At 51.9% G+C, this 57,671-nt stretch carries 50 protein-coding genes (1 of these 50 only partly in view); 31 read left to right on the top strand and 19 right to left on the bottom strand.

What is annotated here, in order from left to right; translation table 11 throughout:
• Positions 1 to 593: 593 nt before the first annotated feature.
• The 3 genes from OO017_RS17610 to OO017_RS17600 all read left to right on the top strand — a co-directional run bounded on the left by OO017_RS17610 (position 594) and on the right by OO017_RS17600 (position 3,418).
• A complete protein-coding gene (locus tag OO017_RS17610) occupies positions 594 to 1,349 on the top strand; it encodes a YebC/PmpR family DNA-binding transcriptional regulator (protein ID WP_266054011.1) in 756 nt (251 codons plus the stop codon).
• Between the two features lie 83 nt (positions 1,350 to 1,432).
• Complete coding sequence (locus OO017_RS17605) at positions 1,433 to 2,560, top strand: CaiB/BaiF CoA transferase family protein (protein ID WP_266054010.1); 1,128 nt, start codon at positions 1,433 to 1,435, stop codon at positions 2,558 to 2,560.
• A 153-nt stretch (positions 2,561 to 2,713) separates the two neighbouring features.
• A complete protein-coding gene (locus OO017_RS17600) occupies positions 2,714 to 3,418 on the top strand; it encodes a hypothetical protein (RefSeq protein WP_266054009.1) in 705 nt (234 codons plus the stop codon).
• Between the two features lie 87 nt (positions 3,419 to 3,505).
• On the opposite strand, the gene OO017_RS17595 is transcribed toward OO017_RS17600, so the two are convergent.
• Positions 3,506 to 4,249, bottom strand: coding sequence for a phenylalanine 4-monooxygenase (locus tag OO017_RS17595; RefSeq protein WP_266054008.1), 744 nt, complete (start codon positions 4,247 to 4,249; stop codon positions 3,506 to 3,508).
• Between the two features lie 848 nt (positions 4,250 to 5,097).
• Between OO017_RS17595 and OO017_RS17590 the strand changes: the two genes are divergently transcribed.
• Both OO017_RS17590 and OO017_RS17585 read left to right on the top strand, forming a co-directional pair.
• Entirely contained in the window at positions 5,098 to 6,144 is a 1,047-nt protein-coding gene (locus OO017_RS17590) for an alkaline phosphatase family protein (RefSeq protein ID WP_266054007.1), read from the top strand.
• Positions 6,145 to 6,254: 110 nt separating this feature from the next.
• Positions 6,255 to 7,370 (top strand): hypothetical protein, encoded by a 1,116-nt coding sequence (locus OO017_RS17585; protein ID WP_266054006.1) that lies wholly within the window; start codon positions 6,255 to 6,257, stop codon positions 7,368 to 7,370.
• A 40-nt stretch (positions 7,371 to 7,410) separates the two neighbouring features.
• Here the strand turns inward: OO017_RS17585 and abc-f are convergent, their stop codons facing one another.
• The 3 genes from abc-f to OO017_RS17570 all read right to left on the bottom strand — a co-directional run bounded on the left by abc-f (position 7,411) and on the right by OO017_RS17570 (position 10,397).
• Positions 7,411 to 9,300 carry a ribosomal protection-like ABC-F family protein gene (gene abc-f, locus OO017_RS17580; protein WP_266054005.1) on the bottom strand — a complete coding sequence of 630 codons (1,890 nt, stop codon included), beginning with the start codon at positions 9,298 to 9,300 and terminating at the stop codon, positions 7,411 to 7,413.
• A gap of 114 nt (positions 9,301 to 9,414) precedes the next feature.
• Positions 9,415 to 9,804, bottom strand: coding sequence for an SPW repeat protein (locus OO017_RS17575; RefSeq protein WP_266054004.1), 390 nt, complete (start codon positions 9,802 to 9,804; stop codon positions 9,415 to 9,417).
• 89 nt (positions 9,805 to 9,893) lie between these two features.
• Positions 9,894 to 10,397, bottom strand: a complete 504-nt coding sequence (locus OO017_RS17570; RefSeq protein ID WP_266054003.1) for an RDD family protein — start codon at positions 10,395 to 10,397, stop codon at positions 9,894 to 9,896.
• Between the two features lie 332 nt (positions 10,398 to 10,729).
• Here OO017_RS17570 and murI point away from each other — a divergent pair, with 332 nt between their 5' ends.
• The 11 genes from murI to OO017_RS17515 all read left to right on the top strand — a co-directional run bounded on the left by murI (position 10,730) and on the right by OO017_RS17515 (position 23,533).
• Positions 10,730 to 11,545 (top strand): glutamate racemase, encoded by an 816-nt coding sequence (gene murI / locus OO017_RS17565; protein ID WP_266054002.1) that lies wholly within the window; start codon positions 10,730 to 10,732, stop codon positions 11,543 to 11,545.
• A gap of 263 nt (positions 11,546 to 11,808) precedes the next feature.
• On the top strand, positions 11,809 to 12,912 hold the full coding sequence (locus OO017_RS17560; RefSeq protein ID WP_266054001.1) for a complex I subunit 1/NuoH family protein: 1,104 nt from the start codon (positions 11,809 to 11,811) through the stop codon (positions 12,910 to 12,912).
• A 172-nt stretch (positions 12,913 to 13,084) separates the two neighbouring features.
• A complete protein-coding gene (locus OO017_RS17555) occupies positions 13,085 to 13,690 on the top strand; it encodes a 4Fe-4S binding protein (protein ID WP_266054000.1) in 606 nt (201 codons plus the stop codon).
• 239 nt (positions 13,691 to 13,929) lie between these two features.
• Complete coding sequence (locus tag OO017_RS17550; protein WP_266053999.1) at positions 13,930 to 14,358, top strand: hypothetical protein; 429 nt, start codon at positions 13,930 to 13,932, stop codon at positions 14,356 to 14,358.
• A gap of 4 nt (positions 14,359 to 14,362) precedes the next feature.
• A complete protein-coding gene (locus OO017_RS17545; RefSeq protein WP_266053998.1) occupies positions 14,363 to 14,875 on the top strand; it encodes an NADH-quinone oxidoreductase subunit J family protein in 513 nt (170 codons plus the stop codon).
• 2 nt (positions 14,876 to 14,877) lie between these two features.
• Complete coding sequence (nuoK, locus tag OO017_RS17540; protein ID WP_304608526.1) at positions 14,878 to 15,189, top strand: NADH-quinone oxidoreductase subunit NuoK; 312 nt, start codon at positions 14,878 to 14,880, stop codon at positions 15,187 to 15,189.
• Between the two features lie 5 nt (positions 15,190 to 15,194).
• Positions 15,195 to 15,995, top strand: coding sequence for a cation efflux transmembrane domain-containing protein (locus OO017_RS17535; RefSeq protein WP_266053997.1), 801 nt, complete (start codon positions 15,195 to 15,197; stop codon positions 15,993 to 15,995).
• Between the two features lie 121 nt (positions 15,996 to 16,116).
• Positions 16,117 to 18,279 carry an NADH-quinone oxidoreductase subunit L gene (nuoL, locus tag OO017_RS17530; RefSeq protein WP_266053996.1) on the top strand — a complete coding sequence of 721 codons (2,163 nt, stop codon included), beginning with the start codon at positions 16,117 to 16,119 and terminating at the stop codon, positions 18,277 to 18,279.
• Between the two features lie 102 nt (positions 18,280 to 18,381).
• Entirely contained in the window at positions 18,382 to 20,124 is a 1,743-nt protein-coding gene (locus tag OO017_RS17525) for a complex I subunit 4 family protein (protein WP_266053995.1), read from the top strand.
• On the top strand, positions 20,125 to 21,630 hold the full coding sequence (locus OO017_RS17520; protein WP_266053994.1) for an NADH-quinone oxidoreductase subunit N: 1,506 nt from the start codon (positions 20,125 to 20,127) through the stop codon (positions 21,628 to 21,630).
• A gap of 7 nt (positions 21,631 to 21,637) precedes the next feature.
• On the top strand, positions 21,638 to 23,533 hold the full coding sequence (locus OO017_RS17515) for an amidophosphoribosyltransferase (RefSeq protein ID WP_266053993.1): 1,896 nt from the start codon (positions 21,638 to 21,640) through the stop codon (positions 23,531 to 23,533).
• A gap of 89 nt (positions 23,534 to 23,622) precedes the next feature.
• On the opposite strand, the gene OO017_RS17510 is transcribed toward OO017_RS17515, so the two are convergent.
• Positions 23,623 to 24,744, bottom strand: a complete 1,122-nt coding sequence (locus OO017_RS17510; protein ID WP_266053992.1) for a BamA/TamA family outer membrane protein — start codon at positions 24,742 to 24,744, stop codon at positions 23,623 to 23,625.
• 422 nt (positions 24,745 to 25,166) lie between these two features.
• Here OO017_RS17510 and OO017_RS17505 point away from each other — a divergent pair, with 422 nt between their 5' ends.
• Together OO017_RS17505 and OO017_RS17500 are read left to right on the top strand one after the other, a co-directional pair.
• Positions 25,167 to 28,193: an amidohydrolase family protein gene (locus OO017_RS17505; RefSeq protein ID WP_266053991.1), complete on the top strand. Its 3,027-nt coding sequence runs from the start codon at positions 25,167 to 25,169 to the stop codon at positions 28,191 to 28,193.
• Positions 28,194 to 28,210: 17 nt separating this feature from the next.
• The gene (locus OO017_RS17500; protein ID WP_266053990.1) at positions 28,211 to 29,557 is read left to right on the top strand and encodes an amidohydrolase family protein; all 1,347 of its coding nucleotides are present in this window, start codon (positions 28,211 to 28,213) and stop codon (positions 29,555 to 29,557) included.
• A gap of 69 nt (positions 29,558 to 29,626) precedes the next feature.
• Here OO017_RS17500 and OO017_RS17495 read toward each other — a convergent pair whose 3' ends face one another.
• Positions 29,627 to 30,676: an alkaline phosphatase D family protein gene (locus tag OO017_RS17495; RefSeq protein ID WP_266053989.1), complete on the bottom strand. Its 1,050-nt coding sequence runs from the start codon at positions 30,674 to 30,676 to the stop codon at positions 29,627 to 29,629.
• Between the two features lie 502 nt (positions 30,677 to 31,178).
• On the opposite strand from OO017_RS17495, the gene OO017_RS17490 reads away from it, so the two are divergent.
• Both OO017_RS17490 and OO017_RS17485 read left to right on the top strand, forming a co-directional pair.
• A complete protein-coding gene (locus OO017_RS17490; RefSeq protein WP_266053988.1) occupies positions 31,179 to 32,096 on the top strand; it encodes a hypothetical protein in 918 nt (305 codons plus the stop codon).
• Positions 32,097 to 32,384: 288 nt separating this feature from the next.
• Positions 32,385 to 32,720 (top strand): META domain-containing protein, encoded by a 336-nt coding sequence (locus OO017_RS17485; RefSeq protein WP_369426441.1) that lies wholly within the window; start codon positions 32,385 to 32,387, stop codon positions 32,718 to 32,720.
• A gap of 50 nt (positions 32,721 to 32,770) precedes the next feature.
• Here the strand turns inward: OO017_RS17485 and OO017_RS17480 are convergent, their stop codons facing one another.
• Positions 32,771 to 33,178: a hypothetical protein gene (locus OO017_RS17480; RefSeq protein WP_266053987.1), complete on the bottom strand. Its 408-nt coding sequence runs from the start codon at positions 33,176 to 33,178 to the stop codon at positions 32,771 to 32,773.
• Positions 33,179 to 33,938: 760 nt separating this feature from the next.
• On the opposite strand from OO017_RS17480, the gene OO017_RS17475 reads away from it, so the two are divergent.
• Positions 33,939 to 35,462 carry a gluconokinase gene (locus OO017_RS17475; protein ID WP_266053986.1) on the top strand — a complete coding sequence of 508 codons (1,524 nt, stop codon included), beginning with the start codon at positions 33,939 to 33,941 and terminating at the stop codon, positions 35,460 to 35,462.
• A gap of 317 nt (positions 35,463 to 35,779) precedes the next feature.
• Here the strand turns inward: OO017_RS17475 and OO017_RS17470 are convergent, their stop codons facing one another.
• From OO017_RS17470 to OO017_RS17460, 3 genes are read right to left on the bottom strand one after another with little or no spacing between them, the layout of a single operon-like run.
• Entirely contained in the window at positions 35,780 to 36,451 is a 672-nt protein-coding gene (locus OO017_RS17470; RefSeq protein ID WP_266053985.1) for an outer membrane beta-barrel protein, read from the bottom strand.
• Between the two features lie 10 nt (positions 36,452 to 36,461).
• On the bottom strand, positions 36,462 to 36,743 hold the full coding sequence (locus OO017_RS17465; RefSeq protein WP_266053984.1) for a GNAT family N-acetyltransferase: 282 nt from the start codon (positions 36,741 to 36,743) through the stop codon (positions 36,462 to 36,464).
• 5 nt (positions 36,744 to 36,748) lie between these two features.
• Positions 36,749 to 37,456 carry a carboxypeptidase-like regulatory domain-containing protein gene (locus OO017_RS17460; protein ID WP_266053983.1) on the bottom strand — a complete coding sequence of 236 codons (708 nt, stop codon included), beginning with the start codon at positions 37,454 to 37,456 and terminating at the stop codon, positions 36,749 to 36,751.
• Between the two features lie 164 nt (positions 37,457 to 37,620).
• On the opposite strand from OO017_RS17460, the gene OO017_RS17455 reads away from it, so the two are divergent.
• Positions 37,621 to 38,184, top strand: coding sequence for a pseudouridine synthase (locus tag OO017_RS17455; RefSeq protein WP_266053982.1), 564 nt, complete (start codon positions 37,621 to 37,623; stop codon positions 38,182 to 38,184).
• 66 nt (positions 38,185 to 38,250) lie between these two features.
• Here OO017_RS17455 and OO017_RS17450 read toward each other — a convergent pair whose 3' ends face one another.
• The 4 genes from OO017_RS17450 to OO017_RS17435 form a co-directional block, all read right to left on the bottom strand.
• Positions 38,251 to 39,897, bottom strand: a complete 1,647-nt coding sequence (locus OO017_RS17450; RefSeq protein ID WP_266053981.1) for a glycoside hydrolase family 32 protein — start codon at positions 39,895 to 39,897, stop codon at positions 38,251 to 38,253.
• Between the two features lie 62 nt (positions 39,898 to 39,959).
• The gene (locus tag OO017_RS17445; RefSeq protein ID WP_266053980.1) at positions 39,960 to 40,853 is read right to left on the bottom strand and encodes a carbohydrate kinase family protein; all 894 of its coding nucleotides are present in this window, start codon (positions 40,851 to 40,853) and stop codon (positions 39,960 to 39,962) included.
• A gap of 2 nt (positions 40,854 to 40,855) precedes the next feature.
• Positions 40,856 to 42,220, bottom strand: coding sequence for a sugar porter family MFS transporter (locus OO017_RS17440; protein ID WP_266053979.1), 1,365 nt, complete (start codon positions 42,218 to 42,220; stop codon positions 40,856 to 40,858).
• Between the two features lie 473 nt (positions 42,221 to 42,693).
• Positions 42,694 to 42,933, bottom strand: coding sequence for a DUF3820 family protein (locus OO017_RS17435; protein WP_266053978.1), 240 nt, complete (start codon positions 42,931 to 42,933; stop codon positions 42,694 to 42,696).
• A 147-nt stretch (positions 42,934 to 43,080) separates the two neighbouring features.
• On the opposite strand from OO017_RS17435, the gene OO017_RS17430 reads away from it, so the two are divergent.
• Positions 43,081 to 44,331: a multidrug effflux MFS transporter gene (locus tag OO017_RS17430; RefSeq protein ID WP_266053977.1), complete on the top strand. Its 1,251-nt coding sequence runs from the start codon at positions 43,081 to 43,083 to the stop codon at positions 44,329 to 44,331.
• A gap of 690 nt (positions 44,332 to 45,021) precedes the next feature.
• Here the strand turns inward: OO017_RS17430 and OO017_RS17425 are convergent.
• From OO017_RS17425 to OO017_RS17415, 3 genes are all read right to left on the bottom strand, one after another.
• Positions 45,022 to 45,471, bottom strand: a complete 450-nt coding sequence (locus tag OO017_RS17425) for a GNAT family N-acetyltransferase (protein ID WP_266053976.1) — start codon at positions 45,469 to 45,471, stop codon at positions 45,022 to 45,024.
• A gap of 126 nt (positions 45,472 to 45,597) precedes the next feature.
• On the bottom strand, positions 45,598 to 46,569 hold the full coding sequence (locus OO017_RS17420; RefSeq protein WP_266053975.1) for an aldo/keto reductase: 972 nt from the start codon (positions 46,567 to 46,569) through the stop codon (positions 45,598 to 45,600).
• 82 nt (positions 46,570 to 46,651) lie between these two features.
• On the bottom strand, positions 46,652 to 47,275 hold the full coding sequence (locus OO017_RS17415; RefSeq protein WP_439651321.1) for a carbonic anhydrase family protein: 624 nt from the start codon (positions 47,273 to 47,275) through the stop codon (positions 46,652 to 46,654).
• A 303-nt stretch (positions 47,276 to 47,578) separates the two neighbouring features.
• Here OO017_RS17415 and OO017_RS17410 point away from each other — a divergent pair, with 303 nt between their 5' ends.
• Positions 47,579 to 48,112: a YceI family protein gene (locus OO017_RS17410; protein ID WP_266053974.1), complete on the top strand. Its 534-nt coding sequence runs from the start codon at positions 47,579 to 47,581 to the stop codon at positions 48,110 to 48,112.
• Positions 48,113 to 48,200: 88 nt separating this feature from the next.
• Here the strand turns inward: OO017_RS17410 and OO017_RS17405 are convergent, their stop codons facing one another.
• Positions 48,201 to 48,701 (bottom strand): DUF4168 domain-containing protein, encoded by a 501-nt coding sequence (locus OO017_RS17405; protein ID WP_266053973.1) that lies wholly within the window; start codon positions 48,699 to 48,701, stop codon positions 48,201 to 48,203.
• A gap of 344 nt (positions 48,702 to 49,045) precedes the next feature.
• On the opposite strand from OO017_RS17405, the gene OO017_RS17400 reads away from it, so the two are divergent.
• The 3 genes from OO017_RS17400 to OO017_RS17390 all read left to right on the top strand — a co-directional run bounded on the left by OO017_RS17400 (position 49,046) and on the right by OO017_RS17390 (position 52,372).
• Positions 49,046 to 49,531, top strand: a complete 486-nt coding sequence (locus tag OO017_RS17400; RefSeq protein ID WP_266053972.1) for a hypothetical protein — start codon at positions 49,046 to 49,048, stop codon at positions 49,529 to 49,531.
• A 611-nt stretch (positions 49,532 to 50,142) separates the two neighbouring features.
• Positions 50,143 to 51,909, top strand: coding sequence for a chloride channel protein (locus OO017_RS17395; protein WP_266053971.1), 1,767 nt, complete (start codon positions 50,143 to 50,145; stop codon positions 51,907 to 51,909).
• A gap of 181 nt (positions 51,910 to 52,090) precedes the next feature.
• Positions 52,091 to 52,372: a hypothetical protein gene (locus tag OO017_RS17390; protein WP_266053970.1), complete on the top strand. Its 282-nt coding sequence runs from the start codon at positions 52,091 to 52,093 to the stop codon at positions 52,370 to 52,372.
• Positions 52,373 to 52,504: 132 nt separating this feature from the next.
• On the opposite strand, the gene OO017_RS17385 is transcribed toward OO017_RS17390, so the two are convergent.
• Positions 52,505 to 54,703, bottom strand: coding sequence for a M3 family metallopeptidase (locus OO017_RS17385; protein ID WP_266053969.1), 2,199 nt, complete (start codon positions 54,701 to 54,703; stop codon positions 52,505 to 52,507).
• Positions 54,704 to 55,037: 334 nt separating this feature from the next.
• On the opposite strand from OO017_RS17385, the gene OO017_RS17380 reads away from it, so the two are divergent.
• The 4 genes from OO017_RS17380 to OO017_RS17365 all read left to right on the top strand — a co-directional run.
• A complete protein-coding gene (locus tag OO017_RS17380) occupies positions 55,038 to 55,484 on the top strand; it encodes a hypothetical protein (protein ID WP_266053968.1) in 447 nt (148 codons plus the stop codon).
• Positions 55,485 to 55,804: 320 nt separating this feature from the next.
• The gene (locus tag OO017_RS17375) at positions 55,805 to 56,056 is read left to right on the top strand and encodes a hypothetical protein (protein WP_266053967.1); all 252 of its coding nucleotides are present in this window, start codon (positions 55,805 to 55,807) and stop codon (positions 56,054 to 56,056) included.
• A 93-nt stretch (positions 56,057 to 56,149) separates the two neighbouring features.
• Positions 56,150 to 56,401, top strand: a complete 252-nt coding sequence (locus OO017_RS17370) for a hypothetical protein (protein ID WP_266053966.1) — start codon at positions 56,150 to 56,152, stop codon at positions 56,399 to 56,401.
• Between the two features lie 206 nt (positions 56,402 to 56,607).
• Positions 56,608 to 57,671 carry the beginning of a response regulator gene (locus OO017_RS17365; RefSeq protein ID WP_266053964.1) on the top strand. It continues 3,001 nt past the right edge of the window, so the window shows 1,064 of its 4,065 coding nt (coding positions 1-1,064); it begins with the start codon at positions 56,608 to 56,610; its stop codon lies beyond the right edge, outside the window.

Genomic DNA, 57,671 nt, shown 5'->3' with positions numbered 1-57,671 from the left:
TCTCAGTAAAGATACTACAAATATGGCTACTAAAAATATATGCATTTTTTCAAATATTTTTTTGGATAATGTTGTGAGTATTCAAAAGTATGTATTATGTTTGTAAAAAATAGGACAAGGTAGGAGAGTTGGTGACATGGCTAAATTGGAATAATTCAATTGGCCTTTAAAATTAGTTATGCTGAAAATTTGATTCCAAGCTTTGAAAGCAAATTTTGATATCTATATATCTTAATTTTTGTTAGCAAAATTATAATTTATTGAAACATTGCCTCAAAGATGGCGTAAACATCTTCAAAACAACAGAAACCATAACATCATAAAAAATATATATAAGATTCAAAAGTCATGAAAAAAGTTATACAAGATTCTCCTAATTTTTTCCTACTGGTAGGTCTTAACATTGTAAATGCCATCTTTATGCTGCTGGTTTAGTATCAGCACTCAAGATGTTTATATAACGCTTTAAGAAGAGCGGCTCTGTGAAAGCAGGGCCGCTCTTTTTATGCCTTTCCCGTAAAATTTTGCTTATTTTGTTCAGATAGAGAGTATATTATTTAGTGCAAAACATAATAAGTATAGTATAAAAAGCTATGGCAGGACACAATAAGTGGTCGCAGATAAAGCGAAAAAAGGGAGCCCTGGACGCCAAACGCTCAAAAATTTTCACCAAGCTTATAAAAGAGATCACGGTAGCCGTGAAAGAAGGCGGCGCCGACCCGGACGGTAACCCGCGCCTGCGCCTGGCCATCCAGACGAGCAAGGCAGCCAACATGCCCAAGGATAATATTGAGCGTGCCGTAAAGAAAGGGGAGGGCAGCGATGCCGGTGACTACAACCAGGTAAACTATGAGGGCTACGGCCCCAACGGTGTGGCGGTATTTGTCGAGTGCCTGACCGATAACATAAACCGCACCGTGCAGAACCTGCGCACCATATTTAACAAGAGCGGCGGCAGCCTGGGCACCAGCGGCTCCGTAGAGTACCTTTTCGACCGAAAGGGGGTGTTTGTGGCAAAGCTGGACCCGGAGCAAAGTATAAACGAAGATGAGCTGCTGCTGGAGCTGGCCGACGGAGGTGCCGAGGAAGTGGAGTTTGAGGACGGCTACATAACCATCTACAGCGCGATGGAGGATTTCGGGGCGATGCAGAAGAAGGTGGAGGAACTGCACCTTGACCTGGAGAGTGCCGAACTGCAGCGCCTGCCACAGACCACGGTGAAGGTAGAGGACCCGGAAGCTGTCCGGAAGATACTCCGGCTCATAGACTCGCTGGAGGACGATGACGACGTGCAGCAAGTATACCATAACCTGGAACTGAGCGAGGAAGTGATGGCAGAGCTGGAGTAGCGCAACTATAAAGTATATACTGGCCGCAGACCTGGGTTTGCGGCTTTTTGTTTGGTGTTTAAGTAAAGTATAAATTAATGCAGATGCCTGTTTTTAAAGATATGCTGGTGCTGGAGTTGGCCAGTGTGCTGGCCGGGCCAAGTGTGGGGCAATTCTTCGCGGAGCTGGGTGCACGCGTGCTGAAGGTGGAGAATGCCGCCACCCGTGGCGATGTTACCCGCAGCTGGAAACTCAGCACCGAATCCGCCGACACTGACACTCCTGCCTATTTTTGCGCAGCCAACTGGGGCAAAACCTCGCTGGCTCTTAACCTGGCAGACCCGCAGCAACTGCAGCAGCTGTATACCTTGGCAAAGCAAGCCGATGTGGTGATAGCCAGCTACAAACCCGGCGACGCCGAAAAGCTAAAGGTAGATTATGCGTCGCTCCGAAGTATAAACCCGCGCCTCGTTTATGGCCACATCACCGGCTACGGCCCCGACGATGCCCGGGCCGGTTACGATGCGGTGGTGCAGGCGGAGAGCGGTTTTATGTACCTCAACGGTGAGCCCGACGGGCCACCCGTGAAGATGCCGGTGGCCCTGATGGATATCCTGACGGCGCACCAACTGAAGGAAGGGGTGCTGGTGGCCCTGCTGCAGCGGGAGCGGACAGGGCAGGGGCAGCTGGTGCAGGTATCGTTGCTGCAGGCGGCCGTATCGGCGCTGGCGAACCAAGCCACCAATTACCTGGTGGCGGGGCAGGAACCGCAGCGCATGGGTTCCGAGCACCCCAACATCGTGCCTTACGGTTCGGTTTATACTTGCAAGTGCGGTAAACAGCTCGTGCTGGCTATCGGCGACGACAGGCAGTTTCGCAGGCTTTGTGCTGTGCTTGGTGCCGAACGTATGGCCGATGATCCAAAGTATAAAACCAACTACGAGCGGGTGCGTCACCGCCAGGAGGTGAACGGGAAGCTTCGCCAGCTTATAGCGCAGCAGGAGCGGGAAAGCTTGCTGCAACAGCTGCACACCCGGCATGTGCCGGCCGGAGCCGTGCATACTATACCGGATGTGTTTGCGCAGGTACAGGCACAGCAACTACTGCTGCACCATGCAGGAGCCAGGCCCGGGCTGCGGCAGGTGGCTTTTCGGCTGCAGGGGCAGGAGGCTCTGCAGCTAAGTCCGCCACCCTCGTATAATAACTTAGAGGAGGAACACAAGGAGCTTTAGGCTGATACCGATGTGGCAATAACTGCTTTGTACTTAGTTAAGTATGCGGATATAGGGGCAGTTGCTGTGAGCTATGTTGGCGGTTTACTAAACAAACTACCTGTAAGAGGGGTAAAAACTAAATCTGAGACACCCAAAGGCGAAAAAAATACTATGGAAGATAAAGAGGAAAATAAATTAGAGGATAGGTTAGATGATATAATTAATGGCCTGCATCACAAGTCTAAAACGAAGCAGGCGATTTACCGCAATACCAAGCACGCTTTTGAACGGCTCAAAGAGTTGTCGCAGGACTTGGTGGCAGAGCTGACCGAGCGTGTAACGCAGCAGGATGCGGATGTGTTGATTGAGTACCGCAACATCGGCGAGCATGAGTTTCAGATAAAGTTCTCCGGCGATCTGCTGGTTTTTGTGATGCACACCAACATCATCACTTTCCCGGATGATTACGAGATCATGCGAAACAACTATGTAGATGAGGACTTCAGGAGGCGGTTTTTCGGACACATCATGGCCTATAACTTTATGGCAGACACGATAAAGTATAACCGCCTCGACGACCCGGGCTACCTGATCGGGCGCATGCTCATCAACATCGAGGATCATTATTGCATAGAGGGCGTGAAGCAGCTGGACCTGCCGCAGGAGAAGATCAGTGATATAGCCAATAACGTGCTCAGCGACAGGGTGCTGCGAATTGTGGTAGAGAGCGCTATGATAGCCGCCGTGAACAACGACCTGATGGGGCAGGACGTGAGTGACATTGAGCGCATTACCCTCAAACAGAAACTGGAGAACATGCACCTCATCAAGCCGCGTAAACTAGGTTTCCAGATCAGCCCGGAGCTCACGCATTAAACTGATTCATACTTATAGACCTCAATAAAAACGGCCCGGGCATCACCCGGGCCGTTTTTCGTCAATCTTTAAACTAAAAACTCTTTTTTAAGCCACCGGCACAGGCTCCTCGCGCAGCTTCAGTATGGCTTCCTCTATCTGCGGCAGGCTCTCCAGCAGTTGCTCAAAGCTCTCGATGCAGAAGTACTGGCTCTGGAAGGTCTCCTTTATGTAGCCTGTGTCCAGGATGTGCTGCACGTCAAAATCATACTTTATACTTTGCTTCGACACCGACAACCTGCTCTCACCCACCGACGAAAGTATGCCAGCACCGTAGATGCGGGCCTCCTTGCCTGGCTTCCGGAACAGGCCAAACTCAATCGTGTACCAGTAGATGCGCGTCAGGCGGTCCACAATGTCGGGGCGGTCTACGTGCTGCAGTGCCATGGCCGATAGTTTAGCCAGAAACTCGCAGTACACCGGAATGGTAAGCAGCGGCACGTGGCCAAACACATCATGGAACATGTCGGGCTCCTCCAGGTAATCGAGCTGGTCCATTCTCCGGATCCATACCGTGGCCGGAAACTTCTTCTCCGCGATCAAGCCGAAGAACAGGGCATCGTCCACGATGCCTGGTGCGGCCACTACCTCAAAGCCGGTGAGGGGCTTCAGGCGCTTGTTTACCTCCTCAAAGTTAGGGATGCGGTCCGGCTGGAAATTCACCAGCTCCAGGCCCTTAAAAAATTCGGGTATGGCTTTGTCGGGCAGGTTCTCGATCTGGCGCTGGAAAAGTATGGCCCAAACGTTGTGGTTCTCTTCGGTGTAGGTGCTGTAGTTCTGTGTCAGGTTCATATTTTTATGGTTTGATATGTTGAGTTGGGTACAAAAAGAAAAAAGCAGGGGCTTGAGCCGCTGCTTTGGCAGGTTCACCGGTGGGAGGGCCTTTTGGCTTTACTCCCCGAGTCTAAAATGCTAGTTTTAGGTGATTGCCTTAGCTGCGGGTGCTGTAATAGCGATAATAATAGCTGTAATAGCTATACACGCTCAGGCAATAAGAATAGGCAATATACAGCAGCGCCATGCCAAGGGAATTTGGCAGAGAAAGTGATGTCGCTATGGCTGCTGGTTTATGCATGTGTTGTGTTAGGCTTGCAATAATGCAAAGTTCTGTATTAAACGCAAGAAGTAGGGCAAGGTTTTTTTATGGTGGGGAAGAAGTGCGAGCAACCTGACTGAACCATACCTAGCGTAAGTGTGTGCTTGTACGGGGCCATAATTTTTCAGATTCAACCTTGATCCATAAAGACTGTCTCCTTGAGGTTTGGGGTGTTTCATTCTGAAAGATGTAGCTATAGAATCTCTGTCAATCCGTTAAGAAACCTGGTCGAAAAAGAGGGCCCCTTCCTCCACGGGGTTAAACCTAACTCCTTACTACCAAGATTCTTTCAGGATGACAAAAAAGAGAGAATGAAACGTTCTAGAGGAGTGTAAAGCTACGGAACAGAATTAGGCTAATGCTCATGAATATGTGCAAAGTATAAATGCTTACGTAATTCTCCCTCAACCATGTTTACATCTGAATACTTATAACAATCGTATACAAAATTATACTTATAAGTGTGATAATGAGTGATATGGGTGCCAAAACAATTCCTGCGATCACAAAGAAATACGGCCGGTGGAGTAAAAAGCTCCTGGGGTTGCTGTTAATCCTTTTGGTTGCCTGCACAGCTCCGCCTTCCGGCACAAAACCGCTGAAAACGGAGCATGTGGTGATTGTGGTAATAGATGGCGTTAGGTGGTCCGAAACCTGGGGAGCCACGCCTGGGCTTATTCCCAATATGTCTGCCAATCTTATACAGAAGGGCCACTTCCTGCCAAAATTCTACAACTACGGGTATACCTATACGAACTCCGGCCACACGGCCATAACAACCGGTGTGAACCAACCTATCGATAACTACGGCGATGAGCTTCCGGCAAACCCTTCCATCTTCCAGTACTTCCTGAAGCAGACGGGCAAACCCGCTACCGCCGCCTGGATCGTTTCCAGCAAAGACAAGCTGCACATATTGGCCAACACCCAGCGGCCGGACTGGAAAGATGAATTTCTGCCATCTGTGAACGCAGGTGTAAATGGCCCTGGCACCGGCTACCGCATGGACTCGCTCACGCTGGTGGAGGCAAAAAGGATACTGACCACGCACAAGCCCAACCTGATGCTCATTAACTTTATGGAGCCGGATGGCTTTGCTCATGCGGGCAACTGGGAGAACTACCTCAGAGGCATTGCCAGGGACGACAGGTATGTGATGGAGCTTTGGGATTTCCTGAGCACAGACGAGGCCTTCAAGAAAAAAACGACATTGCTAGTTACCACAGACCACGGCCGGCACCTGGATGGAATCGATGGGGGCTGGGCCGAGCACGGCGACAACTGCCCTGGCTGTCAGCAGGTATTCCTGCTGGCCTTGGGCCCTGATTTCGGGCGGGGTGAGGTAGTGGCCGAATATTCGCTGATCGACCTGCCCCTTACTGTGGCGCGCTTGCTCAAAATCGAAATGGACTCCCTGGTGGTTGTGCCTCGCATAGATACAACCGTGGTAGCACTTGCTCCAGATACCACGCTGGCGGCATCGCAGCAAGACTCGGTGCAGGTACTGCCTCCTCAAGATTCCATCCGCTTAGAGATAAAAATGGACACCACCGTGCTGAAGGGCAGGGTTATAAAAGAGCTATTTAAGTAAGACTACCCTGTAAGTAGAATCTTCTTTTAGGTTGGCTATACTTCGTTCATCAAGATCCAGACTTGGCCAAAGGTACATATCCGGGGTATCATGATTAGCTATTAGCAGGTATGAAAACGTGGGTTCTGTATACTTTTATTCGCCTGTTGCTGCTCAGTTTGCCGTTGCAACTCTGGGCGCAGCCAGGTAAAAGTGTACTTTCCGCGCAGGCCGCGCCAGTTGCAGAAGCACGGCAAGACCTCGAGAACCCGCTGTTTCTGAGCGATGAGGTGCTGCACTTTAAGCTGGCGATGGATGTAAAGGAAGTGCTGAAAGACCGTGGCGATGAAAGGAAATCTCACCGGGCGGTAATAACCTATACAGATTCAGGTGGGGCCAAAGTGGAGGAGAAGCTGAAGGTAAGGGTACGGGGCAACCGCCGCCGAGACCCTTCCGTGTGCAACTTCCCGCCCATTCAGCTAAATTTTTCCCGCAAAACAGTAGAGGAAACCATTTTCGGAAAGGTGAACAAGCTTAAGATGGTCACCCACTGCCTCAACGATGAATATGTGCTGCGCGAGTACCTGGTGTACAAACTCTATAATGTTGTAACAGACACCAGCTACAGGGTAAGGCTCTGCCGGGTGCAGTACGAGGATCTGAAAGGCAAACGTAAAACCGTAACCCAATACGCTTTCCTGATAGAGGATGACGATATCATGGCGGGCCGGCACAATGCCACTGTTTTACCGGAAGCGCTTGTGGTACGGATGGACAGAGCCGCAACTATGCCGATGGCAAAGATGGCCTTTTTCCAGTTCATGATCGGCAACACAGACTGGTCGGTGCCCTACCGCCACAACATAGACCTGCTGATGATGAACCCAAACTCCCCGCCCGTACCCGTGCCCTTCGACTTTGATTATGCAGGCATCGTAAGCACACCTTATGCCTCGCCGCCGCCAGAGTTGGGTATCAGCACGGTAAGGCAGCGGCTGTTCAGGGGCTACAGCTACCCGGACAAAGTATACGTGCAGATGCGGGATTTCTATAACAAGCGCAAGAGCGCCATCTATAAAGTATACACAGATTTTAGCCAGCTGGACAGGAGGTACAGGAGGCAAACCCTGAAATACCTCGATCAGTTTTACGAGGTACTAAACGATCCGAAGGACTTTCATAACGCCTTTGTGCGACAGGGGCAGCAAAACGAACGGGCCAGTGTGGTGGTAAAAGGTTTGGATTGAAAAAGAATTCCCCTTCTGAACTCAGAAGGGGAATTATACTTTACATCAACTCGGCCAGCTCCAGCCAGCGGAATTCCTTCTCCTCCAGTTGCCCGTTTATACTTTCCAGCTCGGTAGCCCAGGCGGTAAGTTGCTCGTGGTCGGTGGTGGTGCCGGCGTTCATGATTTCGATCAGCTCAGTTTTTCGGCTCTCCAACTGCTCAATTTCTTTCTCCAGGCGCTCATACTCTTTTTTCTCGTTGTAGGTGGCCTTGCGCTTTTGTTCCGGATGCTCCGGCTTCTTCTCCGCAACAGGCGCCGGGGCGGCAGCTTTGGCCTCTTCCTGCTCCAGCTTGCCCTGTTTTTCCTGTTCTTTCAGCCACTCACGGTAGTCGGTGTAGTTGCCCGGGAAGTTGCGTATCCTGCCATCGCCCTCAAACACGAACAGGTGCTCCACCAGCCTGTCCATAAAGTAACGGTCGTGGCTCACGATGAGCAGACAGCCGCCGAAGTTCAGCAGGAAGTCCTCCAGAATGTTCAGCGTGATGATGTCCAGGTCGTTGGTTGGCTCATCGAGGATCAGGAAGTTCGGGTTCTTGATGAGCACGCGCAGCAGCTGCAGGCGGCGCTTCTCGCCACCGCTCAGCTTACTCACGAAGGTATACTGCTGCGGCGGCGCAAACTGGAAGTGCTGCAGAAATTGGCTGGCCGTGATCACCTCACCGTTGGCCATCTCCACCACCTCGGCAATCTCCTTTACGATGTCTATTACGCGTTGGTCTTCCCTAAACGTCAGCTCGTCCTGGGTATAATAACCGAAAACGGTGGTCTGGCCAGCTTCTATCACACCCGCGTCCGGCTGCAGTTTGCCTGTGAGCATGTTCAGGAACGTGGATTTGCCTGCTCCGTTCGGGCCTACAATGCCAATGCGATCCTTCTTTTTGAACACATAGCTGAAGTCATCAACGATCTTCTTCTGCCCAAAGGATTTCGAGATGTGGTCCACTTCGATGATCTTGCCACCCTGGCGCGTGGTTTTTACCGACAGCTCCAGCTGCGGCGCGGCGGTTTTCTTGGCGGCTTTCTCCTTCAGTTCCTCAAAGGCGTCCACTCTATACTTGGCCTTGGTACCACGGGCCTTCGGTTGCCGACGTATCCAGTCCAGTTCTTTGCGCATCAGGTTGCGGGCCTTCTCGGTTTCGGCGGCGGCAGACAGCTCACGCTCGGCCTTCTTCTCCAGGAAGTAGCTGTAGTTGCCTTTGTAAGTATAAATCTCGCCGTTGTCGAGCTCGGCAATCTCGTTGGCCACCTTGTCCAGGAAATAGCGGTCGTGGGTCACCATCAGCAGGGTAGTGTTCTGCGTACTCAGCATCCCCTCCAGCCACTCAATGGTATCCAGGTCGAGGTGGTTGGTAGGCTCATCCAGTATCAGCATCTCCGGCTCCTCTATCAGCACACGAGCCATGGCCACACGCTTGCGCTGGCCCCCGGAAAGGCTCTTGATCTGCACATCCAGGTTGTTGATGCCCAGTTTGGAGAGGATCTGCTTCACCTTCACCTCAAAGTCCCAGGCCTGCAGCTCGTCCATGCGCTCCATCAGTTGCTGCATTTTCTCAGCTCCGGTGCTAGGGTTAGCGATGGCGGCCTCGTAGTCTTTTATCAGTTGCAGTGTCTCGTTCTGCATCGAGAAGATGGTCTGCTGCACGGTTAGCTCCTCGTCGAACTCCGGGTTCTGGCCCAGGTAACCGATGCTTACCTCTTTGCGCACGCTCACGCTTCCCTCGTCGGGCGGCAGTTTGCCTGCCAGGATGTTGAGCAGGGTAGTTTTGCCGGAGCCGTTTACGCCCACCAGCACCACGCGCTGCCCCTGGCTGATGCCAAAGTTAAGGTTCTTGAAAAGCCAGCGGTCGCCGAAGCTCTTGGATATATTCTCTGCTGATAGATAATTCATACTACAAAGTTAGCGATGTGCCGACACAAAAGATAATGCCGCCAGCATAAAACAGGCAAGTATAAAAAAGGCCGGCCTTATGGGGCCAGCCTTTCTGCTACGTTTAAAGTTTGTTTAGTGCATGGTTTCCTGTGTGGCATGCCGTGTGCGGTAAGACTCGCTTGGCCTGCGGTGTGTGGTGAGCGACGCAAGTATGGCAAATATACCACCAACCAGGTGCGGCATAAACACACGGTCCGCAAAATTAAACAGCCATGGAGAGAGCGCCAGGATCACACCAAGTCCAAAATCCACCATCAGGTGCGACTGCATCGGTATCTTATGGATAAGGCCTACCTCAAAATCGGTGAAGATGGTTTGAAGCAGTACCAGGATACCTGCTATCACGATGGTCCAGGTTGCCCAGCTAACTTCTGAGAAGCCGAACAGCCAGGGGGCAGCTATAAAAACCAGCCCCACCACGTAGTCTAACGCCCCATGGAAGCGGGTCGGAATAAATCTCATAGTAATCCTCCTTTCGTAAATGGTTTATAGCCTATTATACGATGCCGGAGGTGTAAGTATAAATATGAGTGCAATTTTTAAGTGAACGTTTACTCATTCACGACCAAAGCACGGGCCAGGTAATCATGCAGCATCTGGTGCCGGCGCGAGTTTACCATCAGCACAAAGCCAAGCCCGAGCGGAAGAAGCGAGAGCAGCTTTGAGAAGTAACGCAGGTTTGCCTGTGCAAAACTGATGGGTTTACCGCGCAGGTCGGTTACCCGCAGGCCAAGGGTAAACTTACCAATGGTGGCCTGCTTGTTAGACGACTCTAGGAAAGTATAGTAAGCCCAATGAATTATTGGGAAGAAAGGGTTCAGGAATACCATTTTACCCACAGTCATCAGTTCAGCAAGGTTTATGCTGTCATCTACCATTTTATCCCATGAGTAAACATGCGACTGCGACCCATTCAGTCCGTAAACTATGAAAGTGTAGAAAAATACCAGCAGGGTGGTGTCTACCAGAAATGATACAAATCTGGCAGAAAGAGTGCCGTATAAGGCAGAGCGTTTCACCGTAGGGGCAGGCGATAGTGTAAACGTGCTTTGCATGGGCTTACAGGGTGTATGGTTTCCGTTGTGACCAGTTTCGCCGGTCGTTTATTTCCGTTTCTCCCTTATAGTGGAGGGACACCTTTGGCAAGGTTAGCGATCGGAGAAGAAAGCTAAGTGTGGCGTAGATGCTGCTAAAATAGCAATTTGGTGTTAAATGGCAAATGGTTTGTATATTTTTTATTTGTTAAGAAGCATCATGTAAATTATCTTTTCGCTAATATAACTTTTTGCAGTAAGTATAAATTCTAAAAGGTTACAAAACCTTGTGAACGTATTAATTTTATGGGTGAACGAAAGCTTTGCCTGGGTTTTAACTAAATTCGCTCTTCATGAACCAGGAAAAGAAAGACAGGCCGATCGGTATTTTTGATAGCGGGATAGGCGGACTAACTGTAGCTCAGGCTATTATAAATGTATTGCCAAACGAGCGTATTATTTATTTTGGAGATACGGCCCACCTGCCTTACGGCGATAAGTCAACGGCGGCCATACAGGCCTATGCCGTTAAGATCTGTGACCTGCTGATTCGGCAGCAGTGCAAGGTTATTCTTATCGCCTGCAACTCGGCCTCGGCGGCGGCTTACGAACTGGTGAAGGAGTATGTGGGCAGCAAGGCCAAAGTACTCAATGTCATCGACCCGATCGTGCAGTACATCGGTCAGACCTACCCGGACAAGACCATCGGCCTGATAGGTACGAAGCAAACCGTGAACTCCAATGTGTACCGCAAAAAGGTGGATGAACTGGGCAAGAACATCGAGCTGAAGTCGCTGGCCACGCCGCTGCTGGCCGCCATGATAGAGGAGGGGTTCTTTAACGATTCCATCTCTGAGAGCGTGATACATGCCTACCTTTCGGACCCGCACCTGCAGGACATCGAGGCGCTTATACTTGGCTGCACGCATTACCCGCTCATTAAAAAGCAAATTGAGAATTACTACAAAGGCGAAGTAGATGTGCTGGACGCCAGCCAGATTGTGGCACAGCAGGTGAAAGACTACCTGGAGCAGAATAGCCTCGCCGCTGAAAGCTTAAAGGGCGATCACCATTTCTACGTATCCGACTTTACCCGCTCCTTCGAGGAAAGCACCCGCATTTTCTTCAAGCGCAAAGTGCACCTGGAGCATTTCCCGCTGTGGGAGTGATTGGAAGTTAGAGAGTTAGAAAGTTATAGGGTGAAGGTTTTTGTTTGGACGGACAGGGTTTCTGTCCGGGCGACAAGGCTGGCAAAAAGCTCAGGAGGGTGGCACAGCTTCATTTAAAAACCTCAAGGAATCTGGCAGACATGCGAGCGCCTGGACAGAAACCCTGTCCATCCAATCATCCTGCAAATCCTGATTCGGACAATTTCCGTACCTTCGGGTTTCCGAATTAACCCTTACCTTTGTCGAGATAAAATTAAACGCCTATGCTTGCTTTTCTGCTGACTTTGGGGGCTCTGTTGGGAGTGGTAATTGTGCTGGCTTACGCCGAGCGCAAGGTGGCCGCTTTTATGCAGGACCGCGTAGGACCCACAGAGGCGGGGCCGCAGGGTTCGCTGCAGGCTGTGGCCGACGTGCTGAAGCTGCTGCAGAAAGAAGACATTGTGCCCGCTGCTGCCGATAAAAGCCTTTTCAAGCTGGCTCCCATCCTTATTTTCGCCGCCGTATTCGCTGGTTTCGCTGTTGTACCCTTTGCCCCGAACCTGATTCCTGCGGGCATCGGCATCGGGGTGTTTTACCTGCTGGCCATCGTGTCGTTGGATGTGGTGGGGCTGCTGATGGCGGGCTGGGGCTCCAATAACAAATATGCCATGCTAGGTGCCATGCGCTCGGTGGCCCAGATCGTATCGTATGAAATACCGGCGGGGCTGGCTATACTTTCCGTGGTGATGATCACGCAGTCGCTGGACTTTCAGGAGATCAGCTATCAACAGGGCGCTTTGATGAACCAGTTTCCGGGCTTGGAGTACGAGATGAACTGGCTATTCGGCATTGAGGCGCTGGGCATCAATACCACCACCATTGGCGGCATCACTACCTGGAACATTTTCCGGGCACCTATACTTTTAGTGAGCTTCGTGATCTACTTCATCGCCTCGCTGGCCGAGAGCAACCGCGCCCCTTTCGATATTCCGGAGGCGGAGTCGGAGCTGGTGGCGGGTTTTCACGTAGAATACTCGGGTTTCCGGTTTGCGGTGCTGTTCCTGGCCGAGTATAGTATGATGGTGCTGGTTTGCCTGGTGGCGGTTGTGCTGTTCCTGGGTAGCTGGAATACACCTTTGCCGAACATCGGCCCTGTGGCACTGGCTTACTGGACCTCCGGCACAGTTGGGGAGGTATCAGGTATACTTTGGGGGATTTTCTGGCTCGTGAGCAAGACATTTATACTTTTGTTTCTGCAGCTGCAGCTCCGCTGGACGTACCCGCGCCTGCGCGTGGACCAGCTTATGCACCTGTGCTGGAAAGTGCTGACGCCGGTTGCTTTGGCCGTTGTTTTAATAGCAGGCATCTGGCGGTTGTTGATGGTGTAGTTAGTTATAAATTAAAGCAGGTGCTGCCGCAAGTTTAGCGACAGCGTAACTTGCGGTGGTCTTCGAAACAAGTTTTAACTTGTATTACGATAGTAAAAAGTATGATTTCGCAAGTTGAAAACTTGCCTCATGCAATGCCACAAGATGAAATCTTGCGGTAGAGAACTAAAAAATGGAAAGAACTGCCATAAAAAAACATACAGGTTTCTGGTACGTCGTTAAGTCGCTGCTGAGCGGGCTGAGCCTGACCTGGAAACACTTTAAGAACGCCCGCAACCGCCGCACGCCGGAGTATGTAACGGACGAGAACTACTTTAAGCAGGCCGACGGACAGGTGACACTGAAGTACCCGTACGAGGCTATACCTGTGCCCGATAACGGCCGCTACCGTCTGCACAACGAGATAGACGACTGCATTGTCTGCGACCTCTGCGCCAAGATCTGCCCCGTCAACTGCATCACCATCGAGTCGGTGAAGGCCACGGAAGATATTGGGATGACATCAGATGGCACCAAAAAGCGCCTCTACGCGCCGGTGTTCGACATCGACATGGCCAAGTGCTGCTACTGCGGCCTCTGCACCACAGTTTGCCCTACCGACTGCCTCACCATGACGCCGGTGTATGATTTCCCGGAAGTAGACATCAAGAACATGGTCTACCACTTTACGGACCTCACGCCGGAGCAGGCCGAGGAGAAGAAACAGCTGTTTGCCAAGCAGCAGGAAGAAATGGCAGCTGCCAAAGCGGCAGTGCTGGCGGCCAGGAAGAAAGCTTAACTGTGAATAGGATGGAAGATATAAACCAAAATAGGAGTACTGATATTGCGAAAACAGTAAAGGTTATACTATCTGTTTTGGTTATAGTCTTAGGCTGCTTTTTCCTGGGGTATGGCTACGGTACAAAGCTGGGGCACCCGATCTCTACCGTTCTCTTTTTTGAAGGACTGATTTTATCCTTGGCAGGGATTATAGGTGTCATTCTAAGCGCTAAAGCGAAAAAGTAACATAATCCACGCATGAGGCAAGTTGTTGGAAACCTTCAGATTGTAATTTTTTATGCACTAGGCGCTATTTTTATTTTGTTTGCTCTTAGTTACGGATGGGATGAGCTTGAAGATAATACAGGTTACCAGTACATAATTGCCGTTTTTTTTGGCGTATCTGTTGTTTGGCTGCTGTTAGAATTGTTTAGATTCATTAACAATGCAACCACCCTTTCTGGTATGTATCCTGTGCTGATTAACCTAGTTGGCTTAGGTTTATGTGTGGGGTATTTGATGAATGTGGAAGAAGGACGAGCGAAACCAGTTATGGCACAGCCTAGTGATGTGGATACGGTCACTATTTCGGGCGATACGCTTCTGGCTATCCAAAAAGGCGATACGATTTTTTATAAAATTGGAAATAGAGTGCTAATCGACAAAAAGGACGCACTACAAAGATAAACGCATGCTTTTCTACATCTTCGCCATACTTGCTGTGCTTTCCGGTGCCTACATGGTGCTGACGCGCAACCTGCTGTATGCGGGTTTCTCGCTGCTGATCACCTTGCTAAGTATAGCCGGCATCTACGTGCTGCTGTTTGCCGATTTTATCGCCGTGACGCAGCTGATGGTGTACGTGGGCGGGGTGCTGGTACTGCTGCTGTTCGGTATCATGCTCAGCAGCCGCGTGCACGATAAATCGGTGCTGTCAGAGAACGTGAACACGGTGTGGGGTACGCTGGTGGCCGGATTTATACTTGTCGGGCTGAGCTATACCATACTTAAAGCCAACATTAGTACGCTCCCGTGGCTGCAGACGACGGAGCTGGATGTGCTGGGCAACCAGAAAAGCACCGTGCAAAGTATAGGCATCAAGCTGATGACGGATGTAGTGGTGCCGTTTGAGCTGGCCTCGCTGCTGCTGCTCATTGCCCTGATGGGGGCCGCCTACATCGCCACCGATAAACAGAAAGTATAAGTATGGAACAGATTCCGTTAGAGCATATTTTACTCCTGAGCGCCGCGCTTTTCAGTATCGGGGTGCTTGCCGTTATCTCCAAGCGCCATGCGGTGGTGGTGCTGATGGGCATTGAGTTGATCTTTAACGCCGCCAACCTGAACCTGGTGGCCTTTAGCCGGCATGACCCGCAACTGCTGCAAGGGCAGCTATTCTCTCTTTTTGTGATACTGGTAGCCGCCGCCGAAGCGGCTGTGGCGCTGGCCATTGTGCTGCGCGTGTACCAGTACTTTAAAACCGCCAACCTGAACCAAATAGTCACTCCGGAAAAATAAAGAATATGGTCCATAAATCGACTTTCAGGGTTTCAAAAATGGACTGCCCCTCAGAAGAGCAGATGATCCGGATGAAGCTGGAGGGCGATGAGACCATCAAGCGATTGGATTTCGATATTCCGAAGAGGCAAGTCACTGTCTTTCACTCCGGAGAGGCCGGTCCTATAGCAGGAACCATCAATGAGCTGAAACTGGAGGCAACTTTACTCTCTTCGGAAGAAGCGGAAGCAACAGCAGCAGCTCCACAACCTGCAGCTGAGCGAAAACTGCTGTGGGTCGTGCTACTTATCAACTTCGGTTTCTTTGTGCTGGAGATAATTACCGGCTTCCTCTCCAGGTCTATGGGACTGGTGGCCGACTCACTGGACATGCTGGCCGACGCGTTTGTGTATGGCATGGCGCTGTTCGCGGTAGGAGGGGCCGCCAGCCGGAAAAAAAGCATCGCAAAAACCAGCGGCTACCTGCAGCTCGGTTTAGCCATACTTGGTTTTGCGGAGGTCATCCGGAGGTTTCTCGGCTTGGAGGCCACGCCTGTGTTCCAGACCATGATCATCGTTTCTTTCCTGGCGCTGCTGGGTAATGCTGCCTCACTTTACGTGCTGCAGAAATCAAAGAGCAAGGAAGCCCACATGCAGGCCAGCGTTATCTTTACCTCCAACGACGTGATCGCGAACATCGGCGTGATCGTGGCCGGAGCGCTGGTGTACTTTACAGGCTCCAGGATTCCAGACCTGGTAATCGGGGGCATTGTATTTCTGCTGGTGGCAAGGGGCGCTTTCCGTATCCTGAGCCTTTCTAAAAAGTAAGGAAGCCCTTTCTGCTATATAGAGTTAAAGATTAGCTATTAAGAGAAGCTCTTTCTCCTTAACTTTGCCCGCTGTTAGCTGGCCCGGCCACGCATATCAGAAACCAAACCAGAAGTATACCTTGGAGCTATCCGAACTCTTGAAGCCTTTGGCAGCCACACCTCAAACCACAGCCGCTCTGGTTGTGCTGTTGCTGCCGCTGCTGGGTTTCCTGGTACTGGCATTGGTTGGCAAGCGCCTGCCCCGCCAAGGCGACTGGCTGGCAACTGGTTTAACTGCAGTAGCATTTATACTTTCCGGGTGGCTGTTTACGCAAGTATGGAACTCGGCCACCTTCCACAGCCGTACCACCTGGTTTAGTTTGCCGGGTAACTCCCTCACCGATTTCACGGCCGGTATCCTGCTCGATAACCTCACCGTGCTGATGCTGGTGATCGTTACCTTCATCTCCCTGCTGGTGCAGCTGTTCTCGGTAGGCTACATGCATGGCGACAAAGGCTACAGCCGCTACTTTGCTTTCCTGGGGCTGTTTACCTTTAGCATGCTGGGGATAGTGCTGGTGGATAACCTGTTGCTGCTGTTTATGTTCTGGGAACTGGTGGGCCTGTCATCTTACCTGCTCATCGGCTTCTGGTTCCAAAAACCGGCGGCGGTGGCGGCCAATAAAAAGGCATTTCTCATTAACCGCATTGGTGATGTCGGGCTCCTGCTCGGGCTGTTCGCCTTCTATACCTACTTCCGCACCTTTGACCTGGAGGCGCTGCGTACCCTGATCGGGAGCGGCAACTGGCAGGGCGGCAATTTTATTGCTACCTATACTTTAAATGGCCAGAACTGGCTGGTAGAGCTGGGGCCGGTGTTCCTGACAGTGGCGGGGCTGGGGCTGTTTATGGGCTGCGTGGGCAAGTCGGCGCAGTTTCCGCTGCAGGTGTGGTTACCCGATGCCATGCAGGGGCCAACGCCCGTGTCGGCGCTGATTCACGCGGCAACCATGGTGGCGGCTGGTGTGTACCTGGTGGCCCGCTGCTATGCCTTCTTCACACCGGAGGCTCTGATAATTATCGCCGTTGTCGGTGCGGTCACTGCTCTGATCGGGGCCTTGGTGGCGCTCACGCAGTATGACATCAAAGCCGTGCTGGCTTTCTCTACGATCTCACAATTAGGCTATATGGTGATGGGTATGGGCGTAGGCGCACACGATGCGGCGCTGTTCCACCTGTCCACGCACGCTTTCTTTAAGGCGGCTCTGTTCCTGAATTCCGGCATCATTATCCACGCCATGCACCGTGGGTTGCACTGCCATCACCTGGACCACGATGCCCAGGATATCCGAAACATGGGTGGCCTGCGCAGGGCCATGCCGCTCACTTTCTATACTTATGTAATAGCCACAGCCGCGCTGGTGGGCCTGCCGTTGTTCTCAGGGTTCCTTTCCAAGGACGCCATACTTTCCGGTAGCTGGGCCTGGGCGCAGACCATGGGGGGCGGTTTATACTTTGCGGTGCCGATTGTCGGGTTTATGGTGGTGCTGCTCACGGCTTTTTACATGGCCCGGCACATGTGGTTCATCTTCTTCGGCGGGTTCAGGGCACCGTTTGCGGTGCAGGATGTGCGGCTGAAGGCTGGGCAGGAGGTGGAGCGCGTGATGGCGCTGCCGGTAATTATCCTTGCTATACTTTCGCTGGGCATCTTTTTCTCGCTCAACCCCCTGAGCTTCGGCAGCAGCTGGCTTATGCAGGGCATCAGCATAGGCAAATTATCCACCTCCTATATACTTTCCGATGAGCTGGTGCAGGCGGTGAAACTGCAGGATGCGGCCAATAGTACCTTGCACATCGTCTTCGGAGTACTGTCTACCTTGCTGGGCGCGGCAGGCATCAGCTGGGCCATCCTGAAGTATAGAAACAAAGCTAGGGAACAGCTGCAGCAGGAGGAACCGCAGGGCAGACTGGCGCGGCTCTCGCAGCGGCACTTTGGCCTGAACGAGTTTTACGACAGAACCTTTGTGCAGCCAACACTGGCATTAAGCCACCAGCTTTACCGCATCGACATAAAGATCATTGATTATACTTTAAACAACGGCAGCAAAGCACTTGTGATCCTTGCGAAGGTGGTAGCCTGGGTAGACCGCTGGGTAGTGGACGGCCTGGTTTGGCTGGCAGGGGCGCTGTCGAAGGTGCTGGGGCGTGTGGGCCGCGGGCTGCAGAATGGTAAGGTGCAGAGCTATTACGCTTACTCCCTGTTCGGATTTATTTTGCTGTTGCTATATATCATCCTGTTTTAATTTACCTTTGGGTTCAGGATTTACAGGTTAAAAGGATTGGCAGGATTTATATCCGGGCTGGTAAAACAATCAGCAATTAACAATCAACAATAAACAGAGTTGATGGATTTTATACTTAGTAGCCTCATTTTTACACCCTTGCTGGCAGCGCTTGTTGTGCTGCTGTTGCCGGTGCACCTGCAGAAGCCGATAAAGGCCGTAACGCTGCTGGGTGCGCTGGTGCAGATGGGGCTGTCCATACTTTTATACTTCCGGTTTGATGGCTCGGCCTTTGCCAACGGGCAGCAGGGCTACCAGTTTGTGGAGAAACTCAACTGGATCGGCTTCTCGCTCGGCAACTTGGGCCGCTTCCAGATCGACTACTTTGTGGGCGTGGATGGCGTGAGCATCAGCATGGTGCTGCTCACCGGCATCGTGGGCGTGATCGGCGTGATCTCTTCCTGGACCATCACCAAAAACGTAAAGGGATATTTCCTGCTCTACCTGCTGCTGCTCACCAGCGTAATGGGCTGTTTCCTGGCCCTCGACTTCTTCCTGTTCTACCTTTTCTTTGAGTTTATGCTCCTCCCGATGTACTTCCTCATCGGCATCTGGGGCGGACCGAAGCGCGAATACGCCTCCATCAAGTTCTTCATTTATACCTTGGTGGGCTCGCTGTTTATACTTTTGGTGATGATCGGACTGTACACTTCGGTGATTGACCCGCAGGCGACGGCGATGCAGATGGGGCTGCTGGAGCAGGGCAAGGCGGCCGGTACAGAGGTACTGACGCAGGTGCAGCAGATGTTGCAGCGCAACCAAATCAGCAACTACAACCTGGTGCGCACCTTCAGCATTCCGGCCATGATGGAACCTGCCAACTTTATCCCGAACAGCCTGCTGCACGTGCTTTCGGGAACTATACTTTGGGATTTGCCGCTGCGCTTTATCGCGTTCCTGCTGCTGTTTGCCGGCTTTGCAATAAAGGTGCCGTCGGTGCCGGTGCATACCTGGCTGCCCGATGCGCACGTGGAGGCTCCGACACCGATTTCGGTGCTGCTGGCGGCTATTCTCTTGAAAGTGGGCGGTTACGGGCTGATTCGCATTGTGTACCCGATCTTCCCGGATGCCGGGGCATACTTTGCCGTGCTGGTGGGTGGCCTAGGCGTGCTCTCTATCATATATGGGGCGATGAATGCGCTGGCCATGAAAGACCTGAAAAAGCTGATCGCCTATTCCTCGGTTTCGCATATGGGTTTTGTGCTGCTGGGGCTGGCCTCGCTTACGGTGGAGGGCGTGAACGGCGCCATCTACATGATGTTCAGCCACGGCATTATCTCGGCCATGCTCTTCCTGGTAGTAGGCGTTATTTACGACCGCGCCCACGACCGCATGATCCATAACTTCAGAGGCCTGGCGAACACCATGCCGGCCTATACTGCGTTTGTGGTGATCGCCTTCTTTGCCTCGCTGGGGATGCCGGGCTTCTCCGGGTTTATCTCGGAGCTGCTGGTGCTGGTGGGCGGCTTTGGTGCGCCGGAGGCAACCGGTTTGCTGCCGCGCTGGCTCACGGTGGTGGCGGTGTTTGGCCTGCTGCTGAGTGCGGCTTACTACCTCTGGACGCTACAACGCATGTTCTTCGGCAAGTTCTGGATCTTCCCGGAGCTGCGCGAGCATGCCAGCATCACCGACCTGAACACAAGAGAGTACCTGATGCTGGTGCCGCTGGCGGTGCTGGCGCTGTTGTTCGGTATTTTTCCGCACCTGCTCCTTGATAAGATCAGCCTCACGGTGAACGGCTTCACGGAAATGGTGCTGCTGCGCGGGCAGGAGCAACTGGGTTTAATTTTTTCAACACTCAAATAGGTGAACGAACAGGCAGTATACTTATCTGATAAGCTGAATGCCATACTTGCCGGGGCAGGGTCACTGCTGCCCGAGCTGGTGCTGGTGCTGTTTTTCCTGCTGCTCGTCACGCTCGATCTTTTCAAAGCCAAAAGTATAAAAAGGCTATTGCCCTGGCTGGCGCTTACTGGTATGTTCTGGGTATTGGTGCTGCAGGTACTGGGCGGTTATACTTCCGGCGACGAGCCTTTCCTGAACCTATTGCTCTCGGACGGATTAGCGCGCTTCGGAGGCATCCTTTTCAGTGCGGCGGGTATTTTCACGGTGCTGCTGTCGCTGCAGCTGAAGCGGCTGGAGAAGCTGCAGGAGGGCAGGGGGGAGTTCTATGCACTGGTGTTGATCCTGGTGCTGGGCCTCAACCTGATGGCCAAATCGGTAAACCTGCTGATGGTGTTCCTCGCCATCGAGACAGTTTCCATTGCTTCCTATATCCTCACGCTTACCTTTAAAACCGAAAAACGCGCCGTGGAAGCCGGCCTGAAGTATGTGCTGTACGGCGCCCTCTCAGCGGGTGTGATGTTGTACGGGATGTCGTTTTTCTATGGCCTCACAGGCACGCTGAATTTTAGTTCTGAAAACTTCGTGATGGGCCTGCTGCAGGCAGATGGCTTGCTGGTAACGGTGGCGGCTATACTTATACTTGCCGGCTTTTTCTTCAAAATCTCTGCCGCGCCTTTCCATTTCTGGGCCCCAGATGTGTACCAGGGGGCACCGATGCCGGTGGTGGCGCTGTTCTCCACAGGGCCGAAGATGGCGGGCATCCTGGTTATACTTCGGTTCATCAATAATTTTACGGATGCCACTGCCTTTGCCGATGTGCAGCTGCTGCTGGGTGTGGCGGCTATCGCCACGCTGGTAGTTGGTAACTTCACGGCCCTGTGGCAACGCACACCGCGCAGGCTGCTGGCCTACTCCTCGGTGTCGCATGCCGGTTTTTTGCTGACGGCGCTGCTGGCCTTTGGCACGAGTTATACTTCAGGGGTATTGTTTTACCTCACGGTACTGCTGTTCATGAACTTCGGCATTTTCCTGCTGTTGCAGGTGGCCGAGGAAAAGAATGGGGTACAGACGCTGGAGGATTTTTCCGGGCTGGGTCGTTTGCAGCCATACTTCGGCGTGATGGCTATACTTTACCTGCTCTCACTCACGGGCCTGCCACCCTTGGCCGGTTTTATGGGAAAGCTGCTGATTTTTAGCAATGTGTGGGAGGCGTATACGTTAGGCGGAAACAACATGCTGCTGGTCCTGTTAGTAACCGGAATTCTGCTGACGGGGGTAGCGCTCTTCTATTATATCAAGATACCATACTACCTTTTCTTCAAAAGGAATCAATCTAGAGAAAATTTAGTTATTTCACCGTCAGAAAAACTGTTGCTGGCGCTGTTCGCCCTGCCGCTGTTGGTCCTGTTCTTTAAACCCGACCTGCTGCTACGCTGGATAGAGCAATTGCTGGCCCAGACACTATAAAGCACTCATGAGCGACGCAATTAAGCACGAATGTGGTATAGCCCTGATCAGGCTCCGGAAACCAATCTCATACTACGCCGAAAAGTATGGCACCCCGATGTATGGCGTCAACAAGCTGTACCTGCTGATGCAGAAGCAGCACAACCGCGGCCAGGACGGTGCGGGTGTTGCCAGCATCAAGATCAACGCCCTGCCCGGCATCGATTACATCAGCCGTTTCCGCTCCGTAAAGACCCGCGCAATCGATAGCATCTTTGGCAAGATAGGGAAGGAGTATAAGCAACTGCAGGAGCAGTACGCCGGCAGGGCCGAAGATGTGGAATGGGTGTGGGAGAACCTGCCTTTCCTGGGCGATGTGTACCTGGGCCACCTGCGCTACGGTACGCACGGTGTAAACAGCGTGGATAACTGCCACCCGATGGTGCGTGATAATAACTGGCGCAGCCGCTCCCTGGCCGTGGCCGGTAACTTCAACATGACCAACGTGGACGAGCAGTTCGAGAAACTGCTGGAACTGGGGCAGCACCCGAAGCATAAAACCGACACCACCACTGTACTGGAAAAGATCGGCCACTTCCTGGATGAGGAGAACCAGCGCCTGTTCGATTATTATAAGGAGGGCGATTACACCAACAAAGAGATCACCCAGTTGATAGAGCAGAACCTGGACCTGCAGCGTGTACTCAAGCGCGCTGCCAGGGATTTTGACGGGGGCTATGCCATGGCCGGCCTCACTGGTTTCGGATCCTCTTTCGTGATGCGCGACCCGAACGGTATCCGCCCTGCCTATTATTATATTGATGACGAGGTGGTGGTGATCGCCTCCGAAAAGCCTGCCATTAAAACAGCCTTCGGTATTGAATACAGCGAGATAAAGGAGATTGCCCCTGGCCATGCCCTAATCGTGGACAAAGCCGGTAACCCGGAACTGAAGGAGGTGGTGGAGCCACGCGAGAAACTATCGTGCAGCTTCGAGCGCATCTACTTCTCCCGTGGCAACGACCCGGAAATCTATACCGAGCGCAAGAACATGGGCAAACTGCTGTGCCCGCAGATCCTGGAGGCCGTTAACTACGACCTGAAGAACACGGTGTTCTCCTACATCCCGAACACGGCCGAAACCTCCTGGCTGGGTATGATGAAGGGAATTGAGAACTACCTGCGCGACTACCGCAAAAAAGCCATACTTAACCAGGACCTGAGCGAGGAGCAGCTCGATGAGATCCTGCAGTTTAAGCCGCGTGCCGAGAAGCTGGTAATCAAAGACGCCAAGCTGCGCACCTTTATCACCGACAACGAAAGCCGCGACGACCTGGTAACGCACGTTTACGACACTACGTACGAGGTAGTGAAGAAAGGCGTGGATACGGTTGTGGTGCTGGATGACTCGATTGTGCGTGGTACTACGCTGGAGAAGAGTATCATCAAAATGCTGGACAAGCTGGAGCCGAAGAAGATCATCATCGTGTCCTGCGCCCCGCAGATCCGCTACCCGGACTGCTATGGCATTGACATGTCCCGAATGAAGGAATTTGTGGCTTTCAGAGCGCTGCTCGGCCTGCTCAAGGATACCGGCCAGGCAGACAAACTGCAGGCGACCTATAACAAGTGCCTTGCCGCAGCCGGCACACCGGCCTTCAAAGAGACGAACTTTGTGCAGGAGCTGTACGACCTGTTCACTCACAACGAGTTGTCTGATAAGGTAGCCGAGATTGTGAAAGCGCCGGACGTGAATGCAGAGGTTCAGGTGATTTACCAGACCATCGAGGACCTGCACCAGGCCTGTCCGAACCATAAAGGCGACTGGTACTTTACCGGCAACTACCCAACTCCGGGCGGTACAGGCGTGGTAAACCGCGCCTTCATGAACTTCGTGGAGAACAAGTCTGGAAGAGCTTACTAAGAAATATAAAGTATAAAATCATACTTGTGGCCGGCCGCTGTACCTTGTGCAGCGGCCGGTTTTTTTATGGCTTATAAGTATGGCGCTGGTTAAAAAGCCTCGCCAATCACCACATAAAAGTTACTGCCTTCGCGTCCGTAGCCTACGTCCACCCGAACATTCAGCTTCTGCTCTTTGCTCAGGGCGTAGCGTAGCCCCGAACCCACAGAGTACTTCAGCTTTGAAAAGCTTACCTCAGAAGTATGATTGAACACGTCTCCTATGCCTGTAAAGGCGGCAAGGCCAAAACGCCGGTATAACGGAAAGCGGTACTCCAGTTGCGCACCGGCAAAGTTATCCGCAAGAAAACGGTTCCTGGCGTACCCGCGCAGGATTCTGTCGCCTCCCGCAGGCGCTAAGCGCATGAGAGGAACCTCGCCATTGTTCAGGTTGAAGACAGTGTTGAAGGCTAAAACCCGCCCCGCCCGCAGGGCTTTATACTTACTAAAGCTCAGGTTATAATTCTGATAGTCAAAATCGCCTCCGAACATTTTTCCGAAATGATAGGCCGACGCCTCCAAAAGCATCCCGCTGCTTGCAAAAGCGGTGTTATCGCGGGTATCAATCAGGAACACAAGCCCGGCGCCACTGTTCAGGCCACCCTGGTAGCCGGGTATCTGCTGAGACTGGAGCAGGCTTTCGCGGTCCTCGTTGATCGAATCGTAACTAAGATTGTAATAGTTGGTCAGCTGGTAATCGAGGCCCACGAATACTTGGTTCCCCAGGTTGCGAAGCCCCCCGAAGCGCATGCCCACCAGCGAGTAGTCATACTTGCCCTCGTCTTCCAGTTCGGTGTCGTTGCCAATGCCATAGAACCTGTCGGTGTAAATCCGGTGCCGCAGCTCACCACGCAGTAAGAATTTCTCATCCCGGGTAAATCCGTTCCACTCCAGTTGCTGGTCCGTCTGTTTGTTAAGGGTATAGTCTACCAAGACACGTGCCGTGGAAAGGCGGGTGTAGGTGGTGTCGGTTTTGCTTTTAAGGCGGAGATAGCCTATCACGGCGGCGCCCATGCCCAGCCGGGTATCCGGGGTATAGTATAACACCGGTATAGGGATGAACCCTTTTATACTTGCCGGCAGTGAGGTGGTGTCGGAGGCAGTTGACGCCATGCCCCTGTTACAGAAACTCCAGCAGCTTACCAGCAGCAGGAGATAAAGTGTCTTTTTCATAAAAGTAGTGCTGATAAGTTAATAATGAAGTATGCAACATGTTGTTGGTCAGTATGTAAGGGTGCTGATTTAAATTGCGGATGCTTAATATACATGATTCTTAAAATAGAAACCAAAGGCTGGAAGCGGACTGATAAAATATGGTGTAACACCAGATGCTAAGGTCTGCATTGAGGGTAACGGGCTAACTAATAATCGCATGCTGTTACCTGCGGATTTCCAAATCCGTGCTCCTACAGCTACGGGGCTATGCGCCTGCGCCGGACTAGCCGAAAACTTCTCTACTGAATTAAACTTTTAGCATCAGCTGCAGTCAAAGTTCACAATTTAGCATCTGCAATAGATAGTTTTTTATCTCCCTGATGCTTAACTTGATAACCGAAACTTGTCTAAACCTTAATCTATCACCCACAATCTACAGCATGAAGAAAATTCTAACCATTGCAGCCTGCCTTGCTTTTAGCGCAGGTGGTGTAATGGCGCAGGAGACTTTTCCGCGCAACGGCGTGTACGACGAACGCGCCGGACTCGTGGCCTTCACCAACGCCACCGTTCACACCGATTATAAAACAGCCATTCCGAACGCCACGCTCATTATCCGTAATGGCAAAGTGGAAGCCGTGGGTGCCAACCTGAAAGTGCCTGCCGGAGCTGTGGTAATGGATGCCAAGGGCAAGCATATCTACCCGGGTTTGGTGGATATGTTCAGCGACTATGGCCTGCCGGAAATAAAAATAGAGCGCCGCAACTGGCGTGCTGCCCCACAAATGGAGTCTACCAGAGAGGGTGCCTACAACTGGAATGAGGCCATCCGTCCGGAGACAGACGCGGTGGAGTTGTTTAAGGTGGATGCCAGGAAAGCCGCAGAGATGCGTAAGCAGGGCTTCGGTACGGTGCTGGCCGTGCACCGTGATGGCATTGCCCGCGGAACAGCCGCACTGGTAACACTGGCTGAAAAGCGTGAGAATGAAGTCGTACTGAAAGATAAAGCCGCTGGCGCGTTATCGTTTGAGAAAGGCTCCTCAAAGCAGGATTACCCGAACTCGCTGATGGGCTCTGTGGCTCTGCTGCGCCAGACGTACCTGGATGCCCAGTGGAACGCACGGAATCCGCAGAAAGAGCAGAACATCTCCCTGACAGCCTTTGCACAGGCCAACAACTATCCGCAGATTTTTGAGGCGGATAACAAGCTGAACGTACTCCGTGCCGATAAAGTAGGGGACGAGTTTGGGAAGCAGTATATCATGAAAGGTGCCGGCGACGAGTACCAGATGCTGCCGCAGATCAAGGCGACCAACGCCCCGATCATCCTGTCGCTGGACTTCCCGAAGGCTTATAACGTGGAAGATCCGTTTGATGCGCGCCGCGTGTCCTTAGAAGACATGAAGCACTGGGAAATGGCCCCTGCCAATGCGGCCCTGCTGCAGAAGGCGGGCGTCACCATCGCTTTTACCGCGCATGATCTGAAAGATAAAAAAGACTTCCTGCCGAACCTGCGCAAGGCCGTAAAGTATGGCCTGAGCGAGGAGGAGGCCCTGAAAGCTCTGACAGCTACACCAGCCAAGCTTCTGAAAGCCGATAACCAGGTAGGTAGCCTGAGCAAAGGCATGCTGGCCAATTTCATCATCACTACCGACAACCTGTTCTCAGAAGATGGGCTTATACTTGAGAACTGGGTGCAGGGCGAGCAGTATAAACTGTCTGACGTGCCAGCTGACTACCGCGGTGTTTATACTTTAAAGTTAGGCAATGACACAGGCCGTAAGCTGCTGATCTCGGGCACAGCCGAGAAGCCGGAGCTGCAGGTAATCGCCAAGGATACAGTAAAAGGCAACATCAACTTTAACGGTAGCCTGGTTACCATTTCTTTTACCGAGAGCAAAGACAGCAAACAAAGCATCCGACTGAGCGGCTGGGTAGCCGACAAGAACCTGCAGGGCGAAGGCCAGTTGCCAAACGCGTCTTCTGTGAAATGGACTGCTGCTTACTCAGAGGCGATGACTGAGAAGGAGAAGAAAGACCGTGCGAAGAAAGAGGAGGAGAATGCCGTTATCGGCAGCATGATCTACCCGTTCCAGGCTTATGGACAGCCGGAACTGCCTAAGCAGGAAACTATACTTATCAAGAACGCCACTGTTTGGACAAACGAGAAAGAGGGTAAGCTGGAGAACGCAGATGTGTTGCTGAAGAATGGCAAAATAGCCAAGGTAGGTAAAAACCTGAGCGAGTCTGGCGCCAAAGTGATAGACGGTACAGGCAAGCATGTTACGCCTGGTATTATCGACGAGCACTCGCACATTGCGCTGGATGGCGTAAACGAAGGCACACAGTCTGTAACCTCTGAAGTGCGCATGGCCGATGTGGTGGATCCGGAAGATATTAATATTTACCGCCAGCTAGCTGGTGGCGTTACCACATCGCAGCTACTGCACGGTTCTGCCAACCCGATCGGTGGGCAGTCTGCTATCGTGAAGCTGCGTTGGGGCAAGAGCGCTGATGAGATGCTGGTAGAAAACGCTGACGGCTACATCAAGTTTGCACTGGGTGAGAACGTGAAGCAGTCGAACTGGGGCAGCACACAGACCATCCGTTTCCCGCAGTCCAGAATGGGTGTGGAGCAGGTGTTTGTAGATGCCTTCCAGCGTGCTAAAGAGTATGAGCAGGCCCATAAGAACTACAACAAACTGAGCAAGCGCGAGAAATCCAAGACCCCGGCCCCACGTCGTGACCTGGAATTAGATGCATTGGTGGAGATCCTGAACGAGAAGCGCTTTATCACCTGCCACTCTTATGTGCAGTCTGAGATCAACATGCTGATGAACGTTGCTGATGAGATGGGCTTTAAGGTGAACACCTTCACACACATCCTGGAAGGCTACAAAGTGGCCGATAAGATGAAGGCGCATGGTGTAGGGGGCTCTACCTTCGCCGACTGGTGGGCTTATAAAATGGAGGTAAAAGATGCGATTCCGCAGAACGCCGGCATTATGAACCAGATGGGCATCGTTACCGCTATCAACTCTGACGACGCCGAGATGGCCCGCCGCCTGAACCAGGAAGCAGCCAAAAGTGTGAAGTATACCGGCATGAGTGAAGAAGACGCCCTGAAAATGGTGACCCTGAACCCAGCCAAACTCCTGCACCTCGACAACAGAATGGGTAGCCTGAAAGCAGGCAAAGACGCTGACGTGGTGCTGTGGAACGAGCATCCGCTTTCTATCTATGCCAAGCCGCTGAAGACCTTTGTGGACGGCGTGGCTTACTACGATGTGGAGCGTGACGAGCAGCTGCGCGAGGAGCTGGAGCAGGAGCGTATGCGCCTGGTGCAGAAAATGCTGACTGAGAAGTCCGGTGGCGCTAAAATACAGGCTCCTAGAAGCAAGAAGGCGCACGTGGTGCACTGCGAAGATGTGGAGCACAACGAGGAGGAATCATACTTTGCTTACTAATTTAAACTGATCCGAACATGAAGATGCATAAAAGATATATTTCTGCTTTGGTGGCGCTGTTTTTTGCCGTGCCGGTAATGGCGCAGGTACCTGCCCCGGCGCCTAAGCAAAGCAAACCGATGCTGCTGAAGGGAGCCACCCTGCACATAGGCAACGGAAAGGTGGTGCAGAACGCTGCCGTAGGATTCGATAACGGAAAGATTACGTACGCCGGTCCGCAGAGCGAGGCTAACCTGAGCGGCTACGACGTAGTAGACGTAACAGGCCAGCACATTTACCCGGGACTCATCCAACCTAACGCCACCCTTGGCCTGAACGAGGTAGAGAGTGTGCGCGCCACTATAGACTGGCGCGAGGTAGGGGAGATGAACCCGAACGTGCGCTCTGTGATCGCTTATAACACAGACTCTGATATCATCCCGACGGTACGTGCCAACGGTGTGCTGATGACACAGCTGACACCAGTAGGAGGTACTATCTCCGGCACCTCATCTATCGTGCAGCTGGATGCCTGGAACTGGGAAGACGCCATTGTAAAAGCCGATGAAGGCATGCACCTGAACTGGCCGAACATGCTCATCGAAACAGGCAACAGCAGTGCCGATGAGCGCCTGAAGCGAATGGCAGCAGAGCGTGAGAAAACAATGCTGGAGCTCGAGAAGCTGTTTCGTGATGCATCGGTGTATAAGTCTGGCAAGCACGACAGCGAGAACCTGAAATTAGCTTCTATGGCTGGCCTGTTCGACGGCTCCAGAAAGCTGTACATCCATGCTAACTATGGCAAGGAGATGATTGAGGGGGTGAATTTCGCGAAGAAGCACAACGTAAAGGATATTGTGGTGGTGGGTGCCCGCGATGCCGTAGCCGTGGCCGATTTCCTGAAGGCGAACAACGTTTCGGTGATCTACTCCGGTGTACACGCCTTGCCATCAAGAGCCGAGGAAGATGTGGATATGCCGTACAAAACGCCTTACCTGTTGCACAAAGCCGGCATCCCGTTCGCGCTGGACTATGACCTGAGCATACATGGCACACGTAACCTGCCGTTTATTGCGGGCACGGCCGCTGCCTATGGTTTAGATAAGGAGCAGGCGCTGGCGGCTGTCACGCTGAATACGGCAAAGATCCTGGGCATAGAGAAACAGGCAGGCTCCGTGGAGGTAGGCAAAGATGCTACGCTGGTAGTATCCTCCGGCGACCTGCTGGACATGCGTACCAATAACGTGACCTATGCTTTCATCCAGGGCCGCAACATCGACCTGAACAACAAGCAGAAGTACCTCTACGAGAAGTTCGATAACAAGTATAAAAACCAGCAGCAGCAAGTGCCGGCTGGTGCTACCTCATCCTCTTCAGGTAAGTGATTTATACTTGCTGCTATATTGAAAAGCGGGCTGCCATACTTTGGCAGCCCGCTTTTTTTATGACTGAGTCTATCTTCTTGATACCGGCACCGGGTTTTTTTCGAACACCAGCTTTTGCTCCAGTAGCACTTCGTTTTCAACACCATGGATTTGCATCGTTACATTGGTGGAGGTATCACCCCAGTCTATATCAAGTATGCCGAAGTTCAGGGCGCCTACCTGCTCGCCTACGCGGTAACGGTTACCGTATTTGCTGGGCTGGCGGTGGTGCGTCATGCCGCTGGAGGTGATCTCATAAACTGGCTGCGAATACCCCTCTAGTTCAATTTTGCCTAACTCGCCTACGTGCCGGTCGCCGGAAAGGAGGATGGGGTTGGCCGGGTGGGTGGTTTCAAGCAGCTGAAGTAAGCGCCTACGGGAATTAGGATAAGCCGACCAGTTAGTATAGGCGTGTCCGTTGGGTAGTATCTGCATGCCGCTGGCGATGATGTGGATCTGGGCATCGCTGTTGGTTAGCTCCCGCTCCAGCCACTGCCACTGGGCTTCCCCTAACAGATCGCCGTTGTAGTTGGGCAGGTACAAACCGAACAGCTCGTTAAAAGGAGCGCGGTTATAGCGACCATCGAGCAACAGCACTTTTACCTTCTGCTCCCCCTTGCCATACGTATAGCTTCGGTAAATTCCTTCTTGTGCCCGAACAGGAGCATCGGCGGGCACTCCCATAAAATCGAGGAATAGCTGCTGGCTTTGCGCCTTTTTCGCAAAATCGCCCCCGGCATCATTGTAACCATAATCGTGGTCGTCCCAGGTGCCGGTAATAGGGGTGGTTTGCAGCAGGGCCTTGTAACCGGGGTGCTGTTGCTGGCGGTTATACTTGCTGGCCAGCGTGTCCATGTTCTGGGTGTCGCCGTAGATATTGTCCCCTAGCCAGATCCAAAGGTCGGGTTGCGTGGCCACAATGGCTGGCCAAAGGGGCTGCGGCTCGTCCTGGCTGTTGCAGGAGCCAAATGCGATACGCACCTTTTGCGTGGGTTGAGCTATAGTCTTAAAATTGAGAAGCAGGAGCAAAGCCAGGGTAACCAGCGGCATATGCTTGAGGAACAGTTTTATTACGCGCATACTTTACTACACCTGCTGCCGGTATTATTGTTCCGGAGCATCAAAAAGAAAACCCCTGCACCGGGGCACAGGGGTTAACTCCAAAATATAAACAAACAACAAACTTTATTCAGGTATTAACAAGCACGCTCGAAAAGTATACGTCGCCACTCCTTCAGGCGGATCGGGCGTCTTTATAAACCTACGAAAACGATTCCTCTAAAACGAATGAAATAGATGAATGAGCAGAACACCTCGACCAATCTGTAACATCGTAAGTACGGGCTGCTTAAAATATCCCGGTACCTCTTCTAAGGCACTGGTGTTTCGGCCCGGAAGTTCTGGCACACAGACAGAACCATCAGAATAACTCAGCCTGGCTTACCGGATATGGTGGTATGCCTTATCCGGTTCCCGAGTTTGCCTGATGCCTTTTCGGTAGCCAATAAGCCGAAAGAACCCAACGTATATAGCTGAGGTGCGTTTATAGGGAAGAACACATGTAAATTAAATAGACTTAACTATGGAAAGGAACGACCCAAATTACCATCGAGAATTCGAGAATAAACTTCACCGCGACGAGCGTAGTGGCAGCAACTATGGTGATGACTACAACCGTGAACTCAACCGTAATCGCAACCAAGCGTTTGAGAACTACAGAGACCGTTACAGCAACCGCCATGGCAACTACTACGGTATGCCTGACCAGAACGCCGAGTACCGCAATGTGCGCAGCTCTAACCAGGACCCTAATTTCGGATACAGAAGCGGCGGCCCTGTAGGGGGGTATGGAGCCAGCAGCCACCGTGGCGTAACTGAGCGCGGCAGCGACTATCACTACGGTGATCCTAACCCGTACATGGGCAACAGCCGCAATGAGCAAAGTGGCGGCTACGAGCGCAGAAGAGGTACAGGCTGGGGCGCGGAAGATAACTACGGCACGTATGGCACCTCCCGTGGCACTAACTACAGCGCCGGCTCCGGTAGCAGCGACAGCAACCGCTACGGCCGCCAGGACAACAGCTATCGTTACGAGGGCTCAGGTCGCCGCTACGAGGACTTTGGCCGCGACGAAAACAAGAAAATGTACAGAGGCCGCTCAGACCATGGCTACAACATGCTGGGCATAGATGCTTACTACGACCGTGGCGAGCACAAGGAAAGACGCTCTGACAACGACTACCGTGGAGGTAATCAGAACCGCTACTATGACCGTGACTACGACAGCGATGATATGCGCTACCGTGGCGAGATCCGTAATGCTAACCGGGGCGATAACTACGCGACAGGCCTGTATGCCAGCAACCGCTCTTACGTAAGCGACCACGACGACTATAGCCAGCGCAGCAGCCGTTACCGCAAACCAGGTGAAACATCTGGCCCGGACTACAGCGCAGAATCCGGCATGAGCAGCTACGGCAGCGAATCGCCGCGCGCATAACCGAACAAGTATAAACTACAAAGCCCGCGGCTTAGCTGCGGGCTTTTTTAATGCCATACTTTAACACCGCTGCTGCGTACTATAAACCATTACTGCCCGGAGCGGCGGTTAGTTATACTTTGAATTTAGAAGAAAGATGATGCAAAAACTCATACACCTATTTCCGGTTGTTGGGCTGCTGTTGCTGCTGCTGGCCAGCGGCTGCACCGTACAGAACGCGAACCAGACGGCCGGTCAGACAGCATTTTAGACGCTTACTGGACGCTGCTCTCGTTGGAGGGGCAGGATGTGCAGCGCCCCCAAAACACCCAAACTGCCTTTATACGTTTTGAGGAGGGTAAAACGCGGGTACATGGGTTTACAGGGTGCAACAGGTTTTTCGGCAGGTATGAAGCGGGGGAGCAACAAAGCCTCAGACTTTCAGGCCTTAGCTCCACCCGTATGGCCTGCCCTAACATGGACCAGGAAAACCAGATGATGGACGCGCTTAGCCGGGTAGATACTTACCGCATAGCCGGAAAAGTGCTAACGCTCTATGCTAATGGCACCGCCGTGGCCACCTTTATGGCCGGAACAGAAGAAAGTATAGACACTAAGGTAAGGGAAGGCATTATAATAGACTAAGCCGGGCCCAAAATGTAGGGGCAACATTTCAACACGACGCTTACACAGGGCTAGGCTTGTGTCTTTAGCAGCAGCTCGTTAAACTTTTCTAACAGGTTTATGTACTTGCGCTGCAGGTTTACCAGTTCCTGCTCGCACTCGCGCAGGTTGTTGGGTTTGTACACTTCCTGCGGCGCGCTGTCGAAGGGCAGCAGCAGGTTAGTACTCATTTGCGGCTGCGGCTTTGGGGCCTCTTTCTTCACAGTTTTACCCAGGTGTGGGAAATCATGTGAAAAATCGTGGTGGATCACCTCGCCCAGCTTCAGGATAAAGCTGTAAGGGATGCTCGACTCTTTAAACTTATTGTAAAGCGTTTTGCGGCTGATGCTCATTTTCTCGGCCACTACGCCTATTGCCACGCCGCTTGCCTTTACGGCATCGCGTATTACCTCGCCTCTGTGTGTGTTTGTCTTAACCATGCGCTACTATCCGTTACCTGTTTGTGTAACCATTATTTCCTTTACAAAAATAGGTAATCAGTATGTACGAAATGTGAATGTGGACAAATTTTACACTGCCTGGATGGCGACCTTTGGGTATCATCTGTGAAAATAGCTGAACTGCAATATGTTATGTTTTCTCAGCAGCCTTGCTTCCCACAGCTTATCTACATTTCCATACTTTATCCACAGCTATCAACCGTAACATAGCAGGGAAGAAAGTATTAAAAGCCTCTGGTTAATGCCCCGGAGGCCTGTATACCATAGCTGTATCTGTTTCTTCAGCGGTTGGCGCTCGTATGCCGGGAGTGGCCCATCATGGCCAATATAGGGATCAGTGTAAAACATCACATTTATGTAAAAGGTAAGTTTGTGACAGGTATAACAGGAGCCTGCAGCTACACAGGTGCAGCCTAAGCGCTGACCCTGTGTTTATAGGCGCAAAAAATTAGATTTGGAGCAATAGTACGGTTCTTTTGCCTGAATGTACCATGGCCTGTAGGAGTGCATCGCAAGTCAATTCTGTGTAAAAGCTGTGCCTGCATCTGCCAGAAACGGTGTCTGAAGTATGGAAGTGCTTTCACAAAGTGCCGGAACTGTTGGGGCAACCATTTGCAGCAGGAGTTATACTTAAGAACGCGCTTTAACCTATGTTTCTAAGTATGATTTAAAAGTATAACTTGGTAGAAGTATAAACCTATGCCTGTGGCTACGTAAGCTACACTAAAAACAAGTATACATGCAGCAGAACGCAATTATTGGCGTGGACATTGGCACCACCAGCACCAAAGCTGTGGTATTTAGGTTGGGTGGCGAGGTGCTGTTCCAGCGGATGGAGGAATACCCGATCATCAGCCAGGAACCGGGGCAGGCGGAGCAGGAGCCGGAGCAGGTGCTGCAGGCCGTGCTGGCAACTCTGGGCGAGGTGGCGGATTGGCTGCAGCAGCACAAGTATATGCCTAAGGGTGTGTGTTTCAGCAGTGCCATGCACAGCCTGATTCTGATGGATGCCGATGGAAAACCGCTGACCCGATGCCTCATCTGGGCCGACTCGCGCAGCCACGCCTGCGCCGAAGAGATAAAACAGAGCACCGTGGGCCATAAGATCTACCTGCAGACCGGTACGCCCGTGCACCCGATGTCGCCGCTGCCCAAGCTGTGCTGGCTGCGGCAGGAGCAACCGGAGCTGTTTAAGCAGGCCGCCATGTTCATAGGCATTAAGGAGTATGTGCTTTTTCGGTTGTTCGGAGAGTATAAAGTGGACTACTCCATTGCCTCGGCCATGGGGCTCTTCAACATCTTTGAGTTTAACTGGCACGAGGATGCCCTGCAGGTTGCGGGGGTAAAGCCGGAGCAGCTGCCCGAGCCTGTGTCGCCGACTTATATTTTTAGCGGGCTTAAACCTGCCGATGCCGCTTTGCTTCATCTCCCGCCCGACACGCCTTTTGTGATCGGGGCCAGCGATGGCTGCCTGGCAAACCTGGCCTCGCATGCGGTGCGCCCCAGCGAGGCGGTGGTAACCATTGGCACCAGCGGGGCCGTGCGCATGATGGCCAGCCAGCCGGCTACCGACCTGAAGGAGCGCGTATTCAGCTATATCTTAAACGAGGATCACTTTGTGTTGGGCGGTGCCGTGAACAACGGCGGGGTGGCGCTGCGCTGGTTCCGGGATACGTTTTACGCCTCCGAGACAGCCGAAGCCAAGGCCAAAGACCAGGACATGTACGAGCTGCTGAATGATGTGGCGGAATCGATACAACCGGGTGCCGGGGGGCTACTGTTCCTGCCGTACCTGCTGGGGGAGCGGGCACCTATCTGGGATGGTGCGGCGCGCGCCTGTTTTATTGGGGCCAACTATAACCATAGCCGCGCACATTTCCTGCGGGCCGTAATGGAGGGTGTGATCTTTAGCGTGAACAGCGTGGTGCAGGCGCTGGAGCAAACAGTGGACCCCATCTCAACGATCTATGCCAACGGAGGTTTCTCGTTTTCGGAGCTGTGGGTGCAGATGTTGGCCGATGTAACGGGCAAAAAAGTACAGCTGACCGAAACGCCTGAGGGTTCCGCGTTCGGGGCCGCCATTATGGGGATGTACGCTTTGCAACTGCTGCCCTCGCTGGAGCAGGCGGAAAGTATGATTCGGGTAAGCAGAACCTTTGAACCTGACCCCCAAACCCATCAGACTTACGCTAAAAGCTACGCCGTGTTCGAGGCGCTTTATCCGAAACTAAAGGAGAGTTTTGAGCAACTGGGGAAGGTGTAACCATTCCCTTGGTAGAGGTGCGTAACTGTGCGCTGAAGCACCATTAGCCACATAAAAAAAGCAAGGAACTCCGTCTCCAGAGTCCCTTGCTTTTTTTAATCTATTTTCAACTTTTAGCCATACTTATTAACGGGACTCTTTTTGTAGGGTTACATCCGGATGAAAAAAAGTATGCAATTTTTTTCTGAACGTTAGCTTTAGTATCAGCCTTAAAGTATAAAATAAGGCTTTAACGCTTGAAAAAGCACTTTTTCAAGCGTTGATTTGGTGGTAATATGATGCAAAAAAAGAATCGGCAGAAGAAAGAAAAATTAATCTCATAGTCTGAACTGTACCCCAAGGCTTACATTAAACGAGTTCATGGGTTGGCGGTGCTGCAGAGGATTGCCCTTTGGGTCTGCCACGGTGAACTCCGGCCTGGTAAAAAGCATACCGGCCTCTACGCCCACCGTAAAAGGGTGCATGTTAAAGCTGATGCCGCTGCCCCAACCCAACGCCAATGCCGTAGCCCTATCAGAAGGCATATGGATGTCTCCGTAAACGGTTTGCACCTGCCAGGAGGCGCTACGGTTAAAGGATGCTCCTGCGGAGCCTTTCAGGTATACTTCCATCACCTCCGGCATCGGCACCCGGATGTATACATCGGCCAGTGTAAATACGGAGCGCCATGCCTCAGCGCTTTTGCCTGTTACCAACTCATCGTCCGGGGCTGCGAAAGCATCGAGGTTATAGCGGTTGTGGCGGTAGCTTAGGGAGGCGCCGGCTCCCAAGTACCTGCCGAAGTTGTAGCGGTAACTACCGGCCATCAGTAGCCCATCGCGGGCAAAGGCCGGGTATTCGTCCTCGTAAGCAGAATCGTGGAAACTGCCGCTCACCGTGGCGATGCCCAACTGCAGGCCCAGTACATGCCTTCCTTCCGGTTCCTCTGTTTGGGCAAGAGCAGGCAAAGCCAGCATGAACAGGAAAGTATAAAGTATAAATCGCTTCATAAAGTATGGTTTACCGCAGCAGGTCCTGGTGCTCAGGGTTCTGTTCGATGTGTTTTTTCACGGCCATGCAGGTCGCGATCACTTTCAGGTTGTGCCGACGGGCATAGGCTAGGGCGGTGTTTATCAGCGCCTGCGCCAGCCCGGAGCCGCGGTAAGCATCGGGCACAAACGTATGGGTCAGGTCTAGCACGCCATCCTGCGGTTTGGAGTAGGCTATCTCGGCCTCTTCGTCCTGTTCCAGCCTGGCTGTAAACTGCTGGTATTTTTCTTCGTGGATGATCTCGTATTTCATACTTTCTAAAAGCTTAGTTCGTACTCCCGCAGCTCGTTCGGCTCCAGCACCAAGGTGTCTTTGCGTGTGCTGCGGCTGCCGTCTTTTATCGATTCTGTGTACAGCACAATAGGCTGACCGGCAGGTATAGGTAAACGTTCACTGGAGTAACCGCTGCGGCTGTCATACACATACGCGCAGCTGTCAGCATCGGAAGCGCTGAGTTTATACTTTATGCTGGTAAAAATCCTGTCCTGCTGGTTTGCAGGCTCTTGGTTATGAAAAACTAAGCGCAGCGTGGCGGCAGGGGCAATGGTGTAGTTCTGTATAATGGTGGTGTCGCGGGCTATTTCACCCAGATACCATTGACTGTAGCCTCTGCAGCTAAGGTACTGTTCCAGATTCACTTCAGACTCCAGACTGATGTAGCCCTCTACCAGCTCCTGGTCGCGCAGCAGGAAAAGCAGCTCGTAGTTGCCGTTGGCATCGGTGGTGGCAATGGCCTTTTCGCGGGTGAAAGTGGGATGCAGGTATACTTCGTTTCGCCACCTGATGCGCATAGTAGCACCAACTACCGGCGCCCCGCTCTGATCAGAAACACGCCCTTTGATTACCGTGCACGAACCCGGACAATACTTGCTGATGTAGTCGTTCTCCTCATAATCACAGGAGGAGAGGCTGCAGGCGACAGCCAGGAACCAAAAGTATAACTGCAGCTTTAGCGGTGTTTTCATAGGAGGATGCTGAGGCGATTTGTAAGTATAATAATAGAAGTTTTCTATCGATTTAAAAACAACGGTGAATTAATTTAAAAATGCATGTATGGCACCCTGATCACATGCCATCTGGCAAGTCTTGTTACTTACGAGTACCTTTGCGGGCCTAAATATACAATGCCATGCATCGCCATTTCATACTTTTCAAGCCCTACGGGTACGTCAGCCAGTTTATCAGCGAAACCAAAAAGAAGAAGGTGCTGGGCGATTTACATGATTTTCCGGCAGGCACCATGGCCATTGGCCGCCTCGACGAGGACAGCGAAGGGCTACTGTTCCTGACGACGGATGGTAAGGTGAGCGAGCTGGTGCGCAGCAGCAAGGTAGAGAAAGAGTATTACGCGCAAGTGGACGGGGTGATCACCGAAGAGGCGATGCGGCAGCTGCAACAGGGCGTGGAGATACGGGCGGAGAAGGAGATGCACCAGACCAAGCCCTGCTGTGTGGCAAAACTTAGCACGGCACCGGACTTACCGGAACGCGCCCGCCGCATCCGCGACGAGCGGCACGGCCCCACCAGCTGGGTCTCCATCACGCTTACCGAGGGCAAGAACCGGCAAGTGCGCAAAATGACGGCCGCCGTTGGCTTCCCGACGCTGCGCCTGGTGCGGGTACGCATCGGGAACATCGTGGCAGGGGCCATGCAAGCCGGCGAGGTGCGGGAGGTGACGAGTTTTGATGTCTGAAAAGTATAAAAGGGGTGCAGCAGGCTACACCCTCGCTGTGTTGGTTCCAGTTATACTTCCTGCCTGCTATTCCGCCGCGGCATAGATAGACCTGAGGCTGGTGATCTTGCCAGAGGCCAGGTTAAACGACCCTTTGTCAGCTATCAGCCTGACATTAGTAAATGCTTCATCCGGGAAGAAAATATCCGTGAGGACGGTTTTGCCGCCATCCGCAAAGACCTCCACCGAAGCCACGTCCACCACCAAGCGCAGCGGGAACGTAGCCCCCGTAGCCAGGCGCGGGGCATAGTGTATGCCGCCGAAGTTGTCAGAGAACGTATGGCTGCCCGCCTTTCTCCTGTCTATGTAGTATTGGCCCCGTGTGGCGTCAAACCCGATCAGCACCTTCTGATCCTTGTCGTTGGATAGCTCAATCGCAAACTGGCCATCTGGCGACAAACGCTCCAGCTCCAGTTGAAGGTCGTAGGTTGGGGTGCTGAAAGACGCCTGCTCTGTCAGAGAGAGGGTGCTGGTTACAGGTTGGGTTTTAAAAGTATAGCTTTGCTGATACAGGTTCTGAAGTTCCTTAACCGGCATAGAGGCCACGCGCAAACCTGCTGGGGTGTTCTCAAGCTCCAGGGTGCGGGCAATGGTCATGGCGCTTCTCCACTTTTCAGTAGGCACCACGTTGGCATAGTCCCAGTTGCTCATCCAGCCCAGGAACAGCCTGCGCCCGTCGCGCTCCGGCACGTTGGCCCAGGTTACGCCGGCATAGTTGTCACGGCCATAGTCGAGCCAGATGCCTTCCTGCCCGTTTACAGTGCTTGCTACGAGCGGTTTCCTTTGCAGGCTTGCCGCAAACTGCGGGTCCATCTCAAACCTTTTCCCATCAAAATTGCCTACAAAGTATTGCGTGCCGGACCCTCCGTTAGGCGCCCCGGGGTTAATGTTCACGAGCAGCACCCATTTCTCCTCCTTCGTCCCTTTCACCGGAAGTTTAAACAGGTCCGGGCACTCCCAAACACCGCCGTGCGCGCCTACATCGGCACCAAAGTCGCTTTCAAGCTTCCAGTCGAGCAGGTTTTTGGAGGAGTAGAAGCTGATGTGGTCCTTTACCGCCAGGGCCATGATCCATTTTTGCCCCTCTTCATACCAGCTTACCTTCGGGTCGCGGAAGTCCCGGATACCCGGATTTTTCAGTACAGGGTTATTTTTATACTTGGTCCAGTTGCGGCCATTGTCCAGGCTAAACGCGATGCCCTGCGTCTGGAAGTCATCCCTGCCTTTTTGCTCTAGGGCGGCGTTATGGTAAGTATAGATCGCGATCATGGGTGGGTTCTCTTTCGTGCCCAGCCCGGACGAGTTCTGCACATCCACCACCGCGCTTCCAGAGAAAATGGTGCCCAGGCTGTCCGGGTACAGCGCGATCGGCAGGTGCTCCCAATTGATCATATCCTTGCTCACGGCGTGGCCCCAATGCATGGGCCCCCAAACCGTGCTGTCGGGGTTGTGCTGGTAAAACAGGTGGTACTCCCCACGGTGGTATACCATGCCGTTCGGATCATTCATCCAGCCGGTGGGCGGGGTAAAGTGGAACTGCAGGCGGTATGGCTCCTGCATGCTTTCGGGCGCAGACGTGCTTACCTCCGATGTGCTGTTCTCCTGTGCGGCCTGGTGCTGGCTACAACTGTACAGCAGCATACCAAGCGCTGCGATAGCGTATAGTTTTTTCATGGATATACCGTTTGTTTTTCTTTGGATGGCTGTATGGCTATACTTCATTTGGGTGCGGTAGCTTAGGGTTTTAGCTGGTTTTGAAGCTTGGTAAGTTGGGCCAGGTCGGTGCGGGGAGTGGCGCCTTTCTGCGTAGCCACATAAGCGCCTACCAGGCATGCCTCCTGCAGGGCTTTTGCAAGGGGCTCCCGGTGCAGATAGTTTTTGAGGAAGGTTGCCAGGAATGCATCGCCGCTGCCAATCGTGTCCTCCACCTCCACCCGGTAGCCCTCATGCTCCTGGTAGCCGGCCTCGGAGAGTACCGCCGCCCCATTTTCGCCCCGGGTCACGAGCAGCAGCTGCAGGTCGAAATGCTGCTTTATGGCCTCCATCCGCTCCCGCTCGCTGCCCGACCAGCTAAACCATCCCGAGATTTCCTCCAGCTCCTGGTGGTTCATTTTCGCGACATCGGCAAAGCCCAGCAATACTTTCATGCGCTCCGCATCGTAGTAGGGCGGGCGCAGATTCACGTCCATTACCTTGAATCTGGCTTGCTCCAGGTAGCGCAGCAGCGTTTCGCGGGTGGTGGGGGTCCTGGCCGACAGGCTCCCGTAAATAAAGACATCGCTGGCAGCCACCAGCCCGGCCACCTGCTCATCGTACTGTATGTAATCCCAGGCAACAGGCTCCACAATTTTGTAGGTCACCTCGTTTTTATCAGAGATATTCGCCTTTACGATGCCTGTTAAGTGGGTTTTACCCGTCTGTATCCACTGTGTCGATACTTGCTTCTCTTCCAGGAAGTTGAGCAGTTCTCTACCTAGGTCGTCGCTACCTACGCGGCTGATGACAATAGGGGAGAAGCCGTTGTAAGCCAGATGGATTGCGACGTTCATGGGGGCACCGCCGGGCATCTTGCCGCTCGGCAGTATATCCCAGAGCACCTCCCCGAAGCATATGATCTGTGGTTGTTCCATGGCTAATGCGTTTCGGTATACCCTATTGCCTCAACAGCAGGCTGGGGCTCTACCTTGTTTCCTATCTCCTCCAGCGAGACGCCCTTTGTCTCCGGCATTATTTTCCAGACGAACAGGAGTTGCAGCACCATCATCACCGCGAAGATCAGAAAGGTGCTACCTCCGCCCAGTGTGTTGGCTATGTACGGGAAAACAAAGGCGATAACGGCGGCCATGAACCAGTGGGTGAAGCTGCCCAGCGCCTGTCCGCTTGCCCGCACGCTGTTCGGGAAGATCTCGGATATGAACACCCAGATAACCGCACCCTGCGAGAAGGCGAAGAAGGCGATATAACCAAACAGGCAGAGCGGCACGAACAACCCGAAACTCTCGGTATAAAATGCCCAGGAAACCATACTTAGGGTGATGATCAAGCCGACGGAGCCGATGAGCATGAGCGTTCTGCGGCCCGCGCGGTCAATGAAGTTAAGGCCGACCAGTGTGAAGATCAGGTTCACCAGCCCGATACCGGCCGAGGAGAGAAGCGCGGCCTCCTTGCCCAGGCCCGTCATTTCGAATATTCTTGGGGCATAGTAGATGATGGCGTTGATACCCGACACCTGGTTGAATACCGCGAATAGTACCGCCAGCATTACCGGAAAGCGATGCTGCCTGGAAAAAAGCCCCGCCACTGCCCCCTTGCTGGCAGCTGTGTCACGGGCTTCTACGATTGCGGTCAGCTCAGCCTCAGCAGTAGCCGGGTCTATCTGATTCAACACAGCTTTTGCTTTCTCAATCGCGCCTCTCTTAACAATGAGCCAGCGCGGACTCTCGGGCACCAGCAGCACAAGCCCCACGAAAACGGCAGCCGGCAAAGCCTCCACACCCAGCATCCAGCGCCAGGCTGAGCCGCCGACTTGCTGCAGCAGGTAGTTAGATAGGAAGGCGACAAGGATGCCGAACACCACGTTGAACTGAAACATGGCGACCATCCTGCCCCGGCTTTTGGCGGGGGCTATCTCGCTGATGTACATGGGGGCCGCAACGGAGGAGGCACCCACACCCAGCCCTCCGATAAACCGGAAGAACAGGAAGGTATACCAATCGGTGGCCAGGGCAGATCCTGCCGCGGATACCAGGTACAGGACACCGATCCAGAATAGCGTGGTTTTGCGGCCATACCTGTCTGACGGAATGCCGCCGAACAGCGCGCCGATGACCGTGCCAACCAGGGCAATGGAAACGGTTAGGCCATGCTGAAACACATCGAGCTGCCATACTTGCTGTATAGCCTGCTCAGCACCTGAGATAACGGCGGTATCAAACCCGAAAAGGAAGCCTCCGAGTGCCACTGTAACCGACCAAAACAAAATTTTTCTGTTGTTCATGTGCAGTTTGTTTTAAAAAGTAGTTAAGGGCCAGCAAGATTGTTGATCAGTTTTCGCCAATTCCGGCCTGCGGTTCCCCGGGTGTAGAGATATCCGTTCATGATGACCAGCCTTGCTGAACACGTTGTCAGCATTCCAGGAAATAAAAAGTATAAATTGGGGCAGAGGCCCAAAGCCTTAAGTATGAACTATATATGTTTCTTGAATTTAGTCAAAATTTGCAAAGCCTCCCTTTATTTCGGAATGATTTTTTTTTGACCGGAGGGCTTTGGCTATCTGAAGCCATTGAGCAGGAAAGCAGGAGCTATCGGCTTTGTGTAAAGCGACTTACGATTAGCTGAAGGGGCTGGATTGCTGGCCTAAGGTAGCGGGAAGTATGGCTTTTTGTAGCAGGGCAGGAGGGACGCGTTTTTTTCAGGCTTCTGGGGTACCTCCAGCCTGGATTGCGGGGTGAGCAACAGACTGCGGACGGCTTAGCGGCGGTTGCGCCTGAGCGGTGTAAGGAGGTATTCCAGGCCGTTGGTCTTGATCTCGAAAATGGTGGCCAGCTGCATGCCCAGCTTACCCGGCGGGAAACCCTTGCTGTGAAGCCACTCCAGGTATGACACCGGCAGGTCGCAGAGCAGGACGTCTTTATACTTGCCGAAAGGCATGCGGTGCTGTACCAGTGCCTGTAAAATATTGGGGTTGGGTTGGGCCTCGGGGGTATGCATGGCAGGCAAGGTAAACATTCCGAAACATTGCGGCAAGTAAAAGGTTATATACCTCTGTGCGCTGGCGGCACCATCGGCTTTGGCCGGAAAGGCAGCAGCGGCAAAGATCAATTTATGTTGTAACTTTGAGGCGATTTTAAAACCTTCATGACGCGTAGACAATACTTCATCATCATACTTATCCTGGGTTCGCTGGCAACTATCAGTCCTTTCTCGATTGATATGTACCTGCCCGGCTTCCCGGCCATTGCCGCTGACCTGAACGCTACCATAGCGCAGGTGCAGCTTTCGCTCACGGCTTACCTGGTGGGCATCTCGGTAGGGCAGCTGCTCTACGGCCCGCTGCTGGATCGCTTCGGGCGCAAAAACCCCTTGTACGTCGGTTTGGCCATTTACGTCCTTACCTCGCTGGCCTGTGCCTACACCGAGTCCGTTGACTCGCTTATCCTCATGCGTTTCCTGCAGGCCATTGGCGGCTGTGTGGGTATGGTGGCAGCCCAGGCGCTGGTGCGCGATATCTTCCCGGTCAATAAAACGGCCCAAGCTTTCTCGCTGCTGACACTGGTAATCGCCGTGTCGCCGATGGTGGCGCCAACGGTGGGAGGCTACGTAACGGCCGCATTTGGCTGGCATGCCGTGTTCGTTATACTTGCCGTTATCACCGCCCTGATCATGCTGGGCGTGTACTTCGCGCTGCCGGAGGGGCGGCAGGCCGACCCGTCCATCTCCCTGAAACCGAAGCCGGTGCTGAAAGGCTTCCTGACCGTGATGAAACAGGAGCAATTCCTGCTCTACGCGCTGGCAGGAGGCATCGCCACAGCGGCTCCCTTCGCCTACATAGCCGGCTCTGCAGACGTGTTCATGAACATTTACCGTGTAAGTGAGCAGGAGTATGGATGGATCTTCGCCTTCCTGGCCTTCGCCATGATCGGCTCCACGCAACTCAACCACGTCATCCTGAACAGGTTTAAAAGCGAGCAGGTAATTAACTTCACGCTCTTTTACCAGACGGCTATTGGGGTACTGCTGGTGGTGGGTACCTACTATGGCTGGTTCGGCAAGTTTACGCTGATCGGGCTGCTGTTCATCTTCCTGACGGGCCAGGGGCTCCTGAACCCGAATGCCACGGCGCTCTCTCTGGCCCCGTTCACCAAGAACACAGGCAGTGCGGCTGCATTGTTGGGGAGTTTCAGGATGGCGATGGGCGGTTTGATGTCGGCTGCGGTGAGCGTACTGCATAACGGCTCTACGCTACCCATGGTCAGTGTGATGGCAGGCTGCTCGATCGTAGGGCTTACGCTGCTGCTGTTGGGCAAACGCACCATCCGCTTCCGCGCCAGTCGCCGCGCTGTGGAGGAGGATACTTCGGTGCTGGTATCCACAGGGCAGGAGCATTAAGCAGGCGTTTACTTTAAGCCGGCGCGGGTTTTCGAACCCGTGTCTTTTTTGCATAGTCCAATCTATACTTTATAACTGTTGTTGATCTCTAGATCTTACTTTTCACGGCTATACTTTCATCGCCGCTGCTTCCTTTAACTCGAACCAAGCTATCCATACTAGCCACGGTTCATCCATGGCCTTACAACTTGCTTGTTCCATTTCTTACTTTGGCTCCCTCAGGCCCGGGAGGGCTCGTCCTCGGGCATCGCGCTGTGTACATTTCCTTTGCTCCTGCGTCGCAATGCCTCGCTGCCGCTCGTCACCGGAAATCTACAAGGCGCTCAACCCAAGGACTGGGATCAGATTCGATAGCCACCGCTGATGGAGTTCTAGCCAAGTCCCCCTTTGAAGGGGGTAGGGGGATGAAATCGTTCCCAGAAATGCCTCTTTGAAGTCGCAGATCCCGGACTTGATTCTGGAGGGGTAGGGGGATGATAATCGTTCCCGGATTCCCCTCTCGGGAGGGGCAGGGGTGGGTTTGTACATCTTCCGGACTTAACGGATGCTTGCACCAGCAAAGGGATCAGGAGTTAGGTTTACACCTGCAAGCACAGGTCGCGACCTGCCCAGGCGATACCTGTTGCTTTGACAATTTATACTTTAGCCAAAGCAGTTTCAGAAATCGACTTAGCGGTTAAGAGGAAAATCTTACTCCTTCGTCATCTTGATGTGGTCGATGCCATCCTCGTCGTAAACCGGGCCGGATTGCACAAAACCGAAGCTCTCGTAAAACCCTTTGGCGTAAAGCTGCGCACCGATCTTGATAGGGCCTTGGCCATAAAGGCGGTAGCACTCCTCGATCGAGTAATCCACCAGAATTCTTCCCACACCTGTACCGCGCACGGCCATACTTGTCACGATGCGGCCAATGGACATAATGCCTGGATAAGACACACCCTGCGGCACCAGCCGTGAGGTAGCCACCAGTTCGCCATCTTTGTAAATGAGCAGGTGCTGGCACTGCTGGTCTTTGTTGTCCATGTCCAGGAACACGCAGTTCTGCTCTACTACAAAAACCTCGCTGCGCAGGCGCAGCATGTCATACATTTCGTACGGGGTAAGCTCCTCAAAGGCTTTGCTGATCTTGGTAAGGCTCATGTGGGGTAAACTAAATTTGCAATACGATAGGGCAAAGATACACATAACATGTGTCAAGTAGCCATAAAAAAGCCGCTGCAGTAGTGGCAGCGGCTCTGGTTATACTTTATACTTTGAAGCTTCTCCTTACTGCGACCACTCGGTTGGCTGGCGGTCCCAGCGGTGGCCTTTCAGTTCCTGCACCAGTTCCTTCGGCAGGCCTTTGCCATCGCTGCTGGCCAGGTTGGCCTCTACGTGGTTGGCTTTGCGCATGCCCGGTATCGTGGTGCTGATCTGCGGGTTGCTCAGGATGAAACGCAGCGCCATCTCGGCCATCGTCATACCTTGCGGCACCAATGGGCGGAGCTTTTCGGCGTGGTCTACGCTGCTGTTCAGGTTCTCAGGCACGAAATAGGTGTTGCGCCAGTCGCCTTCCGGGAAAGTGGTGTCCTTGGTGAGGTTGCCGGTCAGGGTGCCCTCGTCAAAAGGAACGCGAGCGATGATGCCGATGTCCAGCTTCTCGCAGAGCGGGAACAGTTCATCCTCCGGCGCCTGGTCGAAGATGTTGTAGATCACCTGCACAGCGCTGATGTGGCCGGTACGCAGGGAATTCAGCACGTTTTCCGGTTCCCAACGGTTTACGCTGATGCCCATGTGCTGTATCTTGCCGTCGGCCTTCAGCTTTTCCACAGCGCGTTGCCACTCCTCGTGCTCGGCCCAGCTGTCTTCCCACACATGGAACTGCTGCAGGTCGATGGTCTCCACGCCCAGGTTCTTCAGGCTTTTCTCGGTATATTCAACGATGTGGCTCGCCGGGAAAACATCCTCCAGCTTAAACTCCGGCCGGGAAGGCCAGGTAAAGTTCTTGGGCGGAATCTTGGTGGCGATGTACAATCGCTTTTCGGAGTGGCGCTTGAGCAGTTTGCCCAGCAACTCTTCGCTGTGGCCCTCGCCGTAGCCCCAGGCCGTGTCGAAGAAGTTGCATCCGCGCTTCACGGCCAAATCCAGAGAGTGCTCCGACTGCCGGTCATCCGACTCCGTCCAGCCGGCCATGCCCCACATGCCGTAGCCTACTTCGCTTATTTCCCAGCCTGTGCGGCCAAATCGTCTGTATTGCATAAGTGTAGTTTTTTTGGTAGATCCCTAAAATACGAAAAGCTGCGGAAGAAATACAGCTTTATACTTTGTTGGTGAAGATGGCTTACTCGTAAAAGTCCACTTTGCCGGTTTCCACGTTATACATGCCGCCGATAATACTTAACTCGCCCTTTTGCTCCATTTCCGCCAGAATGGGACTCTCATCCCGCACGCGGTCTATCATCAGGTGCACGTTGTTTTCGGTTACACGGTACACAAACTCCGGGTTCTTGCTGCTTCTGTCGGAGGTGGTGGCGGTCTCTCGTTCAATGGCCGGCTCTATCTTTTTCAGCAGTCCGGTCAGGTTCCCCATTTCTACGTGGTCGCAGGCCCCTGATATGGCGCCGCAACGGGTATGGCCCAATACCACTACTACTTTAGAGCCAGCTACTTTGCAAGCGAATTCCATACTTCCGAGGATGTCTTCGTTCACCACGTTGCCTGCCACCCGGGCACTGAAGATGTCGCCCAGCCCCTGGTCAAAGATCAGCTCTGCAGATGTTCTGGAGTCGATGCAGCTGAGAATGATGGCAAAAGGAAATTGTCCGGTGGAGGTTTCGTTTACCTGTTGCAGCAGGTTTCTGTTGGCCTTTAGGTTATTTACGAAGCGCTCGTTTCCTTCTTTCAGGAACTGGATCGCCTTCTCCGGCGTCATGCTGCTCTGTGTTCCTTTCGTGTGTACCCTCATTACGGTTGTTTGAGTTAAATAAAATTGATCGAAGGCAGCCGAGGCTTAGCCAACCTTCAAAGATAACATAATTGGCAAAGTATAAATCTGTTTACCAAGTATAGCCGGGGCTGCGAAACATTTTGGTTAATTATATGTATATACATAAAATGTAGGTACTTCAGAATTGGTGTTCCTGTAAAAGATGGTGCATGTAGTTGAGGCACGCATAACGTAATGTTTGTAACTACGTTAATCTTATTCCTACAACGTTCCTATATACAGCGCATTAAAGTGTAAATCTCTTAATTAAAACAGATAACTATGGCTACAACAAAATGGGTGTCAGACCCAACCCACAGTGAAGTACAGTTTAAAGTAAAGCATCTGATGATTTCCACGGTGACCGGTTACTTCGGTAAGTTCAATGTGGAGGTGGAGACGGAGGAGGATGACTTTACCAAAGCATCCCGCATCGTTTTTACTGCCGATGTTGACTCCATCAGCACCAACAATGAGCAGCGCGACACACACCTGAAGTCAGCTGATTTCTTTGATGCGGCCAACCATGAGCAGGTACGGTATGAGGGCAAGAACTTCGAGAAAGCAGGCGAGGACGAGTACAAACTGCACGGCGACCTCACTATCCGTGGCACTACCAAACCGGTAACAGTAAACGTGGAGTTCGGTGGTATTGTGGTAGACCCATATGGCCAGACCAAAGCCGGCTTTACCGTAACCGGAAAGATCAATCGCAAGGATTTTGGGCTAACCTGGAGCGCCGTGACGGAGGCTGGCAGCGTAGTGGTAGGTGACGATATAAAGCTTAACAGCGAAATTCAGCTGGTGAAGCAATAATCCATACTTCTAAAGTACAAGTATAAAAGGAAAAGCTCCGGATGTTTAAATCTGGAGCTTTTCCTTTTATACTTAATGGCAGTGGAGCTTATTTCTTCTCCGCTATCAGCCTTCTGATCTGGTTCTGCACTTCCGGGTTTTCCCGGTAGGCCTTCATAAGGGCGTCATACTTCTCTTGCGTAAGGCCCTGCTCTTCTATGGCTTTCTGAATTTTATCTTTTGTTTCAGGCTGTAGCTTTACCACCTCCTGGGCTGCGTTGCTGAAAGCAGCGATCTCATCCGGGTTCTCAGCCACTTCTTCCAGCTTCTTGGAGCGGTGTGCCTTAGCCAGCTCATTAAAACGATCTAAGGTGAGGCTGTTCTTCTCGATAACGGCGACCATCGTGTCGCGGCTTGCCTTCTGGATTTCGGTAACGGCAGTGTTAGCCTCTACAAACTTCTGGAGGTCATCTTCAGAGTAATCTTGTGTCTGCTCTTGGGCGGCTCCGTCTGGTGCAGCGGTTGCATCCTGGGCATAAGCCGCACTGCCGAAACACATCGTTGCCATTACAAACGCGGCTGCAATAGTCCCTTTCTTAATGAATACCATAAAGGATTTTTTGGATTGGGTGAAAAGATTGATTTAAAAAGGATAAACTCATCTGCCTCCCAGCTTCCTTATTAGGATGCAGAACGAACTGCCGTTATCCCTGTTACAGGCCGGCATGTTTATCCCGTTCAGCTAAATCTAATCATTTAATATGGCAAAGTCAAAGTATAGGGTTGGGCGAATAGAAATTCAAAGGATATACACTGGGGATATTTGGTATTTATAATATTTTATTGGCTTTTATGATATGGCATTAGATATTTAATGGGTGTAAAATAAAAATATATCTTTGCTTAATTATATGCGTAATATATCTGATTATATATACTCTTAAGCTGTTTTGTATGAAAAATTTATTATTCTTAATCATGTTACCAGTTATTATGCTTTTTTCCTGTAAAGAGGATGATCCTGAGCCAGCGGAAAAGCGTGGTCAAATCATTTTGGACATTAAAAAGCAAACGAAAGATTCATCTGGGAAAATCGGAGTTAAACCCCAGTATGCAACAGTTTATGTGTGGAATGCTGAAAATAGGAATTTTGATGTTGATGCTTCTGGAACGGATGTTTACTTAGGTTACGCTCTTGATAACACTTCAAATTCCTTTAAAACATCAGATTATGGGGCTGTTGGCTATAGAATGGATGAGAAAATAGAACCTGGTAAATACTTTATATTTGTTATGCTACCAAAGTCTTCAAGTAGGGGTAGTCTAGCTAATTCTTACACGTATTTTGAGGTAAAAGCAGGAGAGGCGCTGGAGATGGAAAAAATATTCAGTCACGATATAGAATCAGAACAAACAGAGGCATGGGATAAGAATAAATAGCACAACAACTTCCTTTAGTGTATGTATTGATCACTTAAGAAGGGGAAGATGATATTGAAAGTATTAAGTCTAGCAACCGTTATAAAATACTTGATTTTTCTAAATAAAAATTCCTTTTGTAGGGAAGCGCTTCAAACTTTTGAAGAGTCTTATCTTCTACCCGGCTAATCTTCATAATCCCATCCCAAAGCGTTGCAAAGGCAGGCCGGGGATGGGATTACGTCTTATTAGTATCAACAAGTATAAAGTTATTTAGGCATTATTGATCTTATTAGAATCAATCTAATGAACTAGTGTTGTTAAAAAACATTACAACAATACTAATGGTGTGTAGAATATCATTAAAAACTGCAACTGCCATTAAACACTTTTCTCTTTACTCGTGGCAGTAATTGGCTTTCATTGCTTTATTTTCTTGAGTTGACCCGCATTTTACTATTAGTCTAACACAAAACATTTTTGCAGCTATTTTCCTAAACTTTCGTTGTCGGATAAGGAATGAACCGATAAGCACCTTTTAGATGGTGAAGAATACCGTTTAAAGTATAAAAGCTTTACATTGGTAGGCGTTTACTTAGGATGAAAAACAGAGGCTGTACGAACAGGAGTACATGAGCAGACCAAACCGATACCAGCTGGCATTTTTAAAGTGGCGCAGAAGGCAGAGCAATAACCGCATTATGCCTTTTATGCTGAGCGTGGTGGTTGGCCTGATCGTCGGGCTCTCGGCAATTCTTATCAAAACCATCATCTTTTACATAGAGCAGTACGCGGTATACTTTGCCCCTAAGCTGTTGTACTTCCTGCTGCCTTTGGTGGGCTTTCTGTTGGTAACGTTCATCAACCGCACAATTTTCAGTAAAACAGCCTATTTTGGCGGCGCACGACATGTCATAGAAGCGATCGAAAGTCACTCTTCCATCATCCGCTTAAGGCTTATCTACTCAAAATTCATTACCACAGGCTTAACCATTGGCTTTGGCGGGAGCTCGGGGGTAGAGGCGGCCATTATTTCAAGTGGGGCGGCGGTTGGCTCTAACGTGGGGCGTTTTCTGGGGCTGGGCTACCGCCTGCGTACCCTTCTGATCGGGTGCGGGGTGGCGGCCGGTATTTCGGCGGTGTATAACGCGCCTATGGGGGGCTTCATCTTCGCCCTCGAAACCATACTTCCCGAGTTTACCCCCACGCTGCTGATCCCGCTGTTGGTTGCCGCCGCCGCCGGAAAAATCCTCTTTGAGTTCATTATGGGGGAGCATTTGCGGTTCCAGGTGCCACTAACCGATTTCGCCTATGAGCAGATTCCGCTTGTGGTTTTGTTGGGGGTTCTGGGGTGGCTGATGTCAAACTACCTGCTTAAAACGTATAGCTACTGCGCCCTGGCATTTTCTAAGATCAAAAGTGCTTACCTGCGGGCGTTGGTGGGCGGCGTTGCCCTGGGAAGTATAATTTTTCTGCTGCCGCCCATGTACGGGGAGGGGTATGTAAGTATAAACGCCTTGCTTAACAATGAGGAGCGATCGCTTTTCGTGAACTCACCGCTGGCCGTACTGCCTAACACTGTGTGGTTTAACCTGTTTTTCTTCTTCCTGATAACAATGGTGAAGCCCATAAGTACGGGCATTTGTGTGAACTCCGGGGGAGAGGGGGGGTACTTTGCACCGTCTATTATTACGGGAGGTCTTTTGGGGTTCCTGTTTTACAAAGTGGCGGTGCTGGCCTTTCCGTTCTACAGCCTAAACCCCGCCACCTTTATGTTTTTGGGCATGGCCAGCGTTTTCGCCTGCATCATGAACGCCCCGGTAACGGCCATCTTCCTTGTGGCCGAAATTACCCAGAGCTACCAGTTGTTTGTGCCGCTGATGCTGGTGTGCGCCGTGTCATACTTTCTGAAATACTACGTGGAGAACCTGCGCAAGAGCGTGGTGCAACCCACAGGCCAAAGCAAAGCGCTGCGCGTTGACCGTATTTTGCTAAACCAGCTAAGTATAAAGCAGTTGGTAGAGGAAGATAACGAACCCGTAATGGAGAAAGATAGTTTCAGGGATGTGGTAGAGAGTTTCTCCAAATCGAACAAAGATGTGCAACAGGTGCTGGATGAGCGGGGAGTGCTGCAAGGTATCATCACACTCAATGACTTGCGGCAGCGCCTGGGCGACACCTCCACCTATGATACCGTAACGGCCCGCGACCTGATGCACCCGCCCGAGGCAGTGGTAGAGATTGATGAGACGGCTGCAGAGGTACTGGATAAGTTTGATGCCTATAAACTGTGGTCGTTGCCAGTGGTGAGAAAGGGGAAGTTTAAAGGTTTTATCTCCAAAAGCCGCCTGCTGACGCAGTACCGCAAAGAGCTTACACGTGTAAACAGGTTTTTTTAGATCAGCCTTTTCTTAGGCCCTGTGGTTATACTTTTACGGTGCTTTTTACTGCGAACAGGGCCGGATATGGCTGCGGCTGCAAAACAGGCAACAAGCCTGATGCAGGCCTCTTTTCCATAACATAAAGATAGCCTGCTGCGTTTGTACTGTAATAAACTAAAAATTAAAGCAACAGTAGACTATGGAAACATCAGTGAATGACCTGAAAAACAAAGCTGACAAAATGAACCCGCAGAAAACTGAAGGTCCTGTGGCCGCAGCAATAGAAGAGTATACCGCCAGAATCCCATCAGACATGTATCTGTGGGCAGCGTTAGGCTCCATGGCTGTGTCTGCTACACTTAAAGTGCTCAGAAAAGACGAAGAAGCATTATTTGTAGGACAATGGGCCCCATCCTTCCTGCTGCTTGGCGTCTATAACAAACTTGTAAAACAGCTTGGCAAGGATAAATACAGAGACTAAAGTATAAACTGCATCCGGAAGGAGCACTTTAATCTGATACAAAGATAAAAAGCCCTGCAAACATTTGGTTTGCAGGGTTTTTTGTGTTCAGTGCCTGCATCGCAAAGTATAAATCTGCGTGCAGGAGTAAGTTTACTTCTTAGACTGCGGCTCCGGTACCGGGAATCCACGGTCACGCATCAGCGCATCGATCTTGGCGTCGCGGCCACGGAACTTGCGGTACGCTTCGGCTGGGTCCATGGAGTTGCGCGGGGCAAACAGGTACTTCACGAGCCTGGCGGCCACTTCCTTGTCGTAGAATCCGCCTGGCGCCTCGGCAAAGGCCTCGGCTGCGTCTGAGGTCAGCACATCGGCCCACAGGTAGCCGTAGTAGCCAGTGGCGTAACCCTCCCCGGAGAACACGTGCCCGAAGTGCGGCGAACGGTGACGCATCACGATCTCTTTCGGCATGTTCAGTTTAGCCAGCGTCTCACGCTCAAATTTGTCTGGGTCAAGGCCTTCCGGGTCAGCCAGGTGGAAATGCATATCCATCAGGGCAGAAGCCAGGAACTCAGTAGTCGCGAATCCCTGATTAAAGGTAGAGGCCTTTTTGATTTTGGCCACCAGTTCTTTCGGCATCGGCTCTCCGGTCTTATAGTGCTTCAGGTACTGGTTTATCACCTTGTCAGTAGACAGCCAACGCTCCAGCAACTGCGACTGGAACTCCGTGTAGTCGCGTACGCCGCTGTTCAGGGTAGGGTACTTCACGTTAGATGCCAGGAAGTGCAGCGCGTGGCCGAACTCGTGGAAGAACGTCTCCGCATCATCCCAGGATACCAGCACAGGCTCGCCCGGGGCAGGCTTCACAAAGTTAGAGTTGTTAGAGGCCAGCACGGTCTCTTTGCCATCGAACGTAGTGAAGGCGCGGTACGTAGTGGCCCATGCACCGGAGCGCTTGCCCTGGCGCGCGAAAGGGTCGAGGTACCACAGGCCGATGTGCTCGCCAGTGGTTTTATCCGTCACTTCCCATACTTTCACATCCTCATGGAAGACAGGAACAGAACCCTCCGGCACCGGTGTGAACTTGAAGTTGAACAGCTCCCCGGCTGTAAAGAAGATCGCCTGCGTCAGGTTGCCCAGTTCCAGGTACTGCTTCACCTCGTCAGAGTTCAGGTCATACTTCTGCTGGCGCACTTTCTCGGCGTAGTAGCGGTAATCCCAGGGTTCAATGGTAATCTTGGTCTTGCTTGTCTTGTTGGCGATTGCCTGCATGTCGGCCACTTCCTCCTTCACGCGGGCAAGGGCGGCAGGCCAAACAGCTTGCATTAGGTCCATGGCCGCCTCAGGGTTTTTAGCCATGCGATTCTGCAGGCGCCACTGTGCGTAATTATCGTAGCCCATCAGCTTCACGCGTTCGTTGCGCAGCTTCAGGATCTTGGCGATGTTCTCGTTGTTGTCGTTCGCGTCGCCGTTGTCGGCGCGGGAGTAGTAGTTCTTCCATACTTTCTCACGCAGGGCACGCTCATCAGAGTAAGTCAGGAACTGGTCCATGCTGGAGCGGGTATTGGTGATGGCATACTTGCCTTCCTGCCCGCGGTCGGCTGCCGCTTTGGCCGCTGCCTTCACAAACGACTCCGGCAAACCGCCGATCTGGTCCTTGGTCAGGTATACCACATACTTCTCTTCGTCGGCCAGCACGTTGTTGGAAAACGAAGTATAAAGCGACGAAAGCTCCTTGTTGATGGCTGCATAGCGCTCTTTTGCCTCCGGGCTCAGGTCAGCGCCCTCCATGGCAAAGCCTTCATACACCAGTTGCACCACGCGCTGCTGGTCTGCCGGAAGCGGATTCTTCTTAGAGTTTTCGTAAACGGTTTTAATGCGCTGGAACAGCTTCTCGTTCTGAGAGATCTTGGAGCTGAACTCAGATATCTTCGGCGCCATCTCCGCCTGTATCTCGCGGAACTCCGGCGTAGATACGTTGCTGCTCCAGATGCCGTAGTAGGTAAACACTCTGTTAAGTTCCTCGCCGGCTCTCTCCATCTCCTCAATGGTATTCTCGAAAGTGGCGGGCTGTGGGTTGTTTGCGATGGCTTCGATCTCGGCCAGGTTCATGGCCATGGCTTTTTCCATAGCAGGCTTCAGGTCGGCCAGGTTCATTTTATCGAAAGCCGGAACGCCGCCGTAAGGGCCTGTCCACTCTTTAAGCAGTGGGTTGGTTTCCTCTTGCTTTTGCTCAACCGCAGCCTGTGTCTGCTGCGACTGCTCCTGCGTTTGCACAGAGGTGCAACTCGCCAGTGCCAGCAAAGCCAGCAAGCCAGATTTCTTGCCGGCTGTTAAAATTTGCTTTTGCATAGATTTTTAAATTGGATGAAAAATGCCTTTTTCAGGCGTGTTTATTCGAATGAAGCACAAGATACGAAAAACAACTTAATGCCCCCTTTCGCCCGGAAGAATGAATGAGGTTGATTTTCAGGCTAAAATTGGTTTCCGCATACTTCAGGCATTTTAGTCGCAAACTTCGTGCAGAAATTGACATTTTGTAATAAACATGGCTTCTGATACGCTACAAAATAATGGTTGGCAGGTATATTATAATCCTTGGATTCGTATATCTGCCAACCATTAAAGATAGTAGCAGTTAATAGTATATAGCATCTGCCTATACTTGTAAATTTAAGCTTACTAAATGAGCGAAGCCAGAAAGGATAAGATAGTGTATGAAGAAGTATACCAGAATGGATTTGTGGCCATGCTGTATAACGCTGCACATTCGCTTTTAATAGTTAAGTGGAAACGCCAAATAGACCTGGAGGAGCGAAAAGAGGGTTTTCTGTGGGGGCTTGATTTTTCCATCAAGTATAACGTAAAGATTTGGCTGATAGATGATGAGGAGATATTCGTGATAACCCAGCAGGAGCAAAAGTGGGTGGAGAACGACTGGACTGAAATGGTAGCGAAGTCTGGCATCAGGAAAATTGCCGTCTACCACCCGGACCACTACAACAGCCTCATGGCTTTTACGGATTTTACACAGCGGGCTCAAAAAAACTACCAGCATCACGGTGCTACCCGTCACGAGGTATTTACCGATATGCCGACGGCCCTGAAATGGCTGCTGACGGAGCAGAATTAAGTTAAAAAACGTTTTGTTGCTTTAGTGCCGGCTTAAAAATCCTTATACCTTTCCTTTGCCGCTATTTTACAGGAATGTAAGTATGGCTTCCTGTAATTTGTATGAAGCTGCTACTACTGTTTCAGCTCGTTCACGGTATGTCAGAAGCACTATCATCAGAGGTAAAAGAGTTTATAGCCGGGGATTGGCCTGGTGGAGCAAGCCAGTTGGAGGAGGAACCACTGCAAATGCAGAAACAGGTAAGATACTGGCCTCTTTCATAACATAAGTTAATTAACCCCTGTTTTACTTATACTAAATAATAGAAACTTGCGTAGAATATGTTGTATCACCAGAACAACAACGCCATGTATACCACTGTTTTTAAGTTTGGGGAGGGAAGCCCTTTTGTGAATGCTAAACGCCCTGTCAGTAACGAGATACATGATCGGCTGCTTTGGCAGGCAATGCGCCATTCTAAATCTGGCAAACGCATCTTCAAAAACGGCCTGGTTATCTATACACCCATTCCCGCCTACCTGGATGGCCCCACAACCCTGGAAGTGTACTGGGACTTTGAGCACCCAGCGTAAGTATGACATATGTTTCGGGGCTGCTTCGTAGTAGTTCTATAACAAAGCCTGTACAGGTTCTTTCTTTTTCTGAATTACATCGTATACTACCACATGAACCTCAACCTATTTAACACCCACACCCTGGCAGGAAGACTAGAGATTATCTGGGCACGCGGGAATTTCATTGCCAACCGCGGCAGAAGAGGCTACCGCATAGAGCTTTATGACTTAGGTAGTTTTTTTGCCGAAATCTGGTATAACCCTGAAAACGACTACATCAGCCTGGTACGGGGCTTTACCAGCAAGAAAGCACTGGAGCCATACATTACGCAGGTAGACCTGATGGAGATGTTTGACTGGTAAGCACCTAAACGCACTTTGCCCATACCTTACCGTGGCGTGTTCCCTGCGTCCGAATATTACCTCTTACCATTTTGTGCCTGCGGGCCTTGCCCCTAGCTTATGCCCCCATGCGGCAGTGGTTAATGTGGAACGGGGGCAATAATCACGTTATGTTTTACTAACTTGCAAATTAGTTAGGTAAAAGTACCAACCGATAGGCTCGTTAGATGAACATCATAAGAAACCTAAAGATCAGGGATAAGCTCATCCTCTTACTTTCCCTGTTACTGATCCCGCTAGTTTATTTTGTAGTATCGGCCATACAGCTTGAGTTTGAAGAAAACGAAAACCTGAAACTGGAGGCGCTGCAGCTCGAGGAGTCTGAGAAGATATCGACCCTGGTTCACGTGTTCCAGCGGGAGCGGGCGCGAATAATGGCAGCCGCAGTGGGCGATAGTGCCATGATACGGGAGGCCAAAGTGCACAGAAGGGGGGTGGACGCTGCCGAACGGGACCTGAAACTTTTCCTGCAGAACAATGACAGAGACCTGCCTGAGCTGTCGCTGCTGGATGAGCAGCGGCGGTACCGTAACGACCTGGACCAGCAAAAGCTTGACCTGGCAACTTACCGCAGGTTTTCATCTAACCTGATCTTTGGCCTGCTGGACAGGATGGACGACAATGCCGCAGCCGCTGACAACGCAGAACTGGGCAGGCAGTTGATTAGCTTCAGACAGCTGACCGAGGCAAAGATTCAGTTGGGCAGAGTCAGGAGCTTGCTGCAAAAAGTAGCCTTCGAGAACAGCTTCTCTTACGATGACTACGCCACCATCATCTCCCACATCAACGATTACAACAGAGCGCTGAGCAACTTCAGCAGGTATGCCGGACCGGTGGCAACAAAGGATGTGGAGGATATCATCACGTCTGAAAACTACAAGTATGTGGTGGCCATGATGGAGATCATTGAGAGCAATCCGGACATAGACCTGAATGCCCTTGACCCTGCTGTGATATTTGATCGGTTTACTACCAATATAGAGGATCTCAGGAAAGTAGAGAGAGCGCTGGTGGCCAGGATTGGCGAAGAAGTAAAATACCGTGTGGCGCAGAAGCAGCAGTACATGGTTATACTTGCGGTGGCCTTTGTTTTTATACTTGGCCTCACGGTGGCGCTTTCTATTTATATTATCAACCTCATTTCTACTTCGCTTACCAAACTCAAGGTAGCTGCTGATCGCATCAGGCTCGGGGCTACCAATGTTACGATCGACATCAACAGTAGTGATGA

This window comes from Pontibacter anaerobius (genome assembly GCF_026241195.1).
GTDB lineage: Bacteria > Bacteroidota > Bacteroidia > Cytophagales > Hymenobacteraceae > Pontibacter > Pontibacter anaerobius.
The sequence above is the reverse complement of the archived record's forward strand: the minus strand, read 5'-3'. Positions and strand labels throughout refer to the sequence as shown.

Excerpts from the sequence above, each read along its gene's own strand:
- OO017_RS17610 (WP_266054011.1), top strand. The coding sequence starts at position 594 with ATGGCAGGACACAATAAGTGGTCGCAGATAAAGCGAAAAAAGGGAGCC.
- OO017_RS17605 (WP_266054010.1), top strand. The coding sequence starts at position 1,433 with ATGCCTGTTTTTAAAGATATGCTGGTGCTGGAGTTGGCCAGTGTGCTG.
- OO017_RS17600 (WP_266054009.1), top strand. The coding sequence starts at position 2,714 with ATGGAAGATAAAGAGGAAAATAAATTAGAGGATAGGTTAGATGATATA.
- OO017_RS17595 (WP_266054008.1), bottom strand. The coding sequence starts at position 4,249 with ATGAACCTGACACAGAACTACAGCACCTACACCGAAGAGAACCACAAC.
- OO017_RS17585 (WP_266054006.1), top strand. The coding sequence starts at position 6,255 with ATGAAAACGTGGGTTCTGTATACTTTTATTCGCCTGTTGCTGCTCAGT.
- abc-f (WP_266054005.1), bottom strand. The coding sequence starts at position 9,300 with ATGAATTATCTATCAGCAGAGAATATATCCAAGAGCTTCGGCGACCGC.
- OO017_RS17575 (WP_266054004.1), bottom strand. The coding sequence starts at position 9,804 with ATGAGATTTATTCCGACCCGCTTCCATGGGGCGTTAGACTACGTGGTG.
- OO017_RS17570 (WP_266054003.1), bottom strand. The coding sequence starts at position 10,397 with ATGCAAAGCACGTTTACACTATCGCCTGCCCCTACGGTGAAACGCTCT.
- murI (WP_266054002.1), top strand. The coding sequence starts at position 10,730 with ATGAACCAGGAAAAGAAAGACAGGCCGATCGGTATTTTTGATAGCGGG.
- OO017_RS17560 (WP_266054001.1), top strand. The coding sequence starts at position 11,809 with ATGCTTGCTTTTCTGCTGACTTTGGGGGCTCTGTTGGGAGTGGTAATT.
- OO017_RS17555 (WP_266054000.1), top strand. The coding sequence starts at position 13,085 with ATGGAAAGAACTGCCATAAAAAAACATACAGGTTTCTGGTACGTCGTT.
- OO017_RS17550 (WP_266053999.1), top strand. The coding sequence starts at position 13,930 with ATGAGGCAAGTTGTTGGAAACCTTCAGATTGTAATTTTTTATGCACTA.
- OO017_RS17545 (WP_266053998.1), top strand. The coding sequence starts at position 14,363 with ATGCTTTTCTACATCTTCGCCATACTTGCTGTGCTTTCCGGTGCCTAC.
- nuoK (WP_304608526.1), top strand. The coding sequence starts at position 14,878 with ATGGAACAGATTCCGTTAGAGCATATTTTACTCCTGAGCGCCGCGCTT.
- OO017_RS17535 (WP_266053997.1), top strand. The coding sequence starts at position 15,195 with ATGGTCCATAAATCGACTTTCAGGGTTTCAAAAATGGACTGCCCCTCA.
- OO017_RS17525 (WP_266053995.1), top strand. The coding sequence starts at position 18,382 with ATGGATTTTATACTTAGTAGCCTCATTTTTACACCCTTGCTGGCAGCG.
- OO017_RS17515 (WP_266053993.1), top strand. The coding sequence starts at position 21,638 with ATGAGCGACGCAATTAAGCACGAATGTGGTATAGCCCTGATCAGGCTC.
- OO017_RS17510 (WP_266053992.1), bottom strand. The coding sequence starts at position 24,744 with ATGAAAAAGACACTTTATCTCCTGCTGCTGGTAAGCTGCTGGAGTTTC.
- OO017_RS17505 (WP_266053991.1), top strand. The coding sequence starts at position 25,167 with ATGAAGAAAATTCTAACCATTGCAGCCTGCCTTGCTTTTAGCGCAGGT.
- OO017_RS17500 (WP_266053990.1), top strand. The coding sequence starts at position 28,211 with ATGAAGATGCATAAAAGATATATTTCTGCTTTGGTGGCGCTGTTTTTT.
- OO017_RS17495 (WP_266053989.1), bottom strand. The coding sequence starts at position 30,676 with ATGCGCGTAATAAAACTGTTCCTCAAGCATATGCCGCTGGTTACCCTG.
- OO017_RS17490 (WP_266053988.1), top strand. The coding sequence starts at position 31,179 with ATGGAAAGGAACGACCCAAATTACCATCGAGAATTCGAGAATAAACTT.
- OO017_RS17480 (WP_266053987.1), bottom strand. The coding sequence starts at position 33,178 with ATGGTTAAGACAAACACACACAGAGGCGAGGTAATACGCGATGCCGTA.
- OO017_RS17475 (WP_266053986.1), top strand. The coding sequence starts at position 33,939 with ATGCAGCAGAACGCAATTATTGGCGTGGACATTGGCACCACCAGCACC.
- OO017_RS17470 (WP_266053985.1), bottom strand. The coding sequence starts at position 36,451 with ATGAAGCGATTTATACTTTATACTTTCCTGTTCATGCTGGCTTTGCCT.
- OO017_RS17465 (WP_266053984.1), bottom strand. The coding sequence starts at position 36,743 with ATGAAATACGAGATCATCCACGAAGAAAAATACCAGCAGTTTACAGCC.
- OO017_RS17460 (WP_266053983.1), bottom strand. The coding sequence starts at position 37,456 with ATGAAAACACCGCTAAAGCTGCAGTTATACTTTTGGTTCCTGGCTGTC.
- OO017_RS17455 (WP_266053982.1), top strand. The coding sequence starts at position 37,621 with ATGCATCGCCATTTCATACTTTTCAAGCCCTACGGGTACGTCAGCCAG.
- OO017_RS17450 (WP_266053981.1), bottom strand. The coding sequence starts at position 39,897 with ATGAAAAAACTATACGCTATCGCAGCGCTTGGTATGCTGCTGTACAGT.
- OO017_RS17445 (WP_266053980.1), bottom strand. The coding sequence starts at position 40,853 with ATGGAACAACCACAGATCATATGCTTCGGGGAGGTGCTCTGGGATATA.
- OO017_RS17440 (WP_266053979.1), bottom strand. The coding sequence starts at position 42,220 with ATGAACAACAGAAAAATTTTGTTTTGGTCGGTTACAGTGGCACTCGGA.
- OO017_RS17435 (WP_266053978.1), bottom strand. The coding sequence starts at position 42,933 with ATGCATACCCCCGAGGCCCAACCCAACCCCAATATTTTACAGGCACTG.
- OO017_RS17430 (WP_266053977.1), top strand. The coding sequence starts at position 43,081 with ATGACGCGTAGACAATACTTCATCATCATACTTATCCTGGGTTCGCTG.
- OO017_RS17425 (WP_266053976.1), bottom strand. The coding sequence starts at position 45,471 with ATGAGCCTTACCAAGATCAGCAAAGCCTTTGAGGAGCTTACCCCGTAC.
- OO017_RS17420 (WP_266053975.1), bottom strand. The coding sequence starts at position 46,569 with ATGCAATACAGACGATTTGGCCGCACAGGCTGGGAAATAAGCGAAGTA.
- OO017_RS17415 (WP_439651321.1), bottom strand. The coding sequence starts at position 47,275 with ATGAGGGTACACACGAAAGGAACACAGAGCAGCATGACGCCGGAGAAG.
- OO017_RS17410 (WP_266053974.1), top strand. The coding sequence starts at position 47,579 with ATGGCTACAACAAAATGGGTGTCAGACCCAACCCACAGTGAAGTACAG.
- OO017_RS17405 (WP_266053973.1), bottom strand. The coding sequence starts at position 48,701 with ATGGTATTCATTAAGAAAGGGACTATTGCAGCCGCGTTTGTAATGGCA.
- OO017_RS17400 (WP_266053972.1), top strand. The coding sequence starts at position 49,046 with ATGAAAAATTTATTATTCTTAATCATGTTACCAGTTATTATGCTTTTT.
- OO017_RS17395 (WP_266053971.1), top strand. The coding sequence starts at position 50,143 with ATGAGCAGACCAAACCGATACCAGCTGGCATTTTTAAAGTGGCGCAGA.
- OO017_RS17390 (WP_266053970.1), top strand. The coding sequence starts at position 52,091 with ATGGAAACATCAGTGAATGACCTGAAAAACAAAGCTGACAAAATGAAC.
- OO017_RS17385 (WP_266053969.1), bottom strand. The coding sequence starts at position 54,703 with ATGCAAAAGCAAATTTTAACAGCCGGCAAGAAATCTGGCTTGCTGGCT.
- OO017_RS17380 (WP_266053968.1), top strand. The coding sequence starts at position 55,038 with ATGAGCGAAGCCAGAAAGGATAAGATAGTGTATGAAGAAGTATACCAG.
- OO017_RS17375 (WP_266053967.1), top strand. The coding sequence starts at position 55,805 with ATGTTGTATCACCAGAACAACAACGCCATGTATACCACTGTTTTTAAG.
- OO017_RS17370 (WP_266053966.1), top strand. The coding sequence starts at position 56,150 with ATGAACCTCAACCTATTTAACACCCACACCCTGGCAGGAAGACTAGAG.